Source organism: Flavobacterium sp. N502540, assembly GCF_025947365.1.
Taxonomy (GTDB): domain Bacteria; phylum Bacteroidota; class Bacteroidia; order Flavobacteriales; family Flavobacteriaceae; genus Flavobacterium.
Window position 1 is genome coordinate 4,901,671 of the sequence record NZ_CP110012.1, and the last position, 57,671, is coordinate 4,959,341.

Sequence of the window (57,671 nt, forward strand, 5' to 3'; positions counted from 1 at the left end):
CTAATTTTGCCGCATGAAAGAAGATATTATTTTCAATTTAAAACAGGTTCATCAACGCATGGAGAATGCCTGCAAAAGTTCCGGCAGAAATGTATCAGATGTGAAACTGTTACTGGCTACTAAAACCGTTTCAGTAGCAGACATTCAAATTGCGATCGATGCGGGAGAGACACTCATTGGCGAAAATAAAATGCAGGAACTCCGTGATAAAAATCCGGAACTAAAAGATTTAAAAATCGAACGACATTTTATTGGCCATCTTCAAACCAATAAAGTCAAAGACGTTCTTAAGTACGTTACTTGTATTCAATCTCTCGACAGACTAAGCTTGGCCAATGAATTAGACAAGCAATTGCAAAAAGAAGGACGGACACTGGAGGTTTTTATACAAGTAAACACTTCATTTGAAGAAAGTAAATTCGGACTGCCACCGACAGAAGTACTTTCATTTATTCAAAAGATAAAACGTTACGAAACTCTTAAAATTAAAGGACTAATGACTATTGGATTGCTGGATGTCGAAAAAGAAAAAATGCGTCCGTCTTTACGTTTGCTCCGAAAAACAAGAGATGAAATTTACGCGGCCGAAATTGAAGGCATCCCTAATTTACAACTTTCAATGGGAATGTCACAAGACTTAGAACTAGCCATTGCTGAAGGTTCGAATCTGATCCGAATTGGAACTTCAATTTTTGGAAACCGCTTTTTAGGAAAAGAAATCTGGAACGAAAATATTGCAGAATAAAGTCTAATTTTGCACCAAATAAAATTACAAATGAATCTGCACGAACTTGTTGTAAACGATACTGAAAAAGTAGCACTGGAAGATTTACTTTTTAGCACAGAGAATAAAACGGTATTAATTCAGACGATAAAAGAACATAAATACATCGAAGAATTAAAAAAATACAATCTCAAAGTAGATAACAAAATACTACTGCACGGGCATTCCGGCTGTGGCAAAACCACTACTGCAAAAGCCATTGCAAACGCTTTAAACAAGAACATTGTTATTGTGAATCTCAGTACCATAATCGATGCTAAAATTGGAGAAACTTCTAAAAATGTAAAAGTGTTGTTTGATAAAGCAATTCGTGAAAAAGCGGTTTTGTTTCTCGATGAATTTGATCAGATTGGTAAAAGCCGTGACAGTCAGGACAAAGATGTTGCCGAAATGAAACGTCTGGTAAATACGATCATTCAACTGATTGATTATCTTCCGGCAGACAGTTTACTTATTTGTGCGACCAATTATTACGAAAGTATTGATACAGCTTTGCTGAGAAGATTTCAAATCAAATTAAAATTTGAAATGCCCGATGATTCACAACTGAATGCCTATTATGATAAACTGCTTGCTCATTTTCCGATTCATCTTCAGGAAATTAAACGCAAGTATGCTATTTCTTATGCTGAAGCTAAAGACTACATTCATACCACAATGAAAAAGCAAATTATTGCCGAACTGGAATTTCAAGAAGAACAGAAACTAACGGAGATCATAGCATAAAAAAATGCCTCATCACTGAGGCACTTTCTATGACATTGAATTTCTTAAAAAATTAAGCTTTCGCTTTTCTTTTTACCGTACAGCCGATTTCTTTGGTTTGTGTAACGGCAGGTTTTTTATTGCTTTTTAATGCTGCGATCACCTCTTCAGCATACTTTGTTTTTTCGGTTTTAGTTCCTTCCGGATCACTATCAATTGCTCCTACATACTCTACCACATTTCCTTTATCGGTTTTAGAAACGATAAAAAGATGGGGTGTACGTTTCGCCCCATATTGATCGGTAACTTTTTGTCCGGCATCAAATAAATAAGGAAACGGATATTTTTTATCTTTTGCCAATTCCTGCATTTTATCAAAAGAATCCGCTTTAGAAGCTTCAGGATCATTTGGATTAATGGCAATTACCGGATAACCCTGGGCTTTGAACTTTTTATCCAATTCAATTATTCTTTGCTCGTACGCTACCGCATAAGGGCACGTATTACAGGTAAAAACAACGATGTATCCTTTTGCTTTTGGAAAACTGCCAAAAGAAACTTCTTTTCCGTCTACGTTTTTCAATTTAAAATCCGGAGCCGTTTCGCCGGCTTTAAGGGTTGTGCTCTGAGCCTGAGAAAGCAGCAGATTAAACAAAAACAGAGTCACAGCAGTAATAAACTTATTCATAATTTACAGTTTTTTATATTCAGTTAATAATTGTTCGTAGGTAAATTCAGATTCAATAAATTTTCTTTTATTCTCTTTAATAAATAAGGTTGCCGGAATGCTTCCCGACCAGTCTTTATCAATGCGGTCTATATATTCCTGCGGATTGCTTTCGTTTAACAGAAAAACTTCATTTTTCAGGTTTTTTCTTTTCACAAACGGAACTACAGCTGAGTTTAACTTAGATTTAAAATCGACACTTACCAATAAAACCGCTAATTTATCTGATTTATGATCCGCCTTTAACTTTTCAAAATGAGGCAGCTCTTTAATGCAGGGTGCGCACCAGGTAGCCCAGAAATTAACAACATAAGTACTGTCTTTGCCGTTCTTAATTCTTTCGTTCAGCTGATCGATGTTTAACAGCTTTACGCTTTGACTGTAACCACTTACGGAGAAAGCAAATAAAACAAGAATTCTTAAGATGTTGATTTTCATATTCGTTAATGCTTTTTACATTTTGCCTTACAAATATAAACGAATGAAAATTTACTTTTTGTTAATAAAAGTTTAATGATTATAGCAAAATTTTTCTTTTGGTCAAATTTATAAAGCTGTAAATTGTAACAAAATACTAAAAATTCCGTCATACAAAAAAACAAAACCATATGGATACCAATCAGAATACCAGTAATTTAAAAGATTTCGAAGTCAATATCAGAATAAAACTTGCCTTTCTTTGGGCAGCGGTAACGTTGTGTTATTTGTATGGTGATTATTTTGAATTGTACCTACCCGGAAAAACAGCCGGACTTGTAAGTGGTGACAATCTATTAAACAGTCCAATGAAACTACTTTCTGCAGCTATTCTACTCGCTCTGCCTCCTCTAATGGTGTTGTTCTCTATTTTTTTAAAGCCCAAAATAAACAGGTTGCTCCATATTTTGTTTGGGATATTTTTTACCCTAATCATGCTGCTTATTGCGATTAGCTCGCTAACAGCATGGAAAAGTTTTTATGTTTTTCTGGCACTGTTCGAAAGTGTCATTACGGCCATAATTGTAATTCTGGCGTGGAAATGGCCCAGAAAAAACTAATCGTAAAAAATTTTCTTAGAACTACTACTTTCCCGTTGTTATGTTTACATCGTTCACAAACAAGATCTCTTCCATATTACTCATATTCGTCATCGATAAAACGCCATTCTTGTTCTCATTTATAGCGTTTATTCTAAAACAATATTCATCACCATCCTTATCCATCAACGTTACAAATTCGAGTGTATCATCTGAATTATTCTGGCAGCTGTTTGAAATAGTATATCGGTACATTACTTTAAACGTGTTTTTATCGTAATTGAAAACTTTTCCGTCTGCCGTAAAAACCCATCTTGTATTTCGATTGGCATCGGCGTACCAGGTTCCGACAATTTTTTTAGAGGAAGGATCTGTACTTTGACTGTATCCTGTTGTTACAACCATTTGAAACAACAACACCAAAAATAACAATAGCTTTTTCATCGTTTATATCATTTAATTGTTTTATTCTAAACAGCAATCAAAATTATCCAAACTTACTATTTTACACTCTTGAGAAAATCTCCAACTGCTTAAAAACCGGAACTAATGATGCTCCTTTTTCAGAAAGATGGTATTCGATATGCAAAGGTTTTAAACGAACTACTTTTTTGTCCAGAATTCCAAAATCTTCCAGTTCCCGAAGTGCCGTTGCAACAGATTGTTTGTTCGCTCCTTTAAGTTCTCTTAAAAGTCCGTTGAAACGCAAAGGACCATTAACGGCCAGCAAAAAAATCTGTGGTTTCCACTTGCCCGAGAGCAATTTTAAAAGCCCCTCTGCCGGGCATTCATTCTCCGTTTCCGATGTATTTGCTGTAGTCATATTTTTTAGACTAATTGACTTGTGATTAAAGATGGACGAACTTTACAGTAAAATTATAAAATTTAAACCGAAGCGTAAATCTAAAACAGTTATTTATGAAAAGACTGTCGCTATTATTAATTCTGATCTGCAGTACAAACTGTCAGTCACAAATAAATTCAAAAATGAGTACAGACAAAACAAATCCATTATTGTGTGATCCTGAAACGGGAACCTGTGAAATGCCAATTCAGGAAAAAGCAAATGAAACTTCCATCATTCCAACTACAGATAAACCGATAAAAATTATTTATTACACCGATCCCATCTGTTCTTCCTGTTGGGGAATTGAACCTCAGTTAAGAAAACTAAAACTCGAATACGGCAATTATATCGATATTGATTACAGAATGGGCGGTTTACTTCCGGATTGGTCTTACAATAGTGGCGGGATCAGTAAACCGTCAGATGTCGCTCATCACTGGGAAGAAGCAAGTTTGTACTATGAAATGCCTATTGATGGAAATGTATGGCTCGAAGACCCGCTCGATTCTTCCTATCCATCTTGTATTGCGATGAAAGCAGCGCAAATTCAGAGTAAAGATAAAGCGGTAAAGTTTATGCGGATTCTTAGGGAGAAATTGTATCTCGAAAAGAAGAATATTGCGAAATGGGAAAACATTTCTGAAGCGGCTGAACTTTCCGGTTTAGATACCAAAAAATTAAAATGGGATTACGAAGGAGAAGCTAAAATACTTTTTCAGGAAGATCTGAACTATGCCAGAAGTCTTGGTGTTAGAGGCTTCCCTACTTTGTTTTTTTCTGATGGGAATCAAAATCAATTAACCGTTTATGGTTCTAAACCTTATGCCTCTTATGAAAATGCAATACTAGCCCTGTTCCCTGACGCTAAAAAGAAAAAAACAGCAAATGGGCATCCTTTATCTCTGTTTGAAATTTATCCTACTCTTGCACCAAAAGAATATGCCGTTATTCTGGATATTTCTTACGCCGAAGCCAATACAATTCTGGAGCAATTATTTGAGAAAGGAGAACTAAATAAAAAGTCAGTAAAAAACGGTGTTCTGTATACTAAAAACTAGTCTCTTTAAAAACCAATTGTTCAAATGATCAGTAGAATTGCCAATAGCTGCTAGGGAGTAAAATTTAGCGGTTATTTCTATAAAGGGTTATTTGTACTAAAATTGTGTAACAAAAGAGGAAAACTATGTAATATCAGTAAACTTAAATAGAGTAATTTTAAATCAACAATTTTGTTCTGTAAAAACGAATACTAAAAATTTATGCCATGCAAAGAGCATAATTTAAATCATTTGATTATTTGCATTTACAGCAACTTGTATCAAACTGACTATAATGTGAAAAAGGATCTTATCAATGGAACGAATACCATTTTTTAGAATTATAAAATTTTGCTAAATAAGTAACATGGCAACAATTTGGCAGGATTTTCGCTTGTTTTTTAGAGCGTATGCTCAACTAAGTGTTTTGCATTGTTACGTCAGAAAATAAAAATGAAATAATAAAAACAAGACTGATTGTTAAGAACCATCAGAATGAATAACAAATAAGTTTAATTAAATAAGTATATCATGGAAAAATTGAATTTTATAGATCCTCTATTACACGGAATTACTCCAAAACCAGCCTCTAAGTTTTCTGTAAAAAATTTGATTTTTGCAGGTGTAGGAACTCTTGTAGCAGGTGCTATTTTGAAAAAAGCGGGGCAAGATAAAACTGCTGCCGTTGTTGGAAGCCTGGCTATTCCTCTATTGGCTACAGCTTGCTACAAACAAGTTTCAAAAACCAATAAAGCTAAAAGAGATCTTAACGTAAGCAGCGGTATCGAATACAATCATTAGATTTCGTCTGTTTCAGATCTATTTCGAAATCTCTCAAAAATAGTTTAGTCCCGAATGCATGAATTTTGCTTGGTTTCATCAGGCAATACTTCATGAATTCGGGACTATTTTTTATCTGATAAAAACTAATGAATATTGATATTTCCTTCCACCCAGTTTAATGCTTTATTGAAAGATTCTTTTTTAAAGCCAAGAAAATCACCGGGAATGACAGAACCAAATCCATTAGTAAAAGAAATAATCTCTTCCGAATCTGTAATTATGGCAGCTCTGTTCCATTTTCCAAGATGTTTTAAACCAAGCAAGGCATCTTGCAGCCATACTCCTGAAGTAGAAGCCTCAGTGTCTGTATCCAAAACCAATAAAAAATTAATTTCGTTAGTTTGTTTTACTAAATGTTCCACCGCAGGGATCACGACACTTAGAAAATCTTCATTTGTTACCACTGCCAATGCCCGAAAAGCGACAATATTGTCTGTTGTATCAATTTGATGTATCATAGCATTTATATTTTAAATTGTTATTAATCCTGATCTCTATATCATTTTCACCTGTCCATTAGAAGGGCTTTCCGATACTAATCATGACACCCTTTAAATCGTATCACTTCTAATTGTTTTAAATTTTACAAAAACTTAAGAACTACTAAGTTACAAATTTACAAAGGTTTACAACCCATTAAATAATTCCAATTTTTAAAAACCTTTGAAAATAGTACTCCCGTTTCATTCGTAATCATACCATTTCCAAAACACGACCAGAATCCTTAAAACTTTACACATTTTGCCATTAAATTTCATTAAATTTATGTCCGCACTCAATTCTAAACTCATGGAAACAAAAGATGGAAGAATAACACTTTATGCCAAAACCCGAAAAGAATGGCGCGATTGGCTACAGGAAAACAGTCAGATCGAAAAATCAATCTGGTTGATTTTATACCACAAAAAAAGTAAAACAGAAAGTGTAAATCTTATTGAAGCTACAGAAGAAGCACTCTGTTTTGGGTGGATTGACAGTTTGTGTAAGAAACGGGATGCTGAAAGTTATTATCTGACATTTACCCCAAGAAATGCAAAAAAAAGCAAATGGAGCCAGCCCAATAAAGAGCGGGCAGAAAGAATGATTGCAGAAGGTTTAATGACAGAATACGGTCAGCTTTCGATTGATCTCGCCAAGCAAAATGGCAAATGGGAATCGGTTTAAAGAACTTTAATGACTGTCTTTCCATAGCATTGCCAAACCACAAAATTTTCACATAATTACTACCATTTTCTTATTCGTAAATGCAATTTGATTTGTAGTTTTAGGCTTTAAAGAGTAATGCTGTTCACAACCATTCTGGTAAATAGTTTTAGCGAAAACAACAAAAAATTATCCAATAAAAATCATTCAACACAAAAACAAGCAATTAAAAATCAGCTCATTAAGCCATTTTACATCAAGTATAAATAGAAATATTTCAATCTCAAAAACACTTGTTTTTAGTCGAACTGACAATCCAAAAACGAGCTTTTGACAAGTACTGCCATCAGACTAAAAACAACAAATAACAATCTAATAACCAGTATTTTAAAACTAAGCATATAAAGTAAAAAATAAATCATAAATCAAATCCGAATCCATTCATTTGGCAATCCATTCGGAAACTTAAAATACCTAAAAAAACAAATAACAATGATTGTAGATTCCTTACAAAACGCAGCCAGATACTACAGCCTGCATCCTAATTTTAAAAAAGCATTTGATTACGTAAACCAAAATGACATCAGCACTCTTGAAGAAGGAGCCTTTGAAATTGGCGAGGGCTTAAAAGTAATTGTAATTGTTGGCGAAGGCACCACTAAAGAAGAAAGTATAAAAGGGTTTGAATGTCACGATAAAAATATCGACATCCAAATTCCGATCAAAGGGCCGGAAACTTTTGCCTGGAAACCCAGAGAAAAATGCATTAGTCCTAACGGAGAATACAATGACGAACGCGATGTTCGTTTCTTTTACGACAAACCGGATATGTTTTTCGAATTACAGGAAAAGCAGTTTACAATTCTATTTCCCGAAGATGTTCACTCGGCAATGATAAGCGAAAATTCACTTAAAAAAATTGTTATTAAAGTCAAAGTTTAAAATAGAAACACCATTCAAAACACTATTAATCACAAAATTTTACATGGATTCAATATTTAATCTAAAAGGAAAAATTGCATTAATTACCGGTGGTGCCGGAGTACTGGGAAGTAACTTTGCTAACGTTCTGGCCGAACAGGGTGTTATTACCGGAATCATTTCCCAGTCTATCGAAAAAGCCAATACAACCGTAGCTGCAATAGAAAGCAATGGTGGAAAAGCTTTTGCCATTCAGGCGAATGTCTTAAACAAAGAAGAACTGGAAAAAGCCAAAGATTTTATCGTAAAAAAATACGGCCGTCTCGATATTCTAATCAATGCTGCAGGAGGAAATATGCCTGGAGCTACCATCAGCCCGGATCAGGCCATCTACGACCTTCAAACCGAAGACTTACAAAAAGTAATCGATCTGAATATCATTGGAACTATGCTGCCTTCACAAGTATTTTCGGAACTTTTTGCTCAACAAAAACAGGGAAATATCATTAACATCTCATCGGCAGCCGCACAACGTCCTCTGACGAGGGTAGTAGGATATGCCGCTTCGAAGGCAGCAATCGATAATTTCACACAATGGATGGCCGTAGAACTGGCTACTAAATATGGTGAAGGAATACGTGTCAATGCCATTTCACCCGGATTTTTTATAGGAGAACAAAACCGCTCTCTCTTACTGACTCCGGAAGGAAAACTAACACCAAGGGGGGAAAAAATCATCGAACATACTCCCATGGGAAGATTTGGTACTCCGGAAGATGTCAACGGAGCTCTTTTGTATTTATGCAGTGACCTGTCAAAATTTGTCACGGGAACAATTCTAAAAGTAGACGGAGGATTTGCGGCAGCAAGTATTTAAAATAAAACTTTATCAATCCTATCGCATTACCAAATCATTAACAAAAAAAGAAAAAAAACTATATGATTTCTGTTTAGGATTTTCTTACTTTGTGTGAACACTTAAAAACTATTCTAACTATGAAAAAAATTAATTTATTGGTAATTGTCTTATTGACAGCTTTTTCAGTTAATGCACAAGACGTTAAATTTGCTCCTTTGGATGCGAGTCCGGTTGATATTGCGTATTCTCCAAACAAAGCGGTAAAATTCAAGAAAACCGATAATCCGGCTCCGGCAGTTAAGGTTATTTATTCAAGACCTTCTGTTAAGGGACGCGCTATTTTTGGTGAATTGATTAAGTTTGGTGAAGTTTGGCGTGTAGGTGCTAACGAAAATACCGAAATCAAATTTTACAAACCGGTTACTATTGGCGGAGTAAATATTCCTGCCGGAACTTACAGTTTATTTGCTATTCCTGAAAAAGACAAATGGACTATCATTATCAATAAAGAAATCGATTTATGGGGTGCTTATGCGTATGACGAAAGTAAGGATATTGCAAGAGTAAGTGTTCCTGTAAAACCAGTATCCAACACAATTGAGGCCTTATCTATTGCTTTTACTACTCAGGGTTCCGTAACGAATTTGGTAATTGGCTGGGACAAAACAACTGTTGAAGTTCCAATCACAATAAAATAATAGTCTGTACAATTAGCAACAGAGATAAAGAGATACCAAATGGTGTCTCTTTTTTTTTATGCTTCAACACAAAACAAAAATGGTGAAAAAGAGAAAAATCATTATGATTTAGTTCTCTCTAATTTATTTTTCATCCGGTTATACTTTATACGATGAAGTTTTGTATTTTTATGAATATCAATGAATTTAATTTTTAACTTAATCAAAAAATAGATGGGAAAATTTGTAATTACTAAGAGAGCCAATGGTGAATTTCAATTTAATTTAAAAGCTGGTAATGGGCAAACTATTCTAACAAGTGAAGGTTATACTACCAAAGCGGCCTGCTTAAACGGAATTGAGTCTGTTAAAACAAATTCGCAGGATGACGGAAGATTTGACAGACTGGAATCCAAAAGCGGAAAACCTTATTTCAACTTAAAAGCCAGTAACGGTCAGATTATTGGTGCAAGCGAAATGTATGAAAGTACAAGCGCAAGAGATAACGGAATAGCATCGGTAAAAACAAACGCACCCGAAGCTTCTACAGACGATCAAACTGCATAACTGCAGTACAAAATAATAAGAAATGGGGCTACTGAGCCCCATTTTTTTATTTCCTTAGACTAAATCTCTCCGAATTTTTCTTTATAACGACGTAACTCTTCTTCCGTTTTGCTTAACAATTTCTCTAAAAGCACAATTTTATCTTCATACAAAGCCTTTAAAGCTGCGCTATTATCCGAATTAATCTGAATACTTCCATTATTGTTTCCTCTCACTTTATTAAAACTATTGAAGTATCTCTGACTGTCAAAACTGATTACGTCTTCTACACTAACCTCCAAGATTCTGGCTATTTCAACCAATTTTTCATACGAAAGAATCGTTTTTCCTTTCTCAATTTTACTATATCCTGCCTGTGTAACACCTAACTGATCTGCCATATATTCCTGCGTATAATTTTTTAGTTCTCTTATGCTTTTTATTTTACTTTTTATCGAAGAGGTCATCATTTTATTTGGGGTATTTTGTATCGCTAAAAACCAACCGCTATTAAACTTATAGTATTACAGCCATACTTCTTTAGTATGCGATCGTGCTACTTCAATAGTAGGTTTATGAAGCAGTAAATTTTCATTTTTTTCTGGTGGTAATAATAAAACCATAAAGTATGGCAAGGGCTATAACCAAAAGATCATTTTGGGAAATTTCATCTAATAACATTATTAATTTTTATAGATTTGTTTTCGTTTTCTTCAAAAGTCTGTTAAAATTCAGGTTTAGAAACTCATCGATCTGTTTTCCGATTTCGTGACGGTCTAAAACCTTAATTTTTACTTTAATTTCTTTTTTATATACATCTTTTACAATAACATAATAGTCAAATTCAAAAGTATTATAGAATCTTAAAATGATAAGAACAGCATATACTATAATCGTGGGGCCGATATAATACAAGTCATTTAAATTGGAAAAAAACATACAATAATAAGCCAAAGCGGTAGTCAGAGTAAAAACTCCGTTTTCAAGAAGATAGGTCTTCTTTTTTTTGAGTAAACCAAGTTCTGTAATTTCATTAAAACAGTATTGCCATCGTTTTGAACCATACTGAAACTGAACCTGATCCTGAGTAAGGGTAATGAACATAGTAATTAAAGATTATTAATAAAAGACAAGAAATAATTAGGCTGAATATCAAACACAGCGATAATTAAAAATGGTTTATATTCCTAAAAAAGCAACCATTAGCGGTCTCTTTTTTTTGAATAAAACTCTCTTTCGCAATATTACGCATTCTATGTATTTTCTTTCTTACAAACCTCCTTATAGAATATAACTAACTGTTGTAATTAATTCTGAAATGTCAATTTTTACCTATATCCAATGGTGCAGACCGTTGATTTTACCTCTGTTAAATTTCATTTTTCTTCTTAATGTTAAAAAACAAAAAAGCCCTTAATCAGGATCTATTTAAGGGCTTATCATTTATCATCTTAGAATTAAATTGTCCCAATCAGGAGGTTTTCAATTTTTGAAAGCGAAATTTCAGGATTGGCACCGGGTGACGCAGCAACCAATGCGCCTACAGCACAAGCAAAATCAATTGCATCCTGTGGCTTCTTTCCGGTAAGCAATGAAGTAATTAAAGCAGCTAAAAAAGAATCCCCAGCCCCTACTGTATCTACAACTTTAACAGTATAACCGTAATTCTCATACAATTTATTTTCCCAAAGCAATACGGCACCATATTGTCCTCTGGTTACACAAATAGCATTCGTACTAGTTTTCTGTGCAATAAAATAAATATTTTTTTCCAGTGTGGTAAAAGGCGAATGCAGTGCTGTAGCAACTTCTAATAATTCTTCATCATTAAACTTTATAAAACTGGCGGCATGCATCAACTGTTCTAAAATCCCATAGGAATAATGAGGCTTTCTTAAATTGACATCAAAAACTTTATAAACATTTGTCTGTAATAATTCTTCAAGAGATTTCCTCGATACCTCATCCCGACAAACTAAACTTCCAAAAATCAAAACATCTGCATTCGCTGTCAGACTTTTGGCAAAATCACTCAAAACAATCTTGTCCCAGGCCGCCGGATAATGAATGACATAACTCGCCGATCCTTTCTCGTTCAGGGTTACATCAACCAGACCAGTCGGAAAATCTTCTGACTTGATTATCGCTTCTGCTTCGAGTCCAAGGTTTTTTATATGATTAATAATCGCAGTACCATCTTCATCGCTTCCTACACAGCTAATCATTGCAGCATTGCAGCCTAACGATTGTATTCGCAGGGCAACGTTTAATGGTGCGCCTCCAATCTTTTTTTCTGCAGCAAAAACATCCCATAGTACTTCTCCGTAGGCGACTGCCTTTAGACTTTTTCCGTTACTCATCCTAAAAACAATTTTATATTAGCAAGTCTGTTTAACATACGGTAATGTTGATTTTCTTTCTAAACAGAAGATTGTCTAACTCTTTTTACCGATGTGCCTAAAATACAACTATAAAATTAAACTTCGATCTGGACAATACTAAAAACTGTTGGGTGATTTAAAATAAGAATCAGGAAGATTTGAAAGTTGACACTGCTGTTAAAAAAATTTATCAGTCTTCCTTTTTTTGTTAATCCTGAACAACTTTATAATAAAAAATCTCTCTAAAATTTTCCCATAAAAAAACCTCGCTTAAAGTTCATTAAGCGAGGTCTTTTTCTTTCGAAAAAAAATATTATTTTTTAGATTCTTCGATAGAAACTTTTCTAAACTCTTTTAAAAGTTTTTCAATTTCTAAAGTAGATTTACGCGCTCTTGGTCCAGCAGCTTTAACACCTTTTTCAGTTAATGATTCAGCCTCTGCTTTAAATGTTTCAATTTCGGCGTTGATTTTTACTAATAGATCGTTCATGCTTATAATTATTAAATTAAGTCGCAAAAATAGAAGTTTGAATGGGAGTTACAACACATTTGCTGTTAAATTTATCCTCATTTTTAGGTCTCTGGCTTAACGATAAATTTACTTTTTCACTTTTTAGCATTTCATTTTTCACAACAAACTAATAGTCAATATTTTATTTTACAGCCCTAATAACTCCTGCCCTGTAAGGCATTCCGAAGTATTTTTTAAAAAAAATCATTTTGTAGCTACAAAACACATCAAAAAACTAGATTTTCACCCCTTTCTCCAATTGAAATTCTTCTTCTTTTTACAAAAATCAGTCAAATATGCGCCGGATTCGACTCAAAAGGCTTCAAAAATGAAGGTATTTGTCGTACCAGACTCCAACTATGAAAAATGGTTTATTTCCTTATTTCAGCTTTTACTTTTGCTAAAAAAAATCTCTTACCCATCAATCAAATTCTTTCTACCCGGGTAACATTGCAATCAATAAATTCAATTAATTTTTCTATTTTCTTTCTACAATTTTCTTTGTTTGAAATTGAAATAATATAACCATTTTTATCTTTAATATATAACAGAAAACAGTCCTTAGTAAGAATTGCCTTTTCTATCTGGCACCATCTATGAGTAAATCCGCCTAACGGGGAATGGACTTCTATAAATGAATTCGTAAAACTAAATTTGTACTGACGTGAAAAACGATCAAATTTTAATAATTTTCTGACCAATCGAAATGTTACTTTGCAAATTGTATTGACTATTGGATAGTGAAAAAGTAAAAAAAGAATCACTAAAAACAAGTCTTTTATAATCCATTGAAAAAAATCATTGTTCCCATACCAGTCTGAATAAACAAAGACCACTAAAGTGACTGCTAAAAAAAACATTACTCTTTGTTTGTACAGATCTTTGAAGTACATCTTATGCAAATTACGTATCTCTGCAATATTCAAATCAAACTCCAATGAAAAAGTAGAGGTGCCCATATGCTTTTACTAATGTTACTTATTAATAAATAATACACTTTTAACCTTTCTCTTCTCTTCTTAAAAAATAACAAAGAAGTAATTAAAGTATACAGCAAATCTAATTGTAACATTTTTTTTCAAGCACCACAATAAGCCATAAAACCATCATAATAAGACAAATATGCAATTAATTTGTCTATAGGATATTTTTAACTGTACAATACATAAGTCTTTTATTTAATTCCTTTTTTTAACACAGCCAAAGCAGGATCTGTTGCGGCTTTAATTTGATTGATTACAATTCGTGCAATTTCTGTGGCTCCTTTTAATGACAAATGGGTATCATCATTTTTATCGCTGTCGTAATAGGCGTTTTCACCGACTTTAAAATGCAAATGCAGCAGTTTCGATTTTTCAGGGCCGTAGTTCTGTTCTAATATTTCAGTAAAATATTCGAGATCAATAAAAGGAACTTTAAATTCTTGCGCCACCAATCTGGTTATTAAAGGATAATCACCGTGTGTGGGTATTAAAGCTCCTTTTTCGTTAAAATTACGTCTCGCGATCGAGCTTAACAATATGGGGGTTGCTCCTTTTTCTCTACTTTCTTTTACAAACTTAATCAGGTTGTATCGGTAACTTGTATGGGGATTTGTGTAACGGGTTGAATCTTCGATTTTTTCGTCGTTGTGGCCAAACTCGATGAAAACGTAATCTCCTTTTTTGAGTTTTTTATGAATTGAATCCCATCGTTTTTCATTGATAAAACTTTTGGTACTGCGTCCGTTTACGGCTTTATTCTCCACCACAATATTTTCGGTAAAGAAAGGCTGTAAAACCTGTGCCCATCCGTGTTCCGGATTGCGTTCGGGATCTTTTTTGTTGGCCATTGTCGAGTCGCCAATAGTATAAAGTGTTGTCTTCTGAGCGAAACAAGCCATTGAAAACAAACCGATAATTAGCAGATAATATTTAGTCATTTGATTTAAAATTAATCCTTTTGGGTGTAATTCAAAGAAAATATTCAACACATAGAAACATAGTTTTTTAGTATAAACTAAAGAATACGAAAGACAAATACACTTCTTTCACATGGTTAATGTGTTTTTGAAAATAATTAAAACCTTTTAAAACCTTAAACAAAAACTCAGAACCTTAGTACCTTAGCTACTGAGAACCTCTAAAAAAAAACTATTTCGCTGCCGTTGGCACCGTTGCTTTTTCTCCGATAACTACTTCATTTAGCAATACATCTTTGGCATTTTCGCTTGAAATTGCATTTTTTGCCCACTTGATATTGATCGAATTAAAGGAGATGTTACGCACTTTTTTGTCCGGAAATCCCTGAATTACAATTCCGGATGCCGTGGCCTTGTTGCAGGTAATATTCGAGAATGAAATATTTGAAATCTCAGATTGAAAACCGCTTCCTTCTCCGTGATAATTGGCCGTGATATACAAACAATCCTCGACCTCATCGAGTTTTATATTTCGCACAAAAACATTCCTGATGAAACCGCCTCTGTCAGCATTGGTTTTCAAATAAATACCTCGTTTTAAATACCCTGCTGTTTCACAGTTTTCGACGAATACATTCTGAACTCCCGCCGACATTTCGCTCCCAATCACTACTCCATGAAGTCCTTTAAACTTGCAATTTCTAATGACAATATTCTCGCTTGGAGTAGCCGAATTAGATCTTCCTTCATCATCCCTTCCTGCTTTTATGGCTACATTATCATCGCCATTATCAAAGGTTACATTTTCAATTAAAACATCTTTCGCATACTCCGGGTCGATTCCATCGTTATTATGATTCAATGATTTGTAATGTACACCACGCACCGTAATACTTTGCGATTTTAATAAATGCAAACACCAAAAAGGAGAATTTTCAATATGAATATTTTCAACCAAAATGTTTTTACAATTTAAAAACTGAATCATCTGCGGACGCAAAAAGTATCCTTCTCCAAATTTCCTGTCCTCAAAAGGTGTACTACTATGATTCATTTCACGGCTTCTGTTTTTTCCAGCGCCTTCCTTTGATTTAAAACTTTTCCAGATTTCACCTCCGTTACCGTCTATCGTTCCTTCTCCTGTTATAGCTATATTTGAACATTGATTAGCATAAATCAACGGGCTGTAATTGTATAATATCGTTCCTTCCCAACTCGTTAAAACCATTGGTAAATAATCTGTCGGAGTATCGCTGAATTTAATTTTTGCTCCTTTTTCTAATTTAAGATTGACATTACTCACAAAATGAATCGGACCATTGATTTTATAAATTCCTTTTGGAACAATGATTGTCCCTCCCTTATTCTTTTTACACAAAGCCATTGCTTTATCAAAGAAAGGTTTGTTATTGGTAATGGAATCACCCTTTGCTCCCAACTTTATAATATTAATTTGATACGAAGGAATTACGGGAAGCTGAATTCTATTGACAATTGAATCAACTTTTGTCGATGGAAATTCTGTACTCTGAGCAAAAGAAGCCCAGGAAAGGAATAGAAAAATGAAGTGCTTAAAAGTCATATTTTTTTAAAGGTTCTTAGGTTCTGAGTGGCTAAGGTGCTCAGGCTTTTGCTAATCTTTCACTCTTACTTCATGGCTGCCTGACCTGAATACCAATTCGGAATTGAGTCTTTTAGGATGTTTTCTGCGCTGTAGTTTTCAGCTTCTTTTTTTGTAAGCTGATGTGACCAAGATACTCTTTTTGCATTTTGAGCTCCTTCGCCTTTACAATTGTATTCGGCATAAAAAGCTGTTTTTTCAGCTTCGGGTTTTGACCAATTTTCCCAGCCTTCCGGTCTGATATGCTTTGCCATGTCACAGTTCATATAAACAGTTTTGGCATAGATACGCCAAGGTCTGCCCAGATAAACTGCTGTTGCTGTCGGCTCAGCTGTGAGTTTGCAATTTTTAAAAACAAATCCAAAAGCTGTCCCTTCAGGTGTTGAAGCAGCAGTAATATAGGAGTTTTTGATACTGTGAATCTCGCAATTCTCAAACAGAGCCGTTGCACTTCCGAAAATAAAATCGGTTGTTCCTTCGATGTAACTGTCTTTAATGTAGTGTTTGGCTTCTTTTCCGGACAAATAGAGTGTATCCTGATTTCCGAGAATTAAACAGTTTGAAATCTGAACTCTGTTTGCTACAACAGACAGCGCAATGGCCTGACCGTTATCACCTGAAGCATTTTTGATCGTTAAATTGGATGCCGAAAAATCATCACCTTCCACCAAAAGAGTATAGGTATGAAAAGTGCTGTTTCTCCCCACGTTAATCTTAGAGAAGTTATCATCAAAAGTAATGATAGTATTTTCTTTGCTTTCACCAATTAAAGCCACTTGACTATTCCATTCCGGAATACGGATTTTCTCCTTGTAAGTTCCGTTTTTCACAAAAACAGTTACCTTCTCATAAGGAAAAGAAGGGCAGGCATTTATGGCATCCTGAATTTTTGTAAAATCTCCCGAACCGTCTAAAGCAACGGTAATTCGGTTACTTTTTTGGGGATCTGAAGATTCTTTAGACGTTATTTTTACTCCGTTTTTTACAGCCCAGGTGGTATATTTTTTAAGTACTTCTTTGGGTGAGTCTGAATACCAGGAATAGCCATTTCGTCTTTCGGCACCAATTTCCTCTATTGATTTTTTTCGGATTCCGTCACGATCACAAAAGAAGGGCTCATTGGTAGAAAGATCCATAAATCTCGCCCAGATCGGGGCCACATTTTGCGTTACAATCATTTTTTTATCGATCACTTTTCCGGCGTCATTTAAAAAACGCTTTTCTTCCAGGTTCGTGATTTTTGTTTTTTCAAACCAAAGCTTTGCGCTTTGTACTGCTGTAATAATTTCAGGAGAAGGCTTTTCGATCGACATTAAAAGCAATACAATTTTTGCGGATTCAGAACCACTTAACGATGCCAGTTCGAACGCTCTTGCATTTGCAGGCGCTAAAGTAACCTCATCATGCTGTGCGCACCAGGCCGTTAAAGTACCATTCTGTCTGTATTGTGTTTTTAAAATACAATCTATTCCTTTACGGGAAGATTCTTTCGCTTTTTCGACAATTGCTTTAGACGGTTTTATACTAAAATAATCGGTTTCCTCGCTTACTTGACGTATAATGTTCAGGATATTCACCATCGAATCATCATTGTATGTGATGTGCGTGTAATAGCCTTTTTTTAAAGGGTAAAACTGAGGCCATCCCCCATTTTTATATTGGGCTTCCAACAAATAATTAAGTCCGTTTAAAAACGATTCTTTGTATCGATCGTCCTTTACCTGCGCGTACATTTTAGACATGAAAAGCATCTCCTGACACGTTGCTCCATTGTCTGTAGTCGTTTCTGCAGTTGTTTTTTTAAGCTTCAGTAAATCCTTTTTCTGCTCCGGCGTTAATTCATTCTGCATTTGAATGTTCTTTGGCCACCCGCCTATCTCTCTTTGGTAGAGCAGTACATTCTCTGCTATTTTTTTTGCTTCATCGGTGCCAAACCAGGCTGCATCATTTTTTCGAATGATATCCGGCCAGTTTTTATAGGTGTTCTGTGCCTGAATACCAAAACTCAGAGCCATACCAAAAAGCAATAGGATATTTTTTAACTTAATCATTTTAAAATTTTATTTTGTTATTCTAATCCAATTAAACCCAACAGGTTTTAAAAACCTGTTGGATTAGTTCTGTATTATCTGTTTAATTCAACAGCTGCTAGAATAAATGGTCCGGTTGCTTTAGGGTCGTTGTCTTTTTTCTTTTCGTTTACATAATACGTATACGATCCATCGCGATATGGGTTCCCTCCCAAACCTGCCACCTTACAGGCCTGTGTAAGTGTAATTCCGCCATCAGCATCTACCCTGATCAATTGTCTGGTTAAACCGTCAAAAGCTTTATTGGCCAAACTTTTATATTTTGCAGGCAGATATCCTTTATTCGCTCCTTTTGCAAAAGCATAAGCAAACATTGACGATCCCGAAGCTTCAAGATAGTTTCCTTCTGCCCCGCCTTTGTCTGTAACCTGATACCACAAACCGGATTTGTCCTGATATTTAGCTAAAGCAACCGAAACCGTATTCAAATATTTTACCAATTCTTTTTGTTTCGGATGGTTTTTAGGGAAATAATTCAAGACATCAACCAATGCCATCGCATACCAACCTAAAGCTCTTGACCAAAAGTTCGGAGAGGTTCCGTTATCCTTATTTGCCCAAGGCATTTGTTTGCTCTCATCCCAACCGTGATACAACAAACCTGTTTTTGGGTCTGTTGCATGCAATTGAATTAACTCAAACTGTTTCGCAACATCATCAAGACTTTTTCCTCCTTCAAAGGTAACGGTATATTGTGCGTAAAATGGTTCACCCATGTACAAACCGTCCAACCACATTTGATTCGGATAAATTTGTTTGTGCCAAAATCCACCACTGGCAGTTCTTGGCTGCTCTGTCAACTGCTTGCGTAGTAGCTGAAGTGCTTTTAAATACTTTTCTTCTTTGGTAGCAGCATAAATATCAAACAACAAGCGTCCCGGTACAATTAAGTCAATATTGTACTTGTCCAGTTCATAGGTTTTAATCGTTCCGTCGTTTTGAACAAGAACATCTGCATAGCTTTTTACATAGGCTGCGTATCTGGGATCCGGATTTTTTTTGTTCAGTTCTTCAATAGCATGTAAAACCAATCCATGAACATAATCCCATTTTGCTGTTTTTGAATCATCGATCCTATAACTTTCGGGATAACGTTTCATTAAAGTCAAAGCCATTTTATCAGACCATTTTAAATCTTTTTCGATAACAATCTCTTTGTTTGACGGTTCCTGTGAAGTCACTTTACAGCTTGCAAAGACCATCAGACAGACCAATGTCATTGCTGTAAAATAACCTTTTGTATTCTTATTTTTCATTGATACTATATTTTAAATTCTACTATTTATCTAATTCTAATGCGCTCAGCAAAAATGCAGCAAGAGCCGGTGAACTATTGTCCTTTGCCTTACTTTTGATATAATATTCATTTGATCCGTCCCGAAATGGTTTTCCTCCTAAACCTACATTCGAAGATATCTTTGAAATCACAATATGGCCCTGATCGTCAGTAATCACAAATTCTTTTACGTAGGATTCAAATGACTTTTGCGCTGTCTTTTTATAGACTGAATTCAAATATCCTTTATTTGCTCCTTTAGCCAAAGCATAAACAATCATAGATGACGATGATGCTTCTAAAAAATTCCCATTCATTTCAGGCTTATCAGCAATCTGATACCATAAACCTGATGCGCTTTTATGCTGTACGGCAGTTTTGGCGATTTGATTCAGGTATTCCTTCAGCACTTTGTACTTGGGGTGTGTTTTTGGATAATACTCCAATGTTTCGACCAAAGCCATCATGTACCAGCCTATACCACGTCCCCAAATTGTTGGCGAAGTCCCCGTTTGCGGATTTGCCCAAGCTATTTCCTTACTCTCATCCCAAGCCTGATAAACCAAGCCTGTATTTTTATCTGTCAAATGATCGTGCGCCAATTCAAATTGTTTGGCAATATCGTTCAAAGCTTTACCATTTTCAAATTTCACCGTGTATTGAGTGTAAAAAGGCTCGGCCATATACAAGCCATCAATCCACATTTGATTGGGATAAATTTGCTTGTGCCAGAATCCTCCACTTGCGGCTCTGGGCTGATGGTCTAACTGATCCCGGAGCTCCTGTAGTACTTCTAAATACCGTTTGTCCTTAGTTTCGTCATAAAGTATGAACAACAGTTTGCCCGGGTTGGCACAATCAATATTGTACTCGTTCTTATCATATTTAGCGATCTTTCCATTGGCATCAATCAGTTCATCTGCATATTCTTTAATATATTCGAAATATTTTTTATCATTTGTTTTCTGATATAATTTTTCAACAGCAAACAAAACAAATCCCATTTTATAATCCCATTTAGGCTTTTCAGTTCCGTCAATCTGCCAGGCTTTTGGATATTTATCTATAATTGTAAGTGCTGTTCTCTGTGACCACTTTAAATTGTCTGGCAAGACGTTATTTTCAGTCGCTTGCGCCACTGTTTTAGTACTGAAAATCAACAGTAAAACAATCAAATTGATTTTTATAAAAGTCGGTTTAAGCATAAAACTAATATTCTGGCAGTAGGTCTTTTTTGCCACAGATTAAAAAGATTAAAATGGATTAGGTTAACTTGTGTATTAAATTGCGAATGTTTTTTCTCTCGCAGATCATGCAGATTTTTTAATCCTCTTAATCTCTAGTACTCTTCACTCTTTACTCTTTACTCTTTACTCTTTACTCTTTACTCTTTACTCTTTACTCTTTACTCTTTACTCTTTACTCTTTACTCTTTACTCTTTACTCTTTACTCTTTACTCTTTACTCTTTACTCTTTACTCTTTACTCTTCACTCTTTTACATCTTACCCTTTTTGTTCAATACCTCTAACTTTTCATCTAAATATTTGACAAACTCTTCTTTCGATTTAATTCCGTTTGGCTCTTGTTCCCAGGCGCCTAAAAAGTAAAAAGAAGTTGCTTTTGTAGTAGACTTAAATACTAAAAGATAATCTAAATCTGTATCGGGAGTATTTTCGATGGTATTAATTTGATAAAAAATGGCCATTCCTAATTTGTCCGGAACTAATGATTGCTGACCATACGTGGCCAGATAAGCCCATTTTTTATTTTTGCTTTCTTTTTTAAGAAGCTCCGTATTTTTCTGTTTTACAATTCCGGTACAGATTCCTTTAATTTCTTTGGATGCCTGAATGGTATGCTGCGTGTACAGTTCATTTGGTTTAATGGTCAAAACTGAGGTAAAATCAATTTTATCCGAAGCCGTTTTCCATCCATAATATTGCACTTTTACCCCTGATTCATTGGTTTTGTTTACTACTGTTGCAATAGTTGAATCTACTTCATAGAAATGCAATTTTTCATTGTTTAAGTAGCGGTCTATGGATCCTATCCCGATCCCTTTTCCTGCTTTTAAAATATCGGCTCCCCAATCGCTCATCTCATGATAGGAATCAAAATTATCCTGACCTACTTTTGGCAAAACAATTTCTGATGTTTTTTTACCAAAAATGTCAATCGCATTTCGCCAGTCTAAATACAAACGATATCCAATTCGATTGCTCTCCCAACCCGGTCCTTCGTAACGAATGTCAAAAGAATGGTCTGTATGCTCCGGTGCCAGTTTAAGTCTGTCCACATTTTTAAATACAGTTCCTCCGATATATTTACGGGCTTCCCATTTTCCATCTGTTTTAGCAGAAATTTCGGCATACGTTTTTGCGGTTTTCATATCATATTTCTGTGCCTTAACCGCTGTAATACCGACTAAAAGTAAGGTTGCTATTGTGATTTTTGTTTTCATTTTTACTGTAATTGTTTAAATATTCTGTCTAAAAATTGTGTTGTATATTGAACCGTTTCCTCAAACCATGGCTGAAAAAACCAAAAGGAATGTGGTGAATCTTTTATTGTTCTGACCTCATTGTAGATCTTATTTTCGTTTAAAATTGCAATCATATCCTCTCTGCCTGCATGAAACCGATCAAAACTGCTGTTGATGAACAGTATTGGCGGAGTGTTTTTATCGGTATGGCTTAACGCCGATGCTTTTTCCCAGTTCTCCCGTTTTTCCTGATAAGTGCCGTTTAACCAAAAAGCAGCCATTTCTCCTTCTTCCGATTCCGGATGCTTAAAGGCTAAAATTCCATCTACATCAATTATTGCGTTCACTTTTGCTGAGGATCTACTCTTGTTCGCAGGATCTTCAAAAGCGGAATTTTTATTTGTTGTACCAATCAAAGCTGCCATCTGACCTCCTGAAGAGCATCCAAGTACGGCAATTTTGTTTGGATCTACATGAAATTCTTTCGCATTATCTTTTATAAATTTAATGGCATTTTTTACATCATAAACCGCCTGTGGATATTTTGCTTCGGGCGATAATTGGTATTCTATTGCAAAACAGGAATATCCTTTTGAACTGATTTCCTGCCCCAAAACCTGCATCTGATTTTTATTCCCCGATTTCCAGCCTCCCCCGTGAATCAAAATTACTCCCGGATTTGTATTTTCAGTTTTGTTCCAATAGGCGTCGAGATGTAATGCTCTGTTTTGACTCTTGTGATAGATTATATTCTCCATTTGAATCACATTTGCCCTGTTTTTCGCTACTGCTATTTTTATAAACGGATATTTCTTAATCAATTTAGTATACGTACTATTTACGGTATAAGAAGTATCTGCAATAATATGATTCTGTGCCAGAACTATATTCGAAAAGAGCCACAAAACAATCCCTATTCTTTTCATTTTACTTATCTGATTTATTCGTTAAGAAAGGAGCCCGATTCAGGATCAGGCCCCTTTTTAACTTCCTCAAAAAAACGTAACCTCAAAATTTTTAAAACCACTAATCATAAAAACCTTTTTAATAAGCCGGGTTTTGAGGGTAATTTTTACTTCTGTTCAAATCTAATGCTGATTGTGGTATTGGTCTTAAAATTTTAAGATTACCATTTTGTCCGTTAAATACGTTGGCATTGGTGATTTTAGGATTGTATAAAACTGCTCTTTGTACCAATGTACCGGTACGTTTCAAATCGAACCAACGGTGGTATTCTCCTAATAGTTCTCTACCCCTTTCATCTAATATGGTGTTGATATCAATAGTCGTCATTACCGGAATTGCTCCTACAACTCCGCCTCCTGCTCTTCTTCTTACTTCATTCAAACGGGTTAAAGCTGTCGCTGGCTGACCTGCTTTAAAGTAAGCTTCGGCGGCAACCAGATAGGTTTCTCCCAGCCTTGCTACAATAAAATCACGGGTACTGCTTCTGTTGGTTGCCGGTGTGATAGGTGTTGAGTTATAGTTTGCACTGGTTGCACCGCTGTATGGTGCATTTGGATCGTCGAATTTACGAACCGGAATCAGGTTATAGTCACCACCTGAAGCGGCAGCCGAAGAATAAGTTCCCCAATTGTGATATCTGAAAGTTGCTGCATTGGCTTTTCTTGAAGCATTAGCCGTATTCCATGCCGCTCTGTCGGCCAAAGTAAACCAGCGTGGCTCGTAAAAATCTGTAATTTTCAAAGCCGTTTTGTCGGTTACGGTATAAAAATCGTAGTATCGGCTGTAGATTTCGGTCATGAAGGTATTTTCCCAACGTTTATCGCCCTGCTCATACAATGATAATGCGTAAACTGTAGGACAAAGTGTGTAACTTCTGTTTGGATATGGGTTACCTGCTGCTGCTGCACCTAAGTACGAGCTAAACCAGTAGTTTTGTGAACTTCCCAAAGCGGTTACCCCTGTAGCATTTGAAGCTACAGAAAACTGAACGGAAAAAATGGTTTCGGCATTCATCTCGTTCCCCGGTTTTACCACATCTGCAAAAGACACATTAAGTGCTTGTCCGGCAATTACCTGATCTGCTAAAGAAGCTGCAGTAGTAAAATCTGCAGGTGTTCCAAAAGTTTCGTAACCTTTAGTCAAATATACTTTTGCTAATAAATCCTGAACGGCTCTTTTATTCACTCTTCCTGTATAAGCCCCTGTACCCACTGCCGGAAGTGCTTCGTTAAGGTCTTTTAAAATTTGTGTGTATACTTCTTCTGCTGAATTTCTGTCGAAAGAGGTAACAGCAGTATTAATATTCTCTAATACAATCGGAACACCTCCGTAAGTCTGAACCAAAAGGAAATAAGCATTTGCTCTTAAAAATTTCAGTTCCCCCACTCTTGTATCTACTGTACTTGCTTTTTCGGTAAGGGTTGAATAATACAATCCTTTGTTGGCTTGCTGAATGGCCATGTAACAAGTTCTGTACAATAAATCTACTCCAGCTGACGAAGAAGAAAGGGTTAAATATTTTGCCAATCCTTCCGGTTCCTGATTTCTTCCTTCAGAGTACATATCGGTACCTGCTTCAAACAGCCACGGATCACCGCCGTATATATCTTTTAAAGTGGCATAATTGGTGTTGACCAATGACTCAAACCCGGGAGCAGTAAGAAAATATTGTTCTGCCGAACCAAAGGCACGGTTGTCTTCTTCGATAAAATTGGAGCACGAATTGAATGTCGTCGCCAGTATTGCTATAACTACTACTATTTTTTTCATTTTTCTTAATTTAAAATTTTAAACTTAATCCCATCTGAACGGTCCTTGTCGCCACACGATTCACTGCTAATGCTGCAGTTGCCCATTCAGGGTCATATCCTTCGTAATTGGTAAATACAAAAGGATTCAACACATTCACATAAAGTCTTAAACTTTTAATTTTCAATTTATTTACTAAATCCGAATCAAAACTATACCCAAAAGCGATGTTTTGTACTTTTACAAATGAAGCGTCTTTGTAGAATGCTACGTTATTGGTATCATAATAAACCCCTGCTCCACGTGGTAACGGATTTGTATTGGAATACTGAGCCGCAATACCTGCTCCATTAGCCGGAATATACCAGTCTCCAAGATCTAATTTTTGACGTCCTCTGTCGGTAACATCTGCAAAGTTGTCGTGGAATCCACTAAAGACAGTCATTCCCTGATTGGTGATTAACGACATTGACAAATCAAATTGTTTTACTTTTAAAGTGGTAGAGAAACTTCCAGACCATTTAGGATCGTAGTTTCCTAAAATAGCTCTGTCGTTATTGGCGTCAATTTTACCATCGTTGTTTAAATCTTTTACTTTTGCTTCTCCCGGTTTCTGACCATAAGAAAGGGCTTGCGCTGCTTCACTTTCCTGCCATACTCCATCGAAAACATAATTGTAATAAGAGTGCACATTTTCTCCAATAAATAAATTGTTTCCAACATCACTTACCTGATCCTGGCCATAAATTGACTCCAGTTTGTTTACGTTTTTAGTAAAAGTGAAGCTGGTCTCCCAGGTAACATTTTCAGTTTGAATATTTTTAGTAATCAGCGCCACCTCAATACCTTTGTTTCTGATAGAACCTACATTAGAAGTAATAGTTGGTACTCCGATTTCTAATGGAAGGGCTTGTTGAAACAATAAATCTTTAGACAAACGATTGTAAACATCTACACTACCAGAAATTCTATTGTGAGCAAATCCGAAATCCAAACCTAAATTCACCTCTTTTGTTTTCTCCCAGGTCAGATTGGTATTTCCTAAACTTGAAGTAGTAAACCCATTGGCAATTGTACCATTAAAATCATAGTAAGCAGGATTTTTTAAAACAGTTAAACTTGAATAAGGGCTAACGTTATCGTTTCCAGTATAACCGATACTTCCTCTTAATTTAAAATTAGAAACAAAATCTAATTTTTTCATGAATCCTTCTTCATGAACATTCCATCCTAAAGCTACAGAAGGGAAAGCAGTCCATTTATTATTTTCAGCCAAAACAGATGATCCGTCATAACGTACCGAAGCTGTGAGCAAGTAACGTCCCTTATACCCATAATTGAAACGGGCTGCATACGACTCTAAAGTATTTTTAGAGTACGGAGTGAACACTCCCGAAGGAATTAAAGCAATGGTACCGCTTGATGGTGTCAAAGAGTAAGTAGACTGAACTCCTGAACCTAAATTGTAAAAACTGGTTTCAAAAGGGTTTTCTCTTGACGCTGAAAAGTACGTTTCGGTAGTATTAGAATAGAAACTCTGAAGACCTAAAAAGCTAAAAACATGGTCTTTATTCAACGTGTAATTGATGTTAAACTGATTGTCCCACGTATAATTAAAATTGTTCACATTGGTTAAGTCACCGGATGGCAAACTTTTATTTTTAAGACCGAAATCCGTTTGAGCGCCAAATGATCTTCCTTCTCTCGCATCCATTTTTCCTGCTGAAAAAGTAGATCGAAACGATAACCAGCTGTTGATTTTATACTCTCCGAAGATATTCCCAAGGGTAGTAAATCTTTCTATTTCGTCTGTTGAATTTGCAATTTCTAAAAGCGGATTGTAAGAACCTGTTTTGTTAATCGCTAAATTTCCGTTAGGATATCTTAACGTTCCCGGCTGTTGCGCATAAGTTCCAACAATTTCATTACCAGCCGCGTCTATAGCCCAAGGCGAAGTATATGGATTTTGCCTGAAAGCTTCCTGCATGGCTGTTGGGCTCCCCAGCTGTTCAGAGGTCTTAGAAATAGTAAGATTAACTCCAAATGAAATTTTATCGTTTATTTTATGACTTAAACCTGCTTTAAAATTGTATTTATCAATTCCTTCATTGTCAATTACTCCCGTTTCTTTCTGAGCTCCGAGACCAATGTTGTATGACAGTCCGTTATCAGCACGACCGGAAACATTTAAGTAATTGTTTTGCATCATTCCACCTTTAAGAACCGCATCCTGCCAGTTGTAGCTTTGATTGTTAGCTACTCTCTGAAATAACACCGGGTTTGTACCGGCCTGCCCTACAGCAGCATTCAATTCTGTTGCATCAATATCGTTATAGGTTGGATTGGTTGCTGAAATAGTAGTTGCCAAAAATGCCGATTGGTGATAATACCACCATTTTTCAGGACTCATTAATTTTGGTAATCTTACTGCCTCTTTGTTACCGTAAGAGCTGTCAAATGTAACGGTAACACCAGACTTAGCACTTGTTCCGCTTTTGGTCGTTACAATGATAACCCCGCTTCCTCCTCTGGAACCATAGATGGCCGCAGAAGATGCGTCTTTCAATACGTCCATTCTCGCGATGTCCTGCGGATTCAGGAAGTCAATATTGTCTGTTGGTACGCCATCCACTACAAAAAGAGGTTTAGAACCGTCTTTATTGATCGAGTTTGTTCCTCTGATCACAACGTTAAAACCGTCACCAATACGGCCACTGTTTGAAGTTACCTGAACTCCCGCAATACCTCCTTGAATGGCTTCCATCGGATTTGTAACGTTTCTTTCGGTAATTTTAGCTGCCGACAAAGTATTGACTGCTCCGGTAAGGTCTGTTTTCTTTGCGGTACCATATCCTACAACCACTACTTCATTTAGCGAATTGGATTGTTCAACCAGGCTCACATTCACTTTCGATTTTCCTGCAATGCTTACTTCTTGTGTCTGAAAGCCTAAGTAGCTTATAATTAAAATCGCTTTATTATTGGTCACATTCAATTTAAAACTTCCTTCAAAATCTGTAGAGGTTCCGTTTTTAGTTCCCTTTTCCTGAATGTTTACACCAGGCAATGATAATCCCGCAGCATCTGTAATTTTCCCCTCCACTATAGTCGATTGCGCATAAGTTGCACTGCTCAACAAAAAATTCAGGAAAAATAAAAATACAAGACTGTATTTTATTTTTTTCTTTAATAATTGTTTGGTATTCATAGTTTTTTAAAATGGTTTGGTTAATTGATAGTTTTTAATTTGTAAGTTATTCTACTTTTTTTTCATTGATATACGTATTAATAAATTGTATGTTCTTCACATTTTTAAGCAAATGCACTGAATCTACTTTTTGAATGACAACATTTATAAGGGTAATATTTTCCACAGGAGATTGCTCATAGCCTTCTGCCCACACTCCATATTTCCCTCCATTTTTGACGTTTATATTCTCCAGGCTGATATTTCTGATGATTGGAATAAAATTGCCGGTTTGTGAACCATAAACATTGTAAAACATGTTTAATTTTAAAACACATTCTTTTACAGTACCCACCTCAAGGTTTCGAACGAATACATTTTCAATGACTCCACCTCTTTTTGAATTGGTCTTGATTCGGATGGCGCGATCTAAATTTGGACTGTCCATGACGCAGTCTTCTACAAAAATAGTATTGACACCGGCCGATATTTCACTTCCAATAACTACTCCACCATGGCCGTCGATCATTTTACAGTTCTGAACGATAATATTTTTACTTGGAATTGCTACTCGTCGCCCATCGCCATCACGACCTGCTTTGATCGCGATACAATCGTCACCTGTATTAAAGGTACAATTCTTAATAAGTACGTTTTGTGAATATTCAGGATCACAACCATCATTATTAGGACCATGACTGTTTACGGTAACTCCGTCAATGATAATGTTGTTTGATTTTAAAGGATGTAAAATCCAAAAGGGAGCATTTATAATGGTAACATCTTTAACCAAAATGGTACTACATTCAAAAAACTCCATAAAATTAGGTCGCAGATAGCGCCCCTCACCAAAGATTCTTTCTTTTATCGGAACCCCATTTTCGGCCATATCGATCAAAACGGCACGATTTTGAGGATCATTCTGCGAAGGAATTCCTTTTTTCCAGCCGTAATCTTTACCACCGGACCAAATCCACCAGTTCGTAGCATCTGCCTGTCCGTTTAGAGTTCCTTTTCCGGTAATGGCTATATTGGTTTTGTTTTTGGCGTAAATAAGCGGCGAATAATTCATCAGTTCAGTTCCTTCAAAGGAGGTATGAACAATAGGATATTCTTTTGGATCGATGCTAAAAAGGACTTCTGCATGATCATCCAAATGCAGGTTTACATTACTCTCTAAATGTATGGCACCTGTTACATATTTTCCATCAGGAATCAACACTTTTCCTCCGCCATTTTGAGCACATGCTTTTATTGCTTTTTCAAAGGCCAGTGTGTTTAATGTCTTTCCATCAGCGACTGCTCCAAAATCATTAATACTATAGGTCTTGTCTAAAAAACGGGTTTTGGAGATACTTTTTACAATTAAGTCCTTGTTTTTCCAGGGATCAGATTGGGAAACAGCTAAAGCCTGCTTTCCACAAGACAGCATCGCAAAAGCTGTTGCAGCTGCCAATAAAACTGATTTAAACATTCTAACTTTCCCTGTAATCATGTTATTCTATTTTAGGATTGATTTACAAAACAGTGTAATTATGTAATCGATTACACGAAAGTAGAAAAATAGTTTTAATGCACCAAATTTATTTGAAAATTAATTATATATTTAATTTTTATTACGGAATATAATTACACTTAATGTAAAAATTTAGATAATTTATTATCATTGTAGAATCGAAATCGTTTTAATTATAAATTATGGTAATCGATAACAATATGTAAAACGTTATAAAAAAAAATGTATTTTTGTCAGAGATTAATATGAAAAACCATTTTTAATGAGCGAAAAGATAACCATTTACGATATTGCCGAAAAATTAAATATCACCGCTGCTACCGTTTCCCGGGCGTTAAACAACAATCCGAAAATAAAAGAGAGCACACGTGAGTTGGTTATTAAAACTGCGGCTTCAATGAACTATAAGCAAAATAAGCTGGCGCTTGCACTAAAAAGCGGCCGAAGTAATAATATTGGCGTTATAGTTCCGCGTATCGACAGCAACTTTTTCGCTTCGGTTATCCGGGGAATAGAAGAAGAACTTCATCCGCATGGTTATCAGGTAATTATTTGCCAGACGCACGAAAATCCGAAAAGAGAAAACGAAAACTTATATACTTTAATAGATGCCCAGGTTGATGGGATCATCATGTCGGTTACCGATGTAACGGGAGAAAATGACGGTGCTTTTCAATATGTTCTGCAAAAAAATGTTCCGCTTATCTTTTTCGACAGAAGCAAACATATTGACGGAGTGAGTTCTGTAACCATAAATGACTTTAGAGGTGGTTACCAAACTACCAAACATTTAATCGATGAAGGCTGTAAAAATATTGCCCACTTATCAGGAGATCAGTCGCTTGAAATCTTTAAGAACCGATTTTTAGGGTACAAGCAGGCTTTATTAGACAATGGAATAACTTTTGACGAAAAATATGTCATTCCTGTAAAGAGTACTGTTGATCACGGAAAGCAGGCTGTAGAGACGTTACTTCAGTTGGAAACACCTCCTGATGCTATATTTTCATCGAGTGATTTTGCCGCTTTGGGTGCCATTCAGGAACTAAAAGAAAGAAATGTGAGTATTCCTAAAGAATTTTGTGTAGCGGGTTTCAGCAATGAGCCTTTCACCAAATTTATGGAATTATCGATTACTTCGGTGGATCAGTCTCCACTTGAAATGGGTAAAATGTCTGCACGTGTTTTTCTGGAACAGGTCGACAAAACCGAAACGATTAAAATCGAAAAAAAGGTAGTTCTTGCTCCGGAATTACACATTCGTAAATCTTCATCAAGAACTAGCTTTTAAGTTTTTTTTACCATTAAGATAGTAAGGCAAATTAAGTTTTGCCTTTTTTTTCCTCAAACCATTAAGACAGATTAAGTTTTTGCCTTTTTTAAGCTTACAAAGACTATGTTTCTATGTGTTAAAACAAATTTCACACAACAGGTTAAGTAAAACTTCTATACTACTTAATGAAACTTAATATCTTAATGGTTCAAACCAAAAAACTCACTGTTAAGTGAGCTCTTTTTATAATACCTTCTTTTTACTAAAGTGAAACCCCTCTCTTCCAGGGAATAAAATCGTTTTGATTTAAGATTGCTGCCTTAGTTTTAATGGTTCCACTGGCAACATCGATAATAAATTCCAACATTTCATCAGCCATTTCGTCGATCGATTTTTCTCCGGTGATAATTCCGCCAGTATCAATGTCGATGATATCTGACATCTTTTTAGCCAGATCGGTGTTGGATGAAATTTTCACTACCGGCGCGATCGGATTTCCTGTTGGCGTTCCTAAACCTGTGGTAAACAATACCATATTAGCTCCCGAACCTACCATTGCTGTTGTACACTCGACATCATTTCCAGGCGTACAAAGCAGCGTTAATCCCGGTTTCGAAATGTATTCGCCATAATCAAAAACACCGGTAATTGGTGATGTCCCTCCTTTTTTAGCGGCTCCTGCCGATTTCATGGCATCGGTAATCAATCCGTCTTTGATATTACCCGGAGAAGGATTCATATCAAAACCTGAACCGGCATCTACTACGGTTTTTTCATACCATTTCATTAATTCTAAAAAGCGTTCTCCACTTTCATCTTCGACACAACGGTTGACTAATTCCTGCTCTACTCCACACAATTCAGGAAACTCCGAAAGAATGGTAGTTCCTCCTAAAGCAGCCAGTAAATCTGAAGTTACTCCGAGAGTCGGGTTAGCCGAAATTCCGGAGAATCCATCAGATCCACCACACTCTAAACCTATTTTTAGTTTGGATAAAGGTGCCGGAGTTCTCTGTACTTCGTTTGCTTTTTTAATCGCTTCAAAGGTATCTTTTACCACACTGCTCAACATGGCTTCGATTGTCCCGATTTGCTGCTGATCGTAAATCAAAACCGGTTTTTTGCTGTTCGGATTTATCGCATCTAAAGCATCTTTAAAAATCTGAATTTGCAGGTTCTGACAACCCAAACTCAAAACGGTTGCTCCTGCCACGTTTGGATTGTTTACATATCCTGCCAATAATTTGGCCAGACTGTGCGAATCCTGACGAATACCTCCACAACCACCCTGATGTGTGATGAATTTTACTTCGATGTTGTTGAATAAATTAGCATCGTTTGAAGCGGCTTCATTTCCGGCTCCACCGGTTTCTGACTTCACCAAAGAACGAAGTAACAACTGATAATCGTTCTCTTTGGGTTTCATTAATTCTTTTTCGAAAATATCTTTTAGAATTTCGATGTTTCTGTTTTCACAAAATACCAACGGAAAAAACAGCCATACATTCTCGGTTCCAACTTGTCCGTCTTCTCTGTGATAGCCCATGAAAGTTCTGTCTTTCCACTTCTCAATATTAGGAGCGGTCCAGCCAATCGTTTCTGTTTTTCCGGTTACTTTATCACTTTCGTGTTTCACATTAGCCGTAGAAAGTAAACCTCCTTTTTCAATTTTAGCACTCGCCTTTCCTACCAGAACTCCATACATAATAATCCTGTCTCCTGTATTAAAAGGAACCATCGCGATTTTATGCTTCATCTTCACATCACTCTCAACAGTAACGACCGAACCTTCAAAATCAATCACCTCACCTGCTGAAAGATTTACCAAAGCTACTGCTACATTATCTGTAGGATGAACTTTTATTAATTTTTTTTGCGTTGCCATAACTAAACTTTCTGAGTTATATTATTTATTTGTTTTTGAAAATTGGCAAAACCATTTTCAATTCCGTTTGCATCAATTTCTTCCAATGCCACTGTAATTGCTTTTGTTAATCCCGGCACCAGTGTTAAATCTTCGTCCCAGAAGCTTTTATTCTGCAAAGTCAATCGTGCTATTTTTTCATAATCATCCGATTTCCAAAGGCTTTCAAAAAAAGAAACAATATCCTCACTATCATTAATTGGCAAAACCTCACCCTTCCAACTTCCTTTGTAAAAACGGATCAAAGCAGCAAAAGCAAACGTTAAATGAACCGGAAGTTTTTGATGAATATCCACATATCCCGTTAAACTAGGTAATACGCGCACTTTGAATTTTGAAATCGAGTTTAATGCAATTGAAGACAGCAAATGCTTGATAAACGGGTTTCTAAAACGGTCCAGGATTTCTTCAGAGAAACTGGCCAATTCTGCTTTATCCATGTTCAACGTTTCATTGATCTCTTCAAAAACAGCTTTGTTTACAAAATCACCGGTAAAAGCATTGTCAACGGTTTCTTTTACGGTCTCGTTACCATAAAGCACTGAGAAAGGAACCATAGCGGTATGCGCTCCATTCAGAATTCTCACTTTACGCGTGCGATACGGCTGCATGTCGGCTACGATTTTTACATCCAGCGCTGTTTTTTCAAACGGAAGTTTTGCTTTCAGTTTATCATCTCCTTCAATTACCCATAAAAAGAAACTTTCGGCACTTACAATCAAATCGTCTTTATAATCCAACTGACCGTTGTACTCTTCAATCTGATCTTTCGGATAACCGGGTACAATTCTGTCTACTAATGTATTATGAAAAGAACAACTAGCTGTCAACCAGAAAACAAATTCATTTTCTAATTTCCAATCGGCACAATATTTTAAAATAATTTCTTTTAAAGTATCTGAATTATAATTAATTAACTCGCAAGGAATAATTGTTAATCCTTTATCTGCCGCCCCCTTAAAATGCTTGAATCTTTCATATAAAAGCACCGTTAATTTCGCCGGAAAGGAAACCGGAGGCTGCATACTCAACTGATCGGATTCGAGATATTCTATACCTGCTTCGGTTGTATTTGAAATGATAAAAGCCAATTCTTCTTCTCTGGCTAAAGCCAGATACTCCTGAAAAGACGCATAAGGATCAATCGCTTTTACGATATTGGAAATCAATTCTTTTTCCTGAATCTCTTCTCCTTTTTTAACTCCTTTCATGAATAAGGTATACAATCCGTCCTGAGCATTAATCATGTTCACCAAACCTCTGTCAATAGGCTGTACTACCGCAATTCCTGCGTTAAAATCAGCTTCCTGATTTAATTTCTGAAAAGCATATTCTACAAAGGCTCTTAAAAAGTTACCTTCGCCAAATTGAACTATTTTTATAGGAAGTTTTTCTGAAAGCCCTGAGCTCACTCTGTTTAATTTTTCCATTACTTTTTCTCTTAAAGTGTTACCAATAATCACGTTTAATACCTTATTTATCTCTGATTATTTTCTCTCTAACTGTAAAAGAAACATTACACTTGTGTGAGAAAAACAAATCTTGCTGTGAGGACTCACAAGATTCATTTATCAAGCGTAATGTTCAATTACAATTTCTAAAATCTAAAAAAAACGCATGTTAAATAAGGACCTATATGATTACCCTTATTTATTTTTAATACTTTTTATAATATCCAGAACCTGACTAACTTTTGTTTTTAATCCGTCATAATCCTGTTGCTCTAATATCTCTTTTGAAATTAACTGTGATCCAATTCCCACGCAGGTTGCTCCGGCACTAAACCACGAAGTCAGACTATCAACTGTTGGCAAAACTCCACCTGTTGGCATGATATTCGTCCACGGGCATGGCCCTTTTATAGCTTTGATAAATTCCGGTCCGTAAATATCCCCCGGAAACATTTTTACAATTTCACATCCTAATTCTTCGGCTCTTGCGATTTCGGTAAGCGTTCCGCAGCCCGGAGACCAAAGTACTTTTCGTCGATTACAGGCAATTGCAATGTCTTCTCTAAAAACCGGAGTCACAATAAAATTCGCTCCCAAACTCATGTACAAAGATGCAGAAGCCGCATCAGTAATAGAACCAACACCAAGCATCATTCCCGGTAATTCTGCCAAAGCATATTTATTTAATGCTCCAAAAACTTCATGGGCAAAATCTCCTCTGCTGGTAAATTCCATTAATCTTGCACCTCCATCATAGCAGGCTTTTAGTACTTTTTTACTTATTTCGATATCCGAATGAAAGAATAGCGGAACCATTCCGTTCTCTTTCATCGTTAAAGCCACTTCAATTCTTGAATATTTTGCCATATTTAAATCAATTATCTAGATACTAATCCCGTAGCATCACCATCTATCATATTTTCAACTTCTTTTAAGGTTACCAGATTATAATCTCCGGCAATGGTATGTTTTAAACAACAAGCAGCCACTGCGAAATCTAAAGCTCTTTGATTGTTGTTTTGATATTCCTGTAATCCGTAAATCAAACCTCCCATGAAAGCATCCCCACTTCCAACACGGTCTACAACAGGAGTCACTTCTTTTACAGCTGCCTGATAAATGGCTTTACTGTCAAATAAAACCCCTCCTATTCTTTGGTGTGACGCACTTACAGAGTACCTAAGGGTCGTTGCTGCTATTTTTAAACCCGGAATCAAATCAAACAATTTGCTGTACAAAACCGGAAGCGATTTCTCATCCTGATAATTCGGATTGACTTTCGGAATTCCCAACATAAAATAAGCGGTATCAATATCTCCTAAAATAACATTGCTGTATTGCAACAACTCCGGCATTACTTCACTTGGTGTTTTTCCGTATTGCCATAATTTTGATCGGTAATTCAAATCGCAGGAAATTGTAATTCCCAGTTTATGAGCTGCTTTTACTGCTTCTAAACAGGCTTCGGCGGCACTTTGGGAGATTGCCGGTGTGATGCCGCTCCAGTGAAACCAATTGGCTCCCTCCAGTACTTTCTCCCAGTCAATCATTCCTTTTTCGATAGTTGCCATCGAACTGTGTGCACGATCATAAACCACATTACTGCCTCGTGTTCCGGCACCGGTTTCCAGAAAATAGATTCCTAAACGCTCTCCTCCGTAAACTACATTTCCAGACGCTACATTCATTTTTCGCATTTCTTTTACTGCCGAAGCACCAATTTCATTCTCGGGTAATCTTGTTACAAATTCTGCATTCAAACCGTAATTAGCCAAAGACACGCAAACATTAAATTCACCGCCTCCATAAGACGCTCCAAATGCTTTTGCCTGCGAAAATCGCAGATGTCTCTCTGTCGAAAGACGCAACATAATTTCCCCAAATGCAACTACTTTACTCATATAATTTTATTGTTTTACCAGTAAAAGATTTTTTTACCATTAAGAAATTAAGAAAATTAAGCCTGATGCTTTTATTTACCACAGCTTACACTGATTAAAAAGATACTTAAACTCTTTCCTCTATATTCTTTGCTCTATATTCTTTGCTCTATATTCTCTCTTCTTACTTAAAATTTAAAATACTCTTTTGCATTATGATAGGAAATATCAGAAACCAGTTTCCCAATCCATTCCATATCATTTGGAAGCTCTCCGCGTTTGATTTCATCTCCTAAAAGATTACATAAAATACGTCTGAAATACTCATGTCTTGGGAAAGACAAAAAGCTTCTAGAGTCTGTCAGCATTCCCACAAAACAACTAATTAACCCCATATTTGAAAGAGCATTTAATTGTTTTGTCATTCCGTCTTTCTGATCTAAAAACCACCAGCCCGATCCAAACTGAACTTTCCCTCTGACACTTCCGTCATTAAAATTTCCAATCATGGTTGCCATCACTTCGTTATCGGCCGGATTTAGGTTATAAATAATCGTTTTCGTCAATTTATCTTTACTGTCTAACGCATTTAAAAAGCCGGATAATTTTTGTGCCTGCGGATAATCTCCAATAGAATCCCAACCTGTGTCAGGTCCTAAAATTCGGTGCATGCGGGCATTATTGTTTCGCAAAGCTCCGAGGTGAAATTGCTGCACCCATCCAAACTCATGATACGTCTCAGACAAGAATAACAACACGGCACTTTGAAACTTCAAAACTTCTTCGCGAGTTAAAATCCTGTTTTCTCTTTTCTTTTTGAAGATGCTATTAATTTCATTCTCTGTAAATTCTTCGAAATAAATCTGGTCTAAACCATGATCACTAAGTTTACATCCATTTTGATTAAAGAACTCAATTCGGTTTCGCAATACACTGCACAAATCAGCATAGGTATGAATCGCAACTCCGGACACCTCCCCTAATTTGTCCAGATAACCATTATAGCCATCATTGGAAATTAAGATCGCTTTATCAGGTCTGAAGGCAGTACTCATTTTAGTTCCAATTGGATTCTTTGCCAATTTTTGATGAAACTCAAGACTGTCAATCGGATCTTCGGTCGTACAAACCAATTCAGCATTTACTTTTTTTAGCAGATTTTGCGTGCTGTAGGCTGGAGAATTGATTTTCTCGGTTGCTTCCTGGTATATTTTCTCTGCCGATTTTTCATTCAGCAAATCATAAATATCAAAATAACGCGCCAGCTCTAAGTGCGTCCAATGGTACAAAGGATTACGCATGGTGTATGGAACCGTTTTGGCCCAGTTTAAGAATTTATCTTTGTCAGGAGCGTTTCCGGTCACAAACTGCTCGTTGATTCCCAAGGTACGCATCGCGCGCCATTTGTAGTGATCTCCGTTGATCCACACCTGTGTAATGTTTTCAAAAATTTTATCTTCAGCAATAAACTGAGGATTCAAATGATTGTGATAATCGATGATCGGCTGATTTTTGGAATAATTATGATACAGCTCTTCTGCAAATTTATTTTCAAGTAAAAAATTATCGTTTATGAAGGTATTTGAACTCATGATTTTTTGGATGTAATTGAAATAATTATTCGTTTGATGGCTTCCCGATTGTTGCTAAGATTCCACCATCGACATACAAAATGTGACCGTTCACAAAATCGCTGGCTTTTGAAGATAAAAATATAGCCGCACCAGCCAGATCACTTGCTTCTCCCCATTTCGCAGCCGGCGTTCTACTGATAATAAAATCATTAAAAGGATGCCCGTCCACTCTAATCGGTTTGGTCTGTTCGGTAGCAAAATACCCGGGACCAATTCCGTTAATCTGAACATTATGTTTTGCCCATTCGGTAGCCATATTTTTGGTCAGCATTTTCAACCCGCCTTTCGCAGCAGCATAAGCTCCTACTGTACTGCGGCCCAACTCGCTCATCATCGAGCAAATGTTGATTATTTTTCCTCTCCTTCTTTCAATCATCCCTCTTACCACATGTTTCGACACAATAAACGGACTCACCAAATCAATATCAATAACCTCTTTAAAATCGGCTACCTCCATTTCAATCAATGGAATTCTTTTGATGATTCCCGCATTGTTGATTAAAATATCAATTGGCCCCACTTCATTTTCAATTTGTCTAACTGCAGCAATAACTTCCATCTCGTCCGTTACATTAAACTTATACCCCACTGCATGAATTCCCTCTTTTTGAAGTTCCGCTACCGCATCATCAATTTTTTGCTGAGAAGAATTTCCGTTTACCACAATTGTCGCACCCGCCTCTCCTAATCCTTTTGCCATTGCCATTCCCAGTCCGTGTGTACTTCCTGTAATCAGAGCAACTTTTCCGTTTATATCAAATAATGAGTTTGCCATATTATTTATCTTAAATCAGTGATTTTACACACATCCATATCTCCGTAATCCAAATTCTCACCCGCCATTCCCCAGATAAAAGTATAATTACTGGTTCCGGATCCGGAATGAATCGACCATGGTGGTGAAATAACCGCCTGATGATTGTTCATCCAAATGTGTCTCGTTTCCTGAGGTTGTCCCATAAAATGACAAACGGCCTGATTTTCGGGAATATCCAAATAAAAATAGACTTCCATCCTGCGATCGTGTACGTGTGCCGGCATCGTATTCCAGACACTTCCGGGTCTTAATTCCGTCATTCCCATCTGTAATTGACAAGTGGTTACAACACCTCCAATAATCATTTGATTTACGGTGCGGTGATTAGCCGTCTCCATAGTTCCCAATTCCAGCTTATTTGCTTCTGCCAGACTCACTTTTACAGTTGGATATGTTCTGTGTGCCGGAGCAGAATTGATGTAATATTTTGCAGGATTTTTAGGGTCATCACTTTTAAAGATCACTTCTTTATTTCCGCTTCCGATGTACAAAGCATCTTTAAACGCTAATTCGAAAGAAACTCCTTCAACGACCACAGTCCCTTTACCACCTACGTTGATAATTCCCATTTCTCTTCTTTCCAAAAAGTAACCTGCTTTCAAAGGGTCAATACTCTCCAAAATCAGATCCTTCAACGGAACTGCCGATCCTGCTATATATCTGTCATAATGAGAATAGGTTAACACAATCTCATCTTCCTGCATTAAATCGTCAATTAAGAATTCGTTTCTCAATTCCTGAGTATCATACTTTTTTACTGCTTCGGGGCTTGACGCGTATCTTGAACTATATTTTGTCATAATTTTAAATTAATGTAATCGATTGCATAAAATTAGATTTTTATCCTTAAAAACCATAATTAATCGTGAAATTTATTCTTTTTTATAATTGTTTTTTTTATCTCTGATTCTTAAAGATTGGTAATCGGACTGTATTTGGGCACTAACATTTTCATTACAGACCAGCCTGTCAGGTAACAGACAGCACAAATAGAGAAAATGATAAAATATCCGGCTTCAATTCCTTGAAAACCCATAAATGACATATTGCTTTCTTTGGCATAATCAAACAGCATTCCTGATCCTTTATTGATAAAAGTAGAACCAATACCTCCGGCCAAACCTCCAATACCAGTGATAGTTGCAATTGCTTTTTTAGGAAACATATCTCCTACAGTGGTAAAAATATTAGCCGACCAAGATTGATGTGCCGCACCTGCGATACCAATAATACTAACAGGAATCCAATAACTGATGTATCCTAAAGGCTGTGCAATCAAGGCCAACAAGGGAAAGAATGCAAAAATTAGCATCGCTCTCATTCTGCCTTCATAGGGGTTCATTCCTTTCTTCTCAACAAAATAGGTTGGCAGCCAGCCACCAATAATTGACAGCAGGGTTATCATATATAAAACGAATAAGGGAAGAGCCGCCTCAGTAGAATCCATACCATAAACCGAACTTAAGTAAGCCGGGGTCCAGAATAAGAAAAACCACCACACCCCATCGGTCATAAACTTACCAAAAGCAAATGCCCAGGTTTGTTTGTATTTAAAACAATCGACAAAAGAAACTTTATCTTTGGTTTCTGGTACATACCCCTTTAATTTGCTGTCTGTAATATCATCTTGTTGTATATATTCTAATTCTGCAGTACTTACTTTTGGGTGCTTTTCAGGCTTATCATACATGAAAATCCAAAATCCCATCCAGACAAAACCTAAAGCACCAATGATGATAAAGGCCATTTCCCATCCAAAAGATTCTGCGATAAACGGAATAGATATAGGAGCTGCCAAAGCACCAACAGTGGCGCCGGCATTGAAAATACTGGTAGAAAATGCTCTGTCTTTTTTAGGAAAATACTCAGCGGTCGTTTTAATCGCTGCCGGAAAATTTCCTGCTTCACCCACCGCCAAAACAAAGCGGGCAAAGATGAACAGCGTCACACTTACATTAATGACCAATCCGGTGTCTTTTACAAGGTGAATTGCCTGCTTGGCACCCTCGAAACCTACAAACCAGTTCCCACTAATAATTCCGGCTGTTGCAATACCACAAAAAGCGTGAAGACAAGCCCCAAAAGACCAGATACCAATGGCCCACAGAAATCCTCGTTTAGTATCCATCCAATCCACAAATCTACCGGCAAACAGTAATGAAACTGCGTAAAAAATAGAAAACAAAGCGGTTATATTTCCGTAGTCATTATTAGTCCAATGAAACTCAGGCGCAATAAAATCACTCCACGTTAAAGAAAGTACCTGCCTGTCTAAATAGTTAATGGTTGTTGCAAAAAAAAGCAACGCACATATACTCCAACGATAACTTCCTGTAGATTTTTTGGCCTGGGTCATAATAACTGCATCTGTTTGGTTCATGGTAATGGTTTATTATAAAAGTTGATAGTTTTCGGCTCATTTAATCTGCTGTTCAAACACGATATAAAAATTACAATACCCATGAATTAAATGCAACAAAATTAAATAAATGTAATCGATTGCACAAATATAGTTTTAAATCTTTATATTCCAAATAAATTATATAAAAATTTAATTTCAACACATAATTAAACAGATCGCTCAAAAAAAAATACTTTAAATTACATTTTAAGTAATATATTTGTTAAAAGCTATTTTTACAAACTTAACCGTTTTATCTATCAAAATTGTCCAAAAAACTTTCACTTTTGATCAATTCACCGTAATCTTCAGGTCTGCAAAGCAAAAGTCATTTGTTACATTTTTACAAAAGCATAAAACTGATCCAAAAAAACTTTGTTTTAAAACACTTTTCCAACCTATTTAAATACTTCCATAATTCATGAAAAATGTAAAAGAATTACTTCTAACCTTATTTTTATTCACCTTCATGCACACTACTATACATGCCCAAAATGAAATTATACCACTCTGGAATACCATTCCCGATGAAATAAAAGCCCCGGAATACAAGGAAAATGAATCTTTTACAGACGGAAAAGTGCAGAGTACAAGTTTAGTCACCGTTCCAACATTGAGTGTTTTTTTGCCTAAACAAAGTAAACCCAATCAAACTGCCATTCTAATTTTTCCGGGAGGAGGATATCAACATTTAGCCATTGATAAAGAAGGTACCAAAGTCGCCAACTGGCTCAATAGCTTGGGAATTGCAGCTTTTGTTGTCAAATACAGATTACCAAGTGATCAAATCATGAAAGACAAAAAGAACGGACCATTACAGGACGCACAGCAAGCCATACGTCACGTAAGGCAAAATGCAGCAAAGTACAGTATTGATGTTAACAAAATAGGGATTATTGGCTTCTCCGCAGGAGGACATTTAGCCGCCACCCTGGCAACACATTATGATGAAGCAACTTACGATTCAAAATCTAAAACAAGTGCACGTCCGGATTTTTCACTTTTAATTTATCCAGTCATATCCATGCAAAATGAGATTACGCACAAAGGCTCGCAAAGTAGTTTACTGGGAAATAATCCCTCACAGGAAGTACGTGATTTTTATTCTAACGAAAAGAAAGTTACTTCAAACACTCCTCCCGCTTTCCTGATTCATGCCACAGACGACAAAGTCGTTTTACCGGAAAACAGTATTAATTACTATCTGGCTCTTAAACGAAACGGGGTTTCAGCTGAATTACATCTTTATGAAAAAGGAGGTCACGGTTTTGGTCTGGGTGTAAATAGTACCAGTAAATTTTGGCCCAGAGATTGCGAAGAATGGCTTAAAATTAATGGCTACTTATAATATATTAGAAAGAATAAAAAAAGGGTCTTTAGATCCGGATAACCCAATAACCAAATCTAAAAACCCTATAAAAATCAGACTCTTTTGTAATCCTGCAAATTCATACAAAGCTTATACCCACGATCAAATGAATAAGTCTAATTTTCATTGTAATTAAAAAAATTGTTTCTCCAAAAACAGTTAATTATAACAACCTATTATGCGGTCTAAAAAGGTAAACACAGCATAATTACCCGTTATTATGGCGCGAAATTACAAGCAACTTTAGAGAAATCATTACGGCTTTCCGCATTATGAAAAACTTTTTCCTCCTAAAAATGCTAAGTCACTGACTATCTGAAACACTATAGTTGTAAAATCTTTAAAAAAAATAACTAAAAAGGTTCTTTCTTGTCCTGGATTAAGTTGAACTAGTGATTTAACCACTATTTTTGTTATAGAAATTAGATTTTCGAAAGCAATAAGTCTCTAAGAGGTTAAGTTTTTTTGTCTTACCGGTTACACATCTTAAAACTTACTCATACTTATATATTAATGATTATGAAAACATACGAATTCTTACTGCTTGGAAAAAACCAAGCCATTCTTGAGATTTTGCTCCGATTAGTGAATGCTTATGAAAACTGGAATGCAGTTGGTTTTAGTGATGAAAAACTGGCTCAGGATTATTTTCTGCACCACAAAATTGATATTGTACTTTTGAGTTCAGGCATCGAAGATCATATCGAAAAAGAGTTTACTTCTTTCTGCTTAAAACAGCAGCCTGATGTTGAAGTAATTGAACATTTCGGAGGAGGAAGCGGTTTGTTAAAATCCGAAATCGAATATCGATTGCATCTGAAAGGAAAAATTTAGATGCAAACAAATTCTTTAAATTTGCCAAAAACCGAACGTTAAAATGGAAAAGAAATATTCAGTTGTCATTCATCCTTCACCAGAAATAATTGAGGACATCAAAACCATGAAAGAACATCTGGCAACTAAAATTGGCTGGTTCAACAGTAAAAATTCGGTGGCACATATTACGATTTGTGAGTTTACAACTGACGATTCTCAACTGGATAAATTCAAGCAAAAGCTTTTTAATATTTGCGATACCTTTACTCCGTTTCAAGTACATCTGGATGATTTTGGTTCGTACGAAAGTGGTGCTTTTTTCATTGCCCCAAGTGAAGAATCAAAAAAGAGTTTACAGCCAGTCATGAAAAAGACACAGAAAGCGTTACTGCTTTCCAACCTAAAGAAAAGCAGTGATCCGCATATTTCTATCAGCAGAAAACTAACTCCCGAAAATCTTAAAGTCGCATCGCAGCTCTTTACCACAATTGCCATGGATTTTTCCTGTGAAGAAATTATCCTGCGTGAATTAGATCCGGTGAAAAAACAGTTTTTTGTCATTGATAAGTTTCCTTTTGGCAGTAATCCACAACCGGAACTTATACAAGGAAGTTTGTTTTAGATGTGAAATGTTTATTATGAGGTGCGAAATGTGGGATGTAAGATTCAAGATTCAAGATGTGAGATGTGAAGAGTAAAAAACCTGAAACCTGAAACCTGAAACCTGAAACTTGAAACTTGAAACCTGAAACCTGAAACCTGAAACTTAAAATTTCCGTATATTTGAATTTTACAAATTGTCGTCATGAAATCACTGGATTCTTTTTACAAAGATATTACTGAAGGTTCCTCCGTTGAACCGGGTTCTTTATTGCCCAATGACATCAAAAAAGAGATTGGTCATTTTAATGTATTTGACATCAAAGAGCTTTTAGAACGTCTTCAGGGTAAAGCAATCATGCCTTATGACCGACGTGCTTACTATAAAATCAGTTTGATTAAAGGTAAAAACAGGGCTGAATATGCCGATAAGATAATAGAAATTGAAAAACAGGGACTTTTATTTGCTACCCCAAAGATTCCATACAATTATTTACCACAGGATACGAATCAATCCGGGCAGTTTTGTGTTTTTACCGGTGAATTTTTATCGAAAAACAAAAGCGGAATTGATCTGGACGAGCTTCCTATTTTTGCCTCTGACGGGTATCCTATTTTTCAATTAACCGATGAAGAAGCAGCAGAAGTTGAATTGATTTTCAACAAAATACAAAAAGAAATCAATTCCGATTACATTTACAAATATGATTTAATTCGGAATTATGTCGCCGAACTCATTCACTTCGGACAAAAACTACAGCCTATAACGGCACTGTATTCAAAACACAATTCGGCTGCCAGAGTTTCTTCTTTATTTGCTGAATTGCTGGAAAGACAATTCCCGATAGAATCTCCAAATCAGCGATTACAGCTCAGAACTGCCAAGGATTTTGCCGAAAGATTATCTGTTCATGTGAATCATCTGAATAAAGTTTTAAAAGAAAATACCGGAAAAACTACGACCGAATTAATCAGCAGTCGTTTAACCAGCGAAGCCAAAATTCTTTTAAAACAAACGGACTGGAATATTTCTGAAATTGCCTTCTCCTTAGGATTTGAAGAATTGGCACATTTCTCTAACTTCTTTAAAAAACAAACTTCGTTTACTCCTTTAGCTTTCCGATCTTAAATTCATGATTTGAATTTCGCAAACATCGATTTGATATTTACAACTTCTCACTCCTGCTTCACTCCTACCTTTGTCTTATTAATTTAAAATACAAAATAAAATGGCAGTACATACAAAAATTGCTCTGGTAACAGGTGGCAGCAGAGGTTTAGGAAAAAATATGGCGATTGCAATTGCTAAAAAAGGAATCGATGTAATTATAACTTACAACAGCAAAAAAGAAGAGGCTGATTCGGTAGTAAAAGAAATTGAAAGCTTAGGTCAGAAAGCAGCCGCGCTTCAATTAAATGTTGCCGATTCCGGTACTTTTGATCCCTTTTTCAGCTCTGTTGCGGAAACTCTAAAAAAGACCTTTAAAACAGATAAGTTTGACTTTTTAGTAAACAATGCCGGAACCGGACTCCACAATTCATTTATGGAAACATCGGAAGCCGAATTTGATCAATTAACTAATATACATTTTAAAGGCCCTTTCTTCCTAACTCAAAAAGCATTAAATCTTATGAATGATGGCGGCGGAATCGTAAATATCTCAACAGGTTTAGCCAGGTTTTCTTTTTCGGGTGCTTCCGCCTATGCCTCAATGAAAGGGGCTATTGAAACGTTAACCAAATATCAGGCAAAAGAACTGGGTGAACGAAAAATCAGAGCCAATGTAGTTGCTCCGGGTGCAATCGAAACCGATTTTGGAGGTGGTGCAGTTCGCGACAACGAACAATTGAACAAAAATATAGCTGCAGTTACCGCCTTAGGAAGGGTTGGATTACCAGACGATATTGGCGGAGTAGTTGCCTTTTTATGTACCGACGAGGCGCGCTGGGTAAATGCACAACGCATCGAGGTTTCAGGCGGAATGAATTTGTAATTTTTATTTTGTGAATCTATAATTAAACCCAACAGATTTTAGAAATCTGTTGGGTTTAACAAACAGAATTAAAGTATTTCTTTTTCACAACACACAATTTAATCAAACCAATATTGTTCACCTCTTTGAATCTCTTGCCATTTTTTGTTTGTTTTTTTCATTACAATAACATAATATTTAGGGGAATAAAGAGGATTTGATTTTTGAGTTGCTATTGCCATGACCAAATAGTCTCTATTTTTGTAGTAAATTGGATCAGACAATGCAATTAGTAATGTTTCGTATTTGTATAAGGGTAATGCTCTCTCTTTTTTAAACATTATGGTGTCATGAGATTCTATACAAATGTTTTTTAGTTTAAAATCCGTTATTTCCCAATTTGCATTTTTAGAAAAACCATATTTATCATCATTTACATCATCTTGGTATTTTTTTCTCATTTTTTGGAATTCTTTTTCATTATAAAGAGGCTCTAAAATCCCAGCTTCCCTTATTTGTGTGCCATTTTTTCTATTAAATGGTGCATCACTGAGTTTTCCTTCAGCAAAAAGTTTTAAAGTTTTATTTGCACTTATTTTTTCTTTAATTATCAAAACAGTTTTGGTAGTATCTTTTACTAATTCTGACAGATGGCCATTAATAGCATTATATTTGTCCACTTTTGATTGACAATATGCTATAAAATTGCATTGTATAATTAGTAACAGAGCAAAAAATAACTTTTTCATGTTTTATTTTTTTTAAAATCTTCACATTTAGCGCCAAGAGGATACTGTCTAGTACCACCGTTGCTTTGAACATCACTTCCTGATTGTTCGCAGGCAAGTCGATTTAGGATTCTACTTCTATCTGCTGATCCTTCTGGGAAAGTCTTATCAAACACGGGAGTACCTTTCAAACCACCCCAAGCTAGATCAAGATATTCTTGATTTAAAGCTACGTTTAAAGGTGGAACTGTACCTGTTTGAAATTCTTGTAGCGTAGAAGCAATTGCGTTAACATAAGTTTCGGCCATTTGCTTGTGATGTAAATCTTGCTGATCCACATATACACCTCCTACATAGATACCGTTATTTGGGAAATTTTTTTGAACATATGACTGAAAAAGAGTGGGATTATCTACAAAAGCAGTCATGCCACTTCCGGCTGAGGAGGCATCATAAAGACTAAGAAAATAAGCATGTACAATTTCATGTAACATATTTCCAGCTAAAGACAACGAAGTTCTAGTAGTGTAGGAATTGCTTATGGTAGTGGTATAATCATTTGGGATATTGCCAGCACTATTTTTAGTTCGTGTTGTTTGTGCGGGAATATTTAAATTACCGCCGACAATGTTTAATGTATATGGTGTTGTTGCTCCTAGTTTTTTTAGCATGCTTGCAATGTCGAAGTTTTTAGTTTCTTTCAATTTTTCTAATACAGCTTTTTGGCAAGGAGTGAGGTCTTTATCTATAATTCTTTTTTCCATTGCTTGATAGATAATATTACTATAATAACTGGCAAAAGCCACTCCCATACTGGCATAATTGGTCGGACTGCCTTCTCCTCTAAATTGATAGCCCGGCATGATATAGGGAAGGTTAATATCACTTGGTTTAGGTTTGGGATATACATTAACATTGTTCAACGGAATCGGATCAGGCCCCGGAGATTTTACTTCTCCAAGCAAATTTCCGGATTTATAAACAAAATTGTTCTTGATGATTCCTTTCAAATCACTGATGACGACAGCACCGCTAAATTCGTCATAGCGATCTATCACCTTGCCCGTTTTCTTATTATTGAATCCCTCTTCGGGAATTAAATTAAAAAGCACAGTCTGCAATTCGCCATTGATCCTGATTTGTAAAATACTCGAATCTACATTATCCAGTCCTGTCTCTGCCTTCACAATCGTTAGTTTAGCGTCAGTATCCGTTATGTCAATCTGTTCTATAGATTCAAAATCTATTGTCAGGTTAAAGTTAGCGTTTTTTTGGGTAGACTGCTGTTGCTGAAAATCTTTTAGAAAAGCAACCGATTCTGTGACCGGTACAGTTTTTAGATGGTCTTCATTCTTGTTCTCTGATACCTTTTCAGTGTGTACATTTTCATCGTGATTACAGGAGTAAAATAGTACAAGTGTAATAAATACTGGCATTAAAAATAACTTTTTCATGATGGTGCAAATTTAAAAGTAAGAATAATACTCTAAATTTACGGAATAACAAAAAGTAATAGCTATTAAAAGAAAGAAAAAACTTATGTAAATTATCAGTTTTGCCGATAATTAAAAACAGCAACCAAAAAATAGCATAAAAAACGAAACCCGACAAGTTTCTAAAACCTGTCGGGTTTGTCATTCTGAGTATATTGAATTAGTAAGAATTCTTTTTTAATCTTTCTCGATAATTACATCAAAACCTCCGTTTTTATCAAAAACAACGTCATAGAATTTGGCGTTTTTTTGTATTCCGACCTCATAAGTAGTTTTGTTTTTATCGTCTACAACTACTGCAGATTCCCTAATGGCACTGGCAGGATAATTTTTTTTCAGATACGCCTGTGCTTTTTGTGGCAGCTTACTTAACGGAATTTGCAATTCAAAAGCCTTTAGAACTCCTAGATTATCATAAACCGCCAATGCATTGGTATTTTTATCATTTTTGAACTTGGCTTCATACCGAATTTCATCGTCGTCATCTCCAACATATTTTAATGTCCAAACCGGAACTTTACCGGGATATTCTTTCTGAAAAGTAAACACTACTTTTTCAGGAGGAGTGACAACTTTATCAGGAGAAATTCCATTCTGCCCTATTAAAAAGCTGCTGTACAAAAAGGTAATCATCAGAAATAGTTTTTTCATGTGGCCTAATTCTAAATTAACATTTCTTAAAACTAACGTATTAAAATTACTACTTTATTCTGAAGAAAAAATGATATTATAAAAAAATGTTAAAATAACCGGTAACAATGTTCTCTGTCTTTCGTCTTACGAAAAACCAAAACCTAAAAAATGAAATCTAACCTGAAAAATTTTGAAGCTTCACCGCAGCTTTATGCCCGCATAGCCGGGATATTATATTTGGTCATTATAGTCATGGGATTCTTCGCAGAAACATTTGTCAGAAACAAATTGTTTGTGTCAGGAGATGCCACTGCCACCGCTCAAAATATTATGCATTCGAAATTTCTGTGGAAAATTGGCATTACAGCAGATCTTATTATGCAAATTTGCGATCTCCCGGTCATGATTATTCTCTATTACCTTTTAAAACCGGTAAACCGAAAGCTTGCTCTTTTAAATTTATCGTTCAATTTAATCCAAACTGCCGTATTAGTAGCCAATAAGCTGAATCTTTTAGCAGCATTGTTCTTTCTGGGTGATGCCGAATATTTGAAATCTTTCAACCCCGATCAGTTGCACACTTTGTCTTATCTTTCGATCAAATTGCATGATTTTGGTTTCGGAATCGGATTGATCTTTTTTGGATTTGTTTGTTTACTGGAGGGCTATCTGATCTTTAAATCAGGCTATTTACCTAAAGTAATTGGAATTTTAATGAGCCTGGCGGGAGTTTGTTATCTTACCAATAGTTTCTTCTTAATTCTGATCCCAAAACTTTCAAGTATAGTTTTATTAATGCCTTGCTTGATTGCCGAATTATCTCTTAGTTTATGGCTTGTTTTTAAAGGCGTAAAACTGCCTGTCTGGAAAGAAAAAGTGCAATCATAAATTTACATAGTATCAACAAAATATCAAAAAAGCCTGCGGGAAATTACTCCTTAGCAGGCTTCTTCTTTGAAATAATTGAATTAGTAAGCTCCCTTCATTTCTGTTTTTATATCAATTTTACTTCTATTTCAGTCTAATATTACATCTGTATTATTTCTTCAGTCGATCTGATAATTCTCTTTTATAGGTAATACCAATTGGTAATTTTTCATTTTTAATGACCACAAAATCTTTATCGGTGGTTTCAATTTTATCAAGAGCCACGATGTAAGACTTGTGAATGCGCATAAAATTCTTCTCGGGCAGGCATTTCTCCAATTCACTAGTGGTGATAGAGGCCAGATAAGTTCTTTTTATGGTATGTAACTTCACATAATTACCAAAACTCTGTGCAAACAAAAGCTGATCCAATTCTATCTCAATAAAGTAACCGTCAACCTTTACTGTAACGGAATTGATTACTGCTTCTTCGGTTTTCGCTTTACCATTTTCCGTGGCAAAAAAACGATCGATGGCTTTGAGGAATCTTGGAAAATAAATAGGTTTGAGAAGATAATCTATAACACCGTAATCGTAACTTTCAAGCGCATACTCAGAATAAGCGGTGGTTAAGATTGTACTGGGATGCGTTGGGATAATCTTCAGTAATTCCATCCCTGAGATCTCCGGCATATTGATGTCCAGAAACATCAAATCAACAGGATGGTCTCTTAAATAATCCATTGCCTCAATACCGTTAAAGCCCTGAAAAACCAATTCTAATTGCGGATTTTGCTTGATGTAATTCGCCAGCACATAATGCGCTGCCGGTTCATCATCGACAATTATACATTTTTTAGGTTCTCTCATTCGACAAACTTTTTCAATTGCACTTTCAAATCTACAATGTAAGTATTCTTATCGTCCTGAATGTCTAATTTATAGGCTTTCCCATAAATCAGATTCAATCGTTCTATGGTATTTTTTAAACCAATCTTAGTCGAAATAACATCTGTTTTTTTCTTTGGAATGGAGTTTACTACATGCAAATGAAGCAACCCGTTCTCGACCGTAATAATGATTCTCACAAAACATTTTTCTATCGCACAGGTCCCGTGTTTGAATGCATTTTCGATAAACGCAATCAATAGCATTGGCGATACTTTATAGGCATTTTCATTGTCGATTTTACAGTCATAGGTAATCTCACAGCGATAGCCTACCCTTTCTTTTTCAAGCTGAACATAACTGTTTATAAACTCGAGTTCGTCTTCCAAAGACACACATTGTTTGTTATTGCTTTCAAGCTGATAACGCATCAACTGCGATACTTTCATGATTAAATCTGACGTCCGATCAGGAAACTCGAGACTAATTCCGTAAAGCGTATTAAAGGTATTAAATAAAAAGTGCGGATTCAATTGTCCTTTCAATGAATTCAATTGCATCTGATTGAACAAAAGAGTCTCATCGGTCTGTCTCTTGTGGATTCTGTAAAATTTAAAAACAATTATCGGGCTCAATATACAAACCAAAGTCCCTAAAACACTGGCCAACTGATACACATAACTGCGCTGATGTGAGTTTTGATACAGACGACAGTTACTAAACATTTCCAGACTGGTAACCTCATATAAAACAACCGAAAAGAGCAATACTCCCGCCAGTGTCAGAAAAATATAAGTTACAGGGCGTTGTTTTTTAAAAAGTATGGGAAGTAAAAAGAAACGGTTGAATTGGGCGTGCAAGTATAAAATTAAATAGAAAAAAATGCCCATCAATATGGATGTAAACGAACTAAACAACATCCAGTCGTTTTTTAAGGTATAAATAGTAAATGAAAAAGCAACAACGGCAATTTCCTGCCACCATTTGTGATCCAATATGTTTTCCAGTTCTTTATTCATTCTTAAAACTTAAATAGTTTACAAATTAACCACATTTTTTTAGTTTTTATTTCCAATAAATGACAAATTGAATTGGTCATTTATAATCGCATTACATCATTTTAGAAAGCTTTTATCCGACCAAGTGAAATAATTTTGAGAGATCAAATTCACACCACTAATTTATATGTACTTCAAAAAAATTACTTTATTAGTTTTCTTGATTTTTGCCTGTGGTAGTTCTGCTCAAACCCTGTCTTTAAAAGAAGCCATAAAAACAGGTTTGGAAAACTACGGTTCCATCAAGGCAAAAAACAATTACACCAACGCATCACGCGAAAGTCTTAAGCAGTCTAAACGTGATTACCTGCCCAACCTAAACTTATCGGCGCAACAGGATTACGGAACTGTAAACGGTCAGAATGGGCCTCTTTATGGCTTTGGGGGTCTTGGAGTAGCTTCGTCCGGACTTCCTTTACCGGAACAAAACTGGAATTCGGCATTTGGCGCACTTTATCTGGTCAACATGAACTGGGATTTTTTCACTTTCGGAAAAACACAGGAAAAAATCAATTTATCTAAAATTGATGTTCAGGCTAAAGAAAAGGATCTGAAACAGGAAAAATTCCAACAGGAAATCAAAATTTCTGCCGCTTATCTGAATTTACTCGCAAGTCAGAGACTGTTGATTTCACAGCAAAAAAATCTGGATCGCGCTCAGGTTTTCAAAAAAACAGCCGTAGCAAGAGTGAAGAACGGATTATTAGCCGGGGTCGATTCTACTTTAGCCACTGCCGAAGTATCAAAAGCTAAAATTGCGCTGAATCTGGCCAAAAACTTTGTCAAAGAACAAAACAACAAATTGGTCGATCTAATGGGCGTTGCTCCTCAGGATTTTGTAACCGATTCCCTTTTTGTAACTCAGATTCCAAAAGAACTGCTTAAGGAAAATACTGCCACAGACAGTCTTCATCCTTTATTGCAATTGTATAAAACAAAAATCGATTACAGCAATCAGCAGGTCAAATTGTACAAAAGATTCTATTATCCAACCATGACTGCTTTTGGTGTTTTGCAAACCAGAGCTTCAGGATTTGACAGTAGTTATGCCACAAATCAGCATGCCTTTACCCGAAATTACTGGGATGGTGTCAATCCGGATCGTACCAATTATTTAATTGGAATTGGAATTACATGGAATTTAACGACTCCTTTCCGTTCCAACAAGCAAGTCACTGCTCAGAAATTTGTTTCTCAGGGACTACAGGAAGAGTACAACCAAGCCGATCGTGAGCTGAAATCACAGTTGAATTTTGCTGAAGATAAAATCAAAATCACTTTAGAGAATTATGCCGAAGCACCCATTCAGGTAGATGCTGCCAAAAGAGCTTACCTTCAGAAATCGACTTTATACAAAAACGGCTTAACCGATCTGACTGATTTAACGCAGACCATGTACGTTTTAAATCGTGCCGAAATCGATCGTGATATTGTCAATAATAATGTGTGGCAGTCGTACTTGCTGAAAGTCGCTGCAACAGGAAATTTTGACCTATTTATAAATGAATTTTAATTATAAAGCCCAATGAATTTAATACGTTTTGCACTCCGCAAACCCATCTCCATTCTCGTATTGGTTGCGGGTCTCTTTTTCTTCGGAATTGGTGCCATCAGAGACATTAAGGTAGATATTTTACCAAAAATGAATTTGCCGGTTATCTATATTGCGCATCCGTTTGGAGGTTACACACCCGACCAGATGGAAGCTTATTTTGCCAAAAACTACGTAAACGTTTTACCTTTTTCGAATGGTATCAAATCGGTAGAAACCAAAAATATTCAGGGGTTAATGATTATGAAATTAACCTATTATGAAGGAACCAATATGGCGCAGGCCGCTGCCGAACTGAGCGCACTATCCAACAGAATCCAGGCGGTTTTTCCTCCGGGAACACAACCTCCTTTTATCATACGTTTTGATGCTTCATCATTGCCAATCGGACAATTGGTTTTGAGTTCAAAAATCAGATCGAACAACGAATTACAGGATTTAGCCAACGTTTATGTTCGTGCTTCTTTTACTTCGATTCCCGGTTTACTGTCTCCGGCTCCTTTTGGCGGAAGCCCAAGAACTATCGAGGTTAACGTAGATCCGGATTTATTGCGTTCGCACAATATGACACCCGATCAAATTGTTGAAGCGATTCGTTTAAACAATCAGACAGCTCCTTCCGGAAACGTGAGAATGGGCGACAAAAATTATATTACGCCTACCAATAATACCATTAAAGAAGTTAAAGATTTTGAGCAGATTCCGTTATTCAAAGGCGGTGTTCAAAACTTAAAATTAGGTGATGTGGCAAGCGTAAAAGACGGTGCTGATATTACAGCGGGTTATGCTTTGGTAAACGGAAAACGTTCAGTTTATATCAGTATTGCAAAAGCGGGAGATGCTTCGACCTGGGATGTGGTTCAGAAATTAAAAAAAGAGCTTCCTAAAATTCAAAGTACACTTCCCGAAGATGTTAATTTATCTTACGAATTTGACCAGTCGGTTTATGTGATCAACTCTGTTAAAAGTTTGATTACCGAAGGAATTATCGGTGCGGTTTTAACCGGATTAATGGTAATGCTTTTCCTGGGCGATCGTCGTGCTGCTTTAATCGTTATTATGACCATTCCAATTTCGATTATTTCCGGAGTTTTATTCCTGAAATTATTCGGACAAACGATCAACTTAATGTCTTTGAGCGGACTAGCGCTTGCCATTGGAATTCTGGTAGACGAAAGTACGGTAACCATTGAAAACATTCACCAGCATCTCGACATGGGAAAACCCAAGGCACTCGCTATTTGGGATGCCTGTCAGGAAATTGCTTTGCCTAAATTATTAATCTTACTGTGTATACTAGCCGTATTTGCACCGGCATTTACCATGGTGGGAATTCCCGGAGCCTTGTTTCTTCCTTTAGCTTTAGCGATTGGTTTCTCTATGGTTATTTCGTTTTTATTGTCTCAAACCTTTGTGCCAGTAATGGCGAACTGGATGATGAAAGGACACGAAAAACATCCACATGGCCCTGAAATTACCGACGACGAAGCCGAATTTAATGACTGCGGTTTAACTCCCGAATCAGAACAAAATCTGATCACTCAGAAAAAAAGCTATGTAGAAAGAGAAGACACCAATAATAACGGAAAAATAAGCCCTTTTGAGCGTTTCAGAATTCGTTTCATGCGAACTTTAGACCGATTGTTTGTTCACAAAAAAATAACGACCGTTGTTTATTTAGTTTCAGCTACTGTTTTGGCCATTGTTTTAATTGGCTTTATCGGAAAAGATGTTTTTCCAAAAACAAATTCAAGTCAGTTTCAGTTAAGAATGCGTGCTGTTGACGGAACGCGATTGGAAAGAACCGAAGAACAGGCCCGAATTGTGCTGAAAGAATTGGAAAAAATGGTGGGTAAAGAGCATATCGGAATTTCTTCTGTTTATGTGGGGCAACACCCTTCCCTGTTCTCGATCAACCCCATTTATCTCTTTATGGCGGGTTCTCATGAAGCTGTCTTTCAGGTAAGTTTAAAAGAGTATCATGTGGATATGGATGAGTTTAAAGATGAGTTAAGAGCAAGACTGAAAAAAGTTTTACCGGACACCAAACTTTCTTTTGAACCTATCGAATTGACCGATAAAGTATTGAGTCAGGGGTCTCCTACTCCAATTGAAATTCGAATTGCCGGAAAAGACAAAAAACGAAATGAATTATATGCCACTCAGATTGTAAACAAACTTAACGCGATATCCTATTTCAGAGACGTACAAATTGGTCAGCCGATACACTATCCGGCCATGAACATAAATATTGACAGAACACGTGCAGCCGAATTGGGCGTTGATATGAATGATATTTCACGTTCTCTTATCGCATCGACTTCATCGTCACGTTATACCGAAAAAAATAACTGGGTCGATGAGAAAGCAGGATTGTCCTATTCTGTACAAGTTCAGGTTCCGTTGAATAAAATGAAAAGCAAAACCGATATCGGAGAAATTCCGGTATTGAAAAACTCGCTTCGTCCGGTTTTAAGTGACGTAGCCAAAATTACACCCGGCTTTGTAAGTGGTGAAAATGACAATTTAGGGGCCATGCCATACATTACCGTTACGGCCAACATCAACCAGACCGATTTGGGGACGGCCACAAAAGATGTTGCATCGACCATTAGTTCATTAGGCGAATTGCCTCGTGGTTTATTTATTACTCCAATTGGACTAAGCACGGTATTGAGCGAGACATTAAGCAGTTTACAGACCGGATTATTGGTTGCCGTTTTTGTAATCTTCTTAATGTTGGCCGCTAATTTTCAGTCGTTCAAAGTTTCGCTGGTGATCTTAACCACAGTTCCGGCGGTTGTTTTAGGCGCTTTATTAATGCTGACCTTTACAGGTTCAACACTTAATTTACAATCTTATATGGGAATCATCATGTCTGTCGGAGTTTCTATTGCCAATGCCGTTTTATTGGTGACCAATGCCGAACAGCTTCGAAAAATAAACGGGAATGCCTTAGAATCTGCGAGGGAAGCCGCTGCATTACGTCTTCGTCCGATTATCATGACTTCTGTTGCGATGATTGCGGGAATGTTACCCATGGCGATTGGTCATGGCGAAGGAGGCGATCAGGTTTCTCCGTTGGGAAGAGCGGTTATCGGCGGATTGTTATTTTCTACTTTTGCCGTATTGTTGATCCTTCCGCAGATATTTGCATGGGCACAGGAAAAAACATCGACACAATCAGTTTCCCTAGATCCTGAAGACGAAGAAAGTATCCATTATATCTCATCCTTAAGTAAGTCAAAAGTCATAAAGTCATAAAGTCATAAAGTCGAAAGTTACGATCGTCGCGAAAACACATCGATAAACTTTTATACTTTCTGAATACTTATAAAAACATATATAAAACCAAAAAATGAAAAATAACATTATAAAATCTACAGCGATACTATTTACAGCTTTAGTTGTACTAAGCTGTGAAAAGAAAAAAGAAGAAGCGCCTAAAGCGGAAATCGAACCTAAAGTCGAAACTTTCCTTTTGGCCAAAGAAAAACTGACTACAGAGTTGCGCTTACCGGCAGAATTAACCGGTTTTCAACAAGTCGATTTGTATGCCAAAGTAAGCAGTTTTGTAAAATTGCTGAAAGTAGATATTGGTTCGAAAGTAAAAAAAGGACAGCTTTTAATTGTTCTTGAAGCACCAGAGATCAGTTCGCAATTGGCTGCTGCCGAATCGAGATTAAAATCGATGGAAGCCATATACGCCACCAGCAAAAGTACCTACAACCGTTTGTACGAAACGAGCAAAGTTGAAGGAACCATTTCTAAAAACGACTTAGAAATGGCCAGCGGAAAGAAAAACTCCGACTACGCACAATACCAGGCAGCCATCGCGGCACACAAAGAAATCTCAATTATGAGAGGTTACTTAGAAATCCGCGCCCCTTTTGACGGAGTGGTAGCCGCCAGAAATGTCAATTTAGGAACCTTTGTTGGTCCTGCCGGAAAAGGTTCCGACTTACCTTTATTGACCATTCAGCAACAGGATAAATTGCGTTTGGCCGTTTCGGTACCGGAATTGTATACCGGATATTTACACAATGGTGACGAAATGAGTTTCAATGTAAAATCGCTTCCGGATACTTTTACCGCTAAAATTACCAGAATGTCCGGCGCTTTAGACTTAAAACTGCGTTCCGAAAGAGTCGAAATGGACGTTCACAACACCCAAACCAATTTATTACCCGGAATGGTAGCCGAAGTTTTATTACCGCTTAACGCCAAAGACAGCACGTTTGTCATTCCGAAATCGGCATTGGTAAATTCAGCCGAAGGTTTGTTTGTCATCAAAGTTCTGAACCACAAAGCCACCCGAGTTGACGTTAAAAAAGGAAGAGAAATCGACGACAAAGTGGAAGTTTTCGGAGATTTAAACCTTAAAGATAAACTGGTAAAAATCGCCAGCGAAGAAACTAAAGATGGGGATGTTATTAATGAATAGACTGGGTTTAGTTTTCTTTTTAGTTAGATTATCAATTACTGTACGCATACTGTAGGAATGTAAATTTAAAATTTGTCTAAAAGG

General features: G+C 36.3%; 53 protein-coding genes. 20 read left to right on the plus strand and 33 right to left on the minus strand.

All coding sequences use genetic code 11. The features are described from left to right. The first annotated feature begins 13 nt into the window (after window positions 1-13). Together OLM58_RS20410 and OLM58_RS20415 are read left to right on the plus strand one after the other, a co-directional pair. A complete protein-coding gene (locus OLM58_RS20410; RefSeq protein ID WP_264530404.1) occupies window positions 14-745 on the plus strand; it encodes a YggS family pyridoxal phosphate-dependent enzyme in 732 nt (243 codons plus the stop codon). A 30-nt stretch (window positions 746-775) separates the two neighbouring features. After that, a complete protein-coding gene (locus tag OLM58_RS20415; protein ID WP_264530405.1) occupies window positions 776-1,510 on the plus strand; it encodes an AAA family ATPase in 735 nt (244 codons plus the stop codon). Window positions 1,511-1,562: 52 nt separating this feature from the next. Here the strand turns inward: OLM58_RS20415 and OLM58_RS20420 are convergent, their stop codons facing one another. Beyond that, a complete protein-coding gene (locus OLM58_RS20420; RefSeq protein WP_264530406.1) occupies window positions 1,563-2,177 on the minus strand; it encodes a thioredoxin family protein in 615 nt (204 codons plus the stop codon). A 3-nt stretch (window positions 2,178-2,180) separates the two neighbouring features. Beyond that, window positions 2,181-2,654: a TlpA family protein disulfide reductase gene (locus tag OLM58_RS20425; protein ID WP_264530407.1), complete on the minus strand. Its 474-nt coding sequence runs from the start codon at window positions 2,652-2,654 to the stop codon at window positions 2,181-2,183. A 170-nt stretch (window positions 2,655-2,824) separates the two neighbouring features. Between OLM58_RS20425 and OLM58_RS20430 the strand changes: the two genes are divergently transcribed. Then, window positions 2,825-3,253 carry a DUF6326 family protein gene (locus tag OLM58_RS20430; RefSeq protein ID WP_264530408.1) on the plus strand — a complete coding sequence of 143 codons (429 nt, stop codon included), beginning with the start codon at window positions 2,825-2,827 and terminating at the stop codon, window positions 3,251-3,253. 24 nt (window positions 3,254-3,277) lie between these two features. On the opposite strand, the gene OLM58_RS20435 is transcribed toward OLM58_RS20430, so the two are convergent. Then, window positions 3,278-3,676: a hypothetical protein gene (locus tag OLM58_RS20435; protein ID WP_264530409.1), complete on the minus strand. Its 399-nt coding sequence runs from the start codon at window positions 3,674-3,676 to the stop codon at window positions 3,278-3,280. A gap of 61 nt (window positions 3,677-3,737) precedes the next feature. Beyond that, a complete protein-coding gene (locus tag OLM58_RS20440; protein ID WP_264530410.1) occupies window positions 3,738-4,055 on the minus strand; it encodes a winged helix-turn-helix transcriptional regulator in 318 nt (105 codons plus the stop codon). Between the two features lie 164 nt (window positions 4,056-4,219). On the opposite strand from OLM58_RS20440, the gene OLM58_RS20445 reads away from it, so the two are divergent. Continuing rightward, entirely contained in the window at window positions 4,220-5,137 is a 918-nt protein-coding gene (locus tag OLM58_RS20445; protein ID WP_264530411.1) for a DsbA family protein, read from the plus strand. Between the two features lie 510 nt (window positions 5,138-5,647). Next, complete coding sequence (locus tag OLM58_RS20450) at window positions 5,648-5,917, plus strand: hypothetical protein (protein WP_070908282.1); 270 nt, start codon at window positions 5,648-5,650, stop codon at window positions 5,915-5,917. Window positions 5,918-6,042: 125 nt separating this feature from the next. On the opposite strand, the gene OLM58_RS20455 is transcribed toward OLM58_RS20450, so the two are convergent. After that, on the minus strand, window positions 6,043-6,417 hold the full coding sequence (locus OLM58_RS20455) for an STAS/SEC14 domain-containing protein (protein ID WP_017495637.1): 375 nt from the start codon (window positions 6,415-6,417) through the stop codon (window positions 6,043-6,045). A gap of 331 nt (window positions 6,418-6,748) precedes the next feature. Here OLM58_RS20455 and OLM58_RS20460 point away from each other — a divergent pair, with 331 nt between their 5' ends. From OLM58_RS20460 to OLM58_RS20480, 5 genes are all read left to right on the plus strand, one after another. Beyond that, complete coding sequence (locus OLM58_RS20460; RefSeq protein ID WP_264530412.1) at window positions 6,749-7,123, plus strand: YdeI/OmpD-associated family protein; 375 nt, start codon at window positions 6,749-6,751, stop codon at window positions 7,121-7,123. A gap of 471 nt (window positions 7,124-7,594) precedes the next feature. Beyond that, window positions 7,595-8,044: a YhcH/YjgK/YiaL family protein gene (locus OLM58_RS20465; protein WP_264530413.1), complete on the plus strand. Its 450-nt coding sequence runs from the start codon at window positions 7,595-7,597 to the stop codon at window positions 8,042-8,044. 43 nt (window positions 8,045-8,087) lie between these two features. Further along, window positions 8,088-8,900, plus strand: a complete 813-nt coding sequence (locus tag OLM58_RS20470; RefSeq protein ID WP_264530414.1) for an SDR family oxidoreductase — start codon at window positions 8,088-8,090, stop codon at window positions 8,898-8,900. A 119-nt stretch (window positions 8,901-9,019) separates the two neighbouring features. After that, window positions 9,020-9,580, plus strand: a complete 561-nt coding sequence (locus OLM58_RS20475; RefSeq protein ID WP_264530415.1) for a DUF2911 domain-containing protein — start codon at window positions 9,020-9,022, stop codon at window positions 9,578-9,580. A gap of 213 nt (window positions 9,581-9,793) precedes the next feature. Then, on the plus strand, window positions 9,794-10,126 hold the full coding sequence (locus tag OLM58_RS20480) for a YegP family protein (protein WP_017495632.1): 333 nt from the start codon (window positions 9,794-9,796) through the stop codon (window positions 10,124-10,126). A 59-nt stretch (window positions 10,127-10,185) separates the two neighbouring features. Here the strand turns inward: OLM58_RS20480 and OLM58_RS20485 are convergent, their stop codons facing one another. The 15 genes from OLM58_RS20485 to OLM58_RS20550 form a co-directional block, all read right to left on the minus strand. Beyond that, window positions 10,186-10,575 carry a helix-turn-helix domain-containing protein gene (locus tag OLM58_RS20485; protein ID WP_264530416.1) on the minus strand — a complete coding sequence of 130 codons (390 nt, stop codon included), beginning with the start codon at window positions 10,573-10,575 and terminating at the stop codon, window positions 10,186-10,188. A gap of 220 nt (window positions 10,576-10,795) precedes the next feature. Continuing rightward, on the minus strand, window positions 10,796-11,209 hold the full coding sequence (locus OLM58_RS20490; protein WP_070908278.1) for a hypothetical protein: 414 nt from the start codon (window positions 11,207-11,209) through the stop codon (window positions 10,796-10,798). A 353-nt stretch (window positions 11,210-11,562) separates the two neighbouring features. Continuing rightward, window positions 11,563-12,465, minus strand: a complete 903-nt coding sequence (locus OLM58_RS20495) for a carbohydrate kinase family protein (RefSeq protein WP_264530417.1) — start codon at window positions 12,463-12,465, stop codon at window positions 11,563-11,565. 334 nt (window positions 12,466-12,799) lie between these two features. Beyond that, window positions 12,800-12,976: a histone H1-like protein Hc1 gene (locus OLM58_RS20500; RefSeq protein ID WP_017495627.1), complete on the minus strand. Its 177-nt coding sequence runs from the start codon at window positions 12,974-12,976 to the stop codon at window positions 12,800-12,802. Window positions 12,977-13,422: 446 nt separating this feature from the next. Beyond that, on the minus strand, window positions 13,423-13,956 hold the full coding sequence (locus OLM58_RS22170) for a YcxB family protein (protein WP_413614486.1): 534 nt from the start codon (window positions 13,954-13,956) through the stop codon (window positions 13,423-13,425). A gap of 215 nt (window positions 13,957-14,171) precedes the next feature. After that, complete coding sequence (locus OLM58_RS20505; protein ID WP_264530418.1) at window positions 14,172-14,918, minus strand: rhamnogalacturonan acetylesterase; 747 nt, start codon at window positions 14,916-14,918, stop codon at window positions 14,172-14,174. A 211-nt stretch (window positions 14,919-15,129) separates the two neighbouring features. After that, the gene (locus tag OLM58_RS20510) at window positions 15,130-16,479 is read right to left on the minus strand and encodes a glycoside hydrolase family 28 protein (protein WP_264530419.1); all 1,350 of its coding nucleotides are present in this window, start codon (window positions 16,477-16,479) and stop codon (window positions 15,130-15,132) included. A gap of 65 nt (window positions 16,480-16,544) precedes the next feature. Then, window positions 16,545-18,569, minus strand: a complete 2,025-nt coding sequence (pelA, locus tag OLM58_RS20515) for a pectate lyase (RefSeq protein ID WP_264530420.1) — start codon at window positions 18,567-18,569, stop codon at window positions 16,545-16,547. Between the two features lie 74 nt (window positions 18,570-18,643). Continuing rightward, window positions 18,644-19,864: a glycoside hydrolase family 105 protein gene (locus OLM58_RS20520; RefSeq protein WP_264530421.1), complete on the minus strand. Its 1,221-nt coding sequence runs from the start codon at window positions 19,862-19,864 to the stop codon at window positions 18,644-18,646. A gap of 22 nt (window positions 19,865-19,886) precedes the next feature. Further along, window positions 19,887-21,089, minus strand: coding sequence for a glycoside hydrolase family 105 protein (locus OLM58_RS20525; protein ID WP_264530422.1), 1,203 nt, complete (start codon window positions 21,087-21,089; stop codon window positions 19,887-19,889). Between the two features lie 292 nt (window positions 21,090-21,381). Then, window positions 21,382-22,347, minus strand: coding sequence for a DUF4861 domain-containing protein (locus tag OLM58_RS20530; protein WP_264530423.1), 966 nt, complete (start codon window positions 22,345-22,347; stop codon window positions 21,382-21,384). A 2-nt stretch (window positions 22,348-22,349) separates the two neighbouring features. After that, on the minus strand, window positions 22,350-23,294 hold the full coding sequence (locus OLM58_RS20535) for an alpha/beta hydrolase (protein ID WP_264530424.1): 945 nt from the start codon (window positions 23,292-23,294) through the stop codon (window positions 22,350-22,352). Between the two features lie 118 nt (window positions 23,295-23,412). Next, complete coding sequence (locus tag OLM58_RS20540; RefSeq protein ID WP_264530425.1) at window positions 23,413-25,104, minus strand: RagB/SusD family nutrient uptake outer membrane protein; 1,692 nt, start codon at window positions 25,102-25,104, stop codon at window positions 23,413-23,415. 10 nt (window positions 25,105-25,114) lie between these two features. After that, entirely contained in the window at window positions 25,115-28,291 is a 3,177-nt protein-coding gene (locus tag OLM58_RS20545; RefSeq protein ID WP_264530426.1) for a SusC/RagA family TonB-linked outer membrane protein, read from the minus strand. A 46-nt stretch (window positions 28,292-28,337) separates the two neighbouring features. Next, window positions 28,338-29,765, minus strand: coding sequence for a glycoside hydrolase family 28 protein (locus tag OLM58_RS20550; RefSeq protein ID WP_264530427.1), 1,428 nt, complete (start codon window positions 29,763-29,765; stop codon window positions 28,338-28,340). Window positions 29,766-30,048: 283 nt separating this feature from the next. On the opposite strand from OLM58_RS20550, the gene OLM58_RS20555 reads away from it, so the two are divergent. After that, entirely contained in the window at window positions 30,049-31,077 is a 1,029-nt protein-coding gene (locus tag OLM58_RS20555) for a LacI family DNA-binding transcriptional regulator (RefSeq protein WP_264530428.1), read from the plus strand. Window positions 31,078-31,321: 244 nt separating this feature from the next. Here OLM58_RS20555 and OLM58_RS20560 read toward each other — a convergent pair whose 3' ends face one another. From OLM58_RS20560 to OLM58_RS20595, 8 genes are all read right to left on the minus strand, one after another. Next, on the minus strand, window positions 31,322-32,944 hold the full coding sequence (locus tag OLM58_RS20560; RefSeq protein WP_264530429.1) for a UxaA family hydrolase: 1,623 nt from the start codon (window positions 32,942-32,944) through the stop codon (window positions 31,322-31,324). 2 nt (window positions 32,945-32,946) lie between these two features. Further along, window positions 32,947-34,413, minus strand: a complete 1,467-nt coding sequence (locus tag OLM58_RS20565) for a tagaturonate reductase (RefSeq protein WP_264530430.1) — start codon at window positions 34,411-34,413, stop codon at window positions 32,947-32,949. Window positions 34,414-34,629: 216 nt separating this feature from the next. After that, the gene (locus OLM58_RS20570) at window positions 34,630-35,301 is read right to left on the minus strand and encodes a bifunctional 4-hydroxy-2-oxoglutarate aldolase/2-dehydro-3-deoxy-phosphogluconate aldolase (protein ID WP_264530431.1); all 672 of its coding nucleotides are present in this window, start codon (window positions 35,299-35,301) and stop codon (window positions 34,630-34,632) included. Window positions 35,302-35,312: 11 nt separating this feature from the next. Further along, window positions 35,313-36,335, minus strand: coding sequence for a sugar kinase (locus OLM58_RS20575; protein ID WP_264530432.1), 1,023 nt, complete (start codon window positions 36,333-36,335; stop codon window positions 35,313-35,315). A gap of 167 nt (window positions 36,336-36,502) precedes the next feature. After that, complete coding sequence (gene uxaC / locus OLM58_RS20580; protein ID WP_264530433.1) at window positions 36,503-37,906, minus strand: glucuronate isomerase; 1,404 nt, start codon at window positions 37,904-37,906, stop codon at window positions 36,503-36,505. A gap of 25 nt (window positions 37,907-37,931) precedes the next feature. Then, the gene (locus OLM58_RS20585; RefSeq protein ID WP_017495609.1) at window positions 37,932-38,723 is read right to left on the minus strand and encodes a gluconate 5-dehydrogenase; all 792 of its coding nucleotides are present in this window, start codon (window positions 38,721-38,723) and stop codon (window positions 37,932-37,934) included. A 5-nt stretch (window positions 38,724-38,728) separates the two neighbouring features. Then, window positions 38,729-39,565: a 5-dehydro-4-deoxy-D-glucuronate isomerase gene (kduI, locus tag OLM58_RS20590; RefSeq protein WP_264530434.1), complete on the minus strand. Its 837-nt coding sequence runs from the start codon at window positions 39,563-39,565 to the stop codon at window positions 38,729-38,731. 110 nt (window positions 39,566-39,675) lie between these two features. Then, a complete protein-coding gene (locus tag OLM58_RS20595) occupies window positions 39,676-41,145 on the minus strand; it encodes an MFS transporter (protein ID WP_264530435.1) in 1,470 nt (489 codons plus the stop codon). Window positions 41,146-41,587: 442 nt separating this feature from the next. Here OLM58_RS20595 and OLM58_RS20600 point away from each other — a divergent pair, with 442 nt between their 5' ends. From OLM58_RS20600 to OLM58_RS20620, 5 genes are all read left to right on the plus strand, one after another. Beyond that, entirely contained in the window at window positions 41,588-42,514 is a 927-nt protein-coding gene (locus OLM58_RS20600) for an alpha/beta hydrolase (protein WP_264530436.1), read from the plus strand. 540 nt (window positions 42,515-43,054) lie between these two features. Next, window positions 43,055-43,369 (plus strand): hypothetical protein, encoded by a 315-nt coding sequence (locus OLM58_RS20605; protein WP_264530437.1) that lies wholly within the window; start codon window positions 43,055-43,057, stop codon window positions 43,367-43,369. 43 nt (window positions 43,370-43,412) lie between these two features. Then, window positions 43,413-43,973 carry a 2'-5' RNA ligase family protein gene (locus OLM58_RS20610; RefSeq protein ID WP_264530438.1) on the plus strand — a complete coding sequence of 187 codons (561 nt, stop codon included), beginning with the start codon at window positions 43,413-43,415 and terminating at the stop codon, window positions 43,971-43,973. 183 nt (window positions 43,974-44,156) lie between these two features. After that, the gene (locus tag OLM58_RS20615) at window positions 44,157-45,080 is read left to right on the plus strand and encodes a helix-turn-helix domain-containing protein (RefSeq protein ID WP_264530439.1); all 924 of its coding nucleotides are present in this window, start codon (window positions 44,157-44,159) and stop codon (window positions 45,078-45,080) included. 100 nt (window positions 45,081-45,180) lie between these two features. Then, window positions 45,181-45,945, plus strand: coding sequence for an SDR family NAD(P)-dependent oxidoreductase (locus OLM58_RS20620; RefSeq protein WP_264530440.1), 765 nt, complete (start codon window positions 45,181-45,183; stop codon window positions 45,943-45,945). 98 nt (window positions 45,946-46,043) lie between these two features. Here OLM58_RS20620 and OLM58_RS20625 read toward each other — a convergent pair whose 3' ends face one another. The 3 genes from OLM58_RS20625 to OLM58_RS20635 form a co-directional block, all read right to left on the minus strand. Further along, window positions 46,044-46,673: a hypothetical protein gene (locus tag OLM58_RS20625; RefSeq protein ID WP_264530441.1), complete on the minus strand. Its 630-nt coding sequence runs from the start codon at window positions 46,671-46,673 to the stop codon at window positions 46,044-46,046. Then, entirely contained in the window at window positions 46,670-48,106 is a 1,437-nt protein-coding gene (locus OLM58_RS20630) for a hypothetical protein (RefSeq protein WP_264530442.1), read from the minus strand. The genes OLM58_RS20625 and OLM58_RS20630 overlap by 4 nt, the downstream gene beginning before the upstream one ends. Window positions 48,107-48,322: 216 nt before the next feature. Then, a complete protein-coding gene (locus OLM58_RS20635; protein WP_264530443.1) occupies window positions 48,323-48,796 on the minus strand; it encodes a hypothetical protein in 474 nt (157 codons plus the stop codon). Window positions 48,797-48,946: 150 nt separating this feature from the next. Between OLM58_RS20635 and OLM58_RS20640 the strand changes: the two genes are divergently transcribed. Beyond that, on the plus strand, window positions 48,947-49,666 hold the full coding sequence (locus tag OLM58_RS20640; RefSeq protein WP_264530444.1) for a DUF4386 domain-containing protein: 720 nt from the start codon (window positions 48,947-48,949) through the stop codon (window positions 49,664-49,666). A gap of 150 nt (window positions 49,667-49,816) precedes the next feature. Here OLM58_RS20640 and OLM58_RS20645 read toward each other — a convergent pair whose 3' ends face one another. Then, window positions 49,817-50,515 carry a LytR/AlgR family response regulator transcription factor gene (locus OLM58_RS20645; protein WP_264530445.1) on the minus strand — a complete coding sequence of 233 codons (699 nt, stop codon included), beginning with the start codon at window positions 50,513-50,515 and terminating at the stop codon, window positions 49,817-49,819. After that, complete coding sequence (locus OLM58_RS20650; RefSeq protein WP_017495598.1) at window positions 50,512-51,552, minus strand: sensor histidine kinase; 1,041 nt, start codon at window positions 51,550-51,552, stop codon at window positions 50,512-50,514. Before OLM58_RS20650 ends, OLM58_RS20645 begins: the two co-directional genes overlap by 4 nt. A 166-nt stretch (window positions 51,553-51,718) precedes the next feature. Between OLM58_RS20650 and OLM58_RS20655 the strand changes: the two genes are divergently transcribed. The 3 genes from OLM58_RS20655 to OLM58_RS20665 all read left to right on the plus strand — a co-directional run bounded on the left by OLM58_RS20655 (window position 51,719) and on the right by OLM58_RS20665 (window position 57,587). Further along, entirely contained in the window at window positions 51,719-53,104 is a 1,386-nt protein-coding gene (locus tag OLM58_RS20655) for a TolC family protein (RefSeq protein ID WP_264530446.1), read from the plus strand. Between the two features lie 12 nt (window positions 53,105-53,116). After that, entirely contained in the window at window positions 53,117-56,407 is a 3,291-nt protein-coding gene (locus tag OLM58_RS20660) for an efflux RND transporter permease subunit (RefSeq protein ID WP_264530447.1), read from the plus strand. A 94-nt stretch (window positions 56,408-56,501) separates the two neighbouring features. After that, a complete protein-coding gene (locus OLM58_RS20665; protein WP_202704009.1) occupies window positions 56,502-57,587 on the plus strand; it encodes an efflux RND transporter periplasmic adaptor subunit in 1,086 nt (361 codons plus the stop codon). The last annotated feature ends 84 nt before the right edge of the window (window positions 57,588-57,671 follow it).

Bases quoted from the DNA above. Each gene is read 5' to 3' on its own strand.
- kduI (WP_264530434.1), bottom strand. From the start codon at position 39,565: ATGACAAAATATAGTTCAAGATACGCGTCAAGCCCCGAAGCAGTAAAA.
- OLM58_RS20560 (WP_264530429.1), bottom strand. From the start codon at position 32,944: ATGGCAACGCAAAAAAAATTAATAAAAGTTCATCCTACAGATAATGTA.
- OLM58_RS20495 (WP_264530417.1), bottom strand. From the start codon at position 12,465: ATGAGTAACGGAAAAAGTCTAAAGGCAGTCGCCTACGGAGAAGTACTA.
- OLM58_RS20510 (WP_264530419.1), bottom strand. From the start codon at position 16,479: ATGACTTTTAAGCACTTCATTTTTCTATTCCTTTCCTGGGCTTCTTTT.
- OLM58_RS20575 (WP_264530432.1), bottom strand. From the start codon at position 36,335: ATGAGTAAAGTAGTTGCATTTGGGGAAATTATGTTGCGTCTTTCGACA.
- uxaC (WP_264530433.1), bottom strand. From the start codon at position 37,906: ATGAGTTCAAATACCTTCATAAACGATAATTTTTTACTTGAAAATAAA.
- OLM58_RS20535 (WP_264530424.1), bottom strand. From the start codon at position 23,294: ATGAAAAGAATAGGGATTGTTTTGTGGCTCTTTTCGAATATAGTTCTG.
- OLM58_RS20665 (WP_202704009.1), top strand. From the start codon at position 56,502: ATGAAAAATAACATTATAAAATCTACAGCGATACTATTTACAGCTTTA.
- OLM58_RS20475 (WP_264530415.1), top strand. From the start codon at position 9,020: ATGAAAAAAATTAATTTATTGGTAATTGTCTTATTGACAGCTTTTTCA.
- pelA (WP_264530420.1), bottom strand. From the start codon at position 18,569: ATGATTAAGTTAAAAAATATCCTATTGCTTTTTGGTATGGCTCTGAGT.
- OLM58_RS20460 (WP_264530412.1), top strand. From the start codon at position 6,749: ATGGAAACAAAAGATGGAAGAATAACACTTTATGCCAAAACCCGAAAA.
- OLM58_RS20650 (WP_017495598.1), bottom strand. From the start codon at position 51,552: ATGAATAAAGAACTGGAAAACATATTGGATCACAAATGGTGGCAGGAA.
- OLM58_RS20425 (WP_264530407.1), bottom strand. From the start codon at position 2,654: ATGAAAATCAACATCTTAAGAATTCTTGTTTTATTTGCTTTCTCCGTA.
- OLM58_RS20500 (WP_017495627.1), bottom strand. From the start codon at position 12,976: ATGAACGATCTATTAGTAAAAATCAACGCCGAAATTGAAACATTTAAA.
- OLM58_RS20445 (WP_264530411.1), top strand. From the start codon at position 4,220: ATGAGTACAGACAAAACAAATCCATTATTGTGTGATCCTGAAACGGGA.
- OLM58_RS20635 (WP_264530443.1), bottom strand. From the start codon at position 48,796: ATGAAAAAACTATTTCTGATGATTACCTTTTTGTACAGCAGCTTTTTA.
- OLM58_RS20610 (WP_264530438.1), top strand. From the start codon at position 43,413: ATGGAAAAGAAATATTCAGTTGTCATTCATCCTTCACCAGAAATAATT.
- OLM58_RS20530 (WP_264530423.1), bottom strand. From the start codon at position 22,347: ATGAAAACAAAAATCACAATAGCAACCTTACTTTTAGTCGGTATTACA.
- OLM58_RS20520 (WP_264530421.1), bottom strand. From the start codon at position 19,864: ATGAAAAATAAGAATACAAAAGGTTATTTTACAGCAATGACATTGGTC.
- OLM58_RS20490 (WP_070908278.1), bottom strand. From the start codon at position 11,209: ATGTTCATTACCCTTACTCAGGATCAGGTTCAGTTTCAGTATGGTTCA.
- OLM58_RS20420 (WP_264530406.1), bottom strand. From the start codon at position 2,177: ATGAATAAGTTTATTACTGCTGTGACTCTGTTTTTGTTTAATCTGCTG.
- OLM58_RS20540 (WP_264530425.1), bottom strand. From the start codon at position 25,104: ATGAAAAAAATAGTAGTAGTTATAGCAATACTGGCGACGACATTCAAT.
- OLM58_RS20450 (WP_070908282.1), top strand. From the start codon at position 5,648: ATGGAAAAATTGAATTTTATAGATCCTCTATTACACGGAATTACTCCA.
- OLM58_RS20455 (WP_017495637.1), bottom strand. From the start codon at position 6,417: ATGATACATCAAATTGATACAACAGACAATATTGTCGCTTTTCGGGCA.
- OLM58_RS20645 (WP_264530445.1), bottom strand. From the start codon at position 50,515: ATGAGAGAACCTAAAAAATGTATAATTGTCGATGATGAACCGGCAGCG.
- OLM58_RS20595 (WP_264530435.1), bottom strand. From the start codon at position 41,145: ATGAACCAAACAGATGCAGTTATTATGACCCAGGCCAAAAAATCTACA.
- OLM58_RS20435 (WP_264530409.1), bottom strand. From the start codon at position 3,676: ATGAAAAAGCTATTGTTATTTTTGGTGTTGTTGTTTCAAATGGTTGTA.
- OLM58_RS20600 (WP_264530436.1), top strand. From the start codon at position 41,588: ATGAAAAATGTAAAAGAATTACTTCTAACCTTATTTTTATTCACCTTC.
- OLM58_RS20545 (WP_264530426.1), bottom strand. From the start codon at position 28,291: ATGAATACCAAACAATTATTAAAGAAAAAAATAAAATACAGTCTTGTA.
- OLM58_RS20640 (WP_264530444.1), top strand. From the start codon at position 48,947: ATGAAATCTAACCTGAAAAATTTTGAAGCTTCACCGCAGCTTTATGCC.
- OLM58_RS20505 (WP_264530418.1), bottom strand. From the start codon at position 14,918: ATGACTAAATATTATCTGCTAATTATCGGTTTGTTTTCAATGGCTTGT.
- OLM58_RS20660 (WP_264530447.1), top strand. From the start codon at position 53,117: ATGAATTTAATACGTTTTGCACTCCGCAAACCCATCTCCATTCTCGTA.
- OLM58_RS20565 (WP_264530430.1), bottom strand. From the start codon at position 34,413: ATGGAAAAATTAAACAGAGTGAGCTCAGGGCTTTCAGAAAAACTTCCT.
- OLM58_RS20470 (WP_264530414.1), top strand. From the start codon at position 8,088: ATGGATTCAATATTTAATCTAAAAGGAAAAATTGCATTAATTACCGGT.
- OLM58_RS20525 (WP_264530422.1), bottom strand. From the start codon at position 21,089: ATGCTTAAACCGACTTTTATAAAAATCAATTTGATTGTTTTACTGTTG.
- OLM58_RS20410 (WP_264530404.1), top strand. From the start codon at position 14: ATGAAAGAAGATATTATTTTCAATTTAAAACAGGTTCATCAACGCATG.
- OLM58_RS20620 (WP_264530440.1), top strand. From the start codon at position 45,181: ATGGCAGTACATACAAAAATTGCTCTGGTAACAGGTGGCAGCAGAGGT.
- OLM58_RS20465 (WP_264530413.1), top strand. From the start codon at position 7,595: ATGATTGTAGATTCCTTACAAAACGCAGCCAGATACTACAGCCTGCAT.
- OLM58_RS20480 (WP_017495632.1), top strand. From the start codon at position 9,794: ATGGGAAAATTTGTAATTACTAAGAGAGCCAATGGTGAATTTCAATTT.
- OLM58_RS20615 (WP_264530439.1), top strand. From the start codon at position 44,157: ATGAAATCACTGGATTCTTTTTACAAAGATATTACTGAAGGTTCCTCC.
- OLM58_RS20440 (WP_264530410.1), bottom strand. From the start codon at position 4,055: ATGACTACAGCAAATACATCGGAAACGGAGAATGAATGCCCGGCAGAG.
- OLM58_RS20605 (WP_264530437.1), top strand. From the start codon at position 43,055: ATGAAAACATACGAATTCTTACTGCTTGGAAAAAACCAAGCCATTCTT.
- OLM58_RS20430 (WP_264530408.1), top strand. From the start codon at position 2,825: ATGGATACCAATCAGAATACCAGTAATTTAAAAGATTTCGAAGTCAAT.
- OLM58_RS20630 (WP_264530442.1), bottom strand. From the start codon at position 48,106: ATGAAAAAGTTATTTTTAATGCCAGTATTTATTACACTTGTACTATTT.
- OLM58_RS20415 (WP_264530405.1), top strand. From the start codon at position 776: ATGAATCTGCACGAACTTGTTGTAAACGATACTGAAAAAGTAGCACTG.
- OLM58_RS20655 (WP_264530446.1), top strand. From the start codon at position 51,719: ATGTACTTCAAAAAAATTACTTTATTAGTTTTCTTGATTTTTGCCTGT.
- OLM58_RS20555 (WP_264530428.1), top strand. From the start codon at position 30,049: ATGAGCGAAAAGATAACCATTTACGATATTGCCGAAAAATTAAATATC.
- OLM58_RS22170 (WP_413614486.1), bottom strand. From the start codon at position 13,956: ATGGGCACCTCTACTTTTTCATTGGAGTTTGATTTGAATATTGCAGAG.
- OLM58_RS20570 (WP_264530431.1), bottom strand. From the start codon at position 35,301: ATGGCAAAATATTCAAGAATTGAAGTGGCTTTAACGATGAAAGAGAAC.
- OLM58_RS20550 (WP_264530427.1), bottom strand. From the start codon at position 29,765: ATGATTACAGGGAAAGTTAGAATGTTTAAATCAGTTTTATTGGCAGCT.
- OLM58_RS20585 (WP_017495609.1), bottom strand. From the start codon at position 38,723: ATGGCAAACTCATTATTTGATATAAACGGAAAAGTTGCTCTGATTACA.
- OLM58_RS20485 (WP_264530416.1), bottom strand. From the start codon at position 10,575: ATGATGACCTCTTCGATAAAAAGTAAAATAAAAAGCATAAGAGAACTA.
- OLM58_RS20625 (WP_264530441.1), bottom strand. From the start codon at position 46,673: ATGAAAAAGTTATTTTTTGCTCTGTTACTAATTATACAATGCAATTTT.